Origin of the sequence: Cyclobacterium salsum (genome assembly GCF_010119245.1) — a bacterium.
Lineage (GTDB): Bacteria > Bacteroidota > Bacteroidia > Cytophagales > Cyclobacteriaceae > Cyclobacterium > Cyclobacterium salsum.
The window spans coordinates 115344-173014 of the sequence record NZ_WNKG01000007.1; the positions used below are offsets into that span (position 1 = coordinate 115344).

General features: G+C 45.2%; 47 protein-coding genes (2 of these 47 cut by a window edge). 26 read left to right on the forward strand and 21 right to left on the reverse strand.

The window, feature by feature from the left end:
• Window positions 1-361, forward strand: partial view of a DEAD/DEAH box helicase gene (locus GJS45_RS13620; RefSeq protein ID WP_162342410.1) — the 3' portion only. 872 nt of this gene lie to the left of the window's left edge; 361 of the gene's 1233 nt are visible here — the last part of the coding sequence; the start codon falls outside the window, past its left edge; it ends in the stop codon at window positions 359-361.
• A gap of 11 nt (window positions 362-372) precedes the next feature.
• Here GJS45_RS13620 and GJS45_RS13625 read toward each other — a convergent pair whose 3' ends face one another.
• The 5 genes from GJS45_RS13625 to GJS45_RS13645 form a co-directional block, all read right to left on the reverse strand.
• On the reverse strand, window positions 373-705 hold the full coding sequence (locus tag GJS45_RS13625) for a DUF5995 family protein (RefSeq protein ID WP_262887942.1): 333 nt from the start codon (window positions 703-705) through the stop codon (window positions 373-375).
• Window positions 706-723: 18 nt separating this feature from the next.
• Window positions 724-1398 (reverse strand): sulfate/molybdate ABC transporter ATP-binding protein, encoded by a 675-nt coding sequence (locus GJS45_RS13630; RefSeq protein ID WP_162342412.1) that lies wholly within the window; start codon window positions 1396-1398, stop codon window positions 724-726.
• The gene (modB, locus tag GJS45_RS13635; RefSeq protein WP_162342413.1) at window positions 1391-2065 is read right to left on the reverse strand and encodes a molybdate ABC transporter permease subunit; all 675 of its coding nucleotides are present in this window, start codon (window positions 2063-2065) and stop codon (window positions 1391-1393) included. Before modB ends, GJS45_RS13630 begins: the two co-directional genes overlap by 8 nt.
• Entirely contained in the window at window positions 2065-2838 is a 774-nt protein-coding gene (modA, locus tag GJS45_RS13640) for a molybdate ABC transporter substrate-binding protein (protein ID WP_235954755.1), read from the reverse strand. The genes modB and modA overlap by 1 nt, the downstream gene beginning before the upstream one ends.
• Window positions 2839-2953: 115 nt before the next feature.
• On the reverse strand, window positions 2954-3292 hold the full coding sequence (locus GJS45_RS13645; RefSeq protein WP_162342414.1) for a winged helix-turn-helix domain-containing protein: 339 nt from the start codon (window positions 3290-3292) through the stop codon (window positions 2954-2956).
• A gap of 454 nt (window positions 3293-3746) precedes the next feature.
• Here GJS45_RS13645 and GJS45_RS13650 point away from each other — a divergent pair, with 454 nt between their 5' ends.
• On the forward strand, window positions 3747-4271 hold the full coding sequence (locus GJS45_RS13650) for a hypothetical protein (RefSeq protein WP_235954757.1): 525 nt from the start codon (window positions 3747-3749) through the stop codon (window positions 4269-4271).
• Window positions 4272-4438: 167 nt separating this feature from the next.
• Here the strand turns inward: GJS45_RS13650 and GJS45_RS13655 are convergent, their stop codons facing one another.
• Together GJS45_RS13655 and ytxJ are read right to left on the reverse strand one after the other, a co-directional pair.
• The gene (locus tag GJS45_RS13655) at window positions 4439-7297 is read right to left on the reverse strand and encodes an outer membrane beta-barrel protein (protein ID WP_162342416.1); all 2859 of its coding nucleotides are present in this window, start codon (window positions 7295-7297) and stop codon (window positions 4439-4441) included.
• A gap of 134 nt (window positions 7298-7431) precedes the next feature.
• On the reverse strand, window positions 7432-7770 hold the full coding sequence (ytxJ, locus tag GJS45_RS13660; protein WP_162342417.1) for a bacillithiol system redox-active protein YtxJ: 339 nt from the start codon (window positions 7768-7770) through the stop codon (window positions 7432-7434).
• A gap of 155 nt (window positions 7771-7925) precedes the next feature.
• Between ytxJ and GJS45_RS13665 the strand changes: the two genes are divergently transcribed.
• Window positions 7926-9314, forward strand: coding sequence for a DUF4403 family protein (locus tag GJS45_RS13665; protein ID WP_162342418.1), 1389 nt, complete (start codon window positions 7926-7928; stop codon window positions 9312-9314).
• A 3-nt stretch (window positions 9315-9317) separates the two neighbouring features.
• On the opposite strand, the gene GJS45_RS13670 is transcribed toward GJS45_RS13665, so the two are convergent.
• The 8 genes from GJS45_RS13670 to GJS45_RS13705 form a co-directional block, all read right to left on the reverse strand.
• On the reverse strand, window positions 9318-9890 hold the full coding sequence (locus GJS45_RS13670; RefSeq protein ID WP_235954758.1) for a 3'-5' exonuclease: 573 nt from the start codon (window positions 9888-9890) through the stop codon (window positions 9318-9320).
• 103 nt (window positions 9891-9993) lie between these two features.
• Window positions 9994-11940 carry a DUF294 nucleotidyltransferase-like domain-containing protein gene (locus GJS45_RS13675; protein WP_162342420.1) on the reverse strand — a complete coding sequence of 649 codons (1947 nt, stop codon included), beginning with the start codon at window positions 11938-11940 and terminating at the stop codon, window positions 9994-9996.
• Window positions 11941-12026: 86 nt separating this feature from the next.
• Window positions 12027-13925, reverse strand: a complete 1899-nt coding sequence (acs, locus tag GJS45_RS13680) for an acetate--CoA ligase (RefSeq protein WP_162342421.1) — start codon at window positions 13923-13925, stop codon at window positions 12027-12029.
• 87 nt (window positions 13926-14012) lie between these two features.
• Window positions 14013-15698, reverse strand: a complete 1686-nt coding sequence (locus GJS45_RS13685) for a sodium:solute symporter family protein (protein ID WP_162342422.1) — start codon at window positions 15696-15698, stop codon at window positions 14013-14015.
• Between the two features lie 22 nt (window positions 15699-15720).
• Window positions 15721-15984: a DUF4212 domain-containing protein gene (locus GJS45_RS13690; protein WP_162342423.1), complete on the reverse strand. Its 264-nt coding sequence runs from the start codon at window positions 15982-15984 to the stop codon at window positions 15721-15723.
• A gap of 161 nt (window positions 15985-16145) precedes the next feature.
• Window positions 16146-16658: an AAA family ATPase gene (locus GJS45_RS13695; RefSeq protein WP_162342424.1), complete on the reverse strand. Its 513-nt coding sequence runs from the start codon at window positions 16656-16658 to the stop codon at window positions 16146-16148.
• A complete protein-coding gene (gene pnuC, locus GJS45_RS13700; protein ID WP_394366592.1) occupies window positions 16651-17259 on the reverse strand; it encodes a nicotinamide riboside transporter PnuC in 609 nt (202 codons plus the stop codon). Before pnuC ends, GJS45_RS13695 begins: the two co-directional genes overlap by 8 nt.
• Window positions 17260-17366: 107 nt before the next feature.
• Window positions 17367-19109: a GMC oxidoreductase gene (locus GJS45_RS13705; RefSeq protein ID WP_162342426.1), complete on the reverse strand. Its 1743-nt coding sequence runs from the start codon at window positions 19107-19109 to the stop codon at window positions 17367-17369.
• A 344-nt stretch (window positions 19110-19453) separates the two neighbouring features.
• Here GJS45_RS13705 and GJS45_RS13710 point away from each other — a divergent pair, with 344 nt between their 5' ends.
• From GJS45_RS13710 to GJS45_RS13750, 9 genes are all read left to right on the forward strand, one after another.
• Complete coding sequence (locus GJS45_RS13710; RefSeq protein WP_162342427.1) at window positions 19454-21169, forward strand: IlvD/Edd family dehydratase; 1716 nt, start codon at window positions 19454-19456, stop codon at window positions 21167-21169.
• A gap of 64 nt (window positions 21170-21233) precedes the next feature.
• Entirely contained in the window at window positions 21234-22010 is a 777-nt protein-coding gene (locus GJS45_RS13715; protein WP_162342428.1) for an SDR family NAD(P)-dependent oxidoreductase, read from the forward strand.
• 216 nt (window positions 22011-22226) lie between these two features.
• Window positions 22227-24335, forward strand: a complete 2109-nt coding sequence (locus tag GJS45_RS13720) for a bifunctional aldolase/short-chain dehydrogenase (RefSeq protein WP_162342429.1) — start codon at window positions 22227-22229, stop codon at window positions 24333-24335.
• Window positions 24336-24344: 9 nt separating this feature from the next.
• The gene (locus GJS45_RS13725; protein ID WP_162342430.1) at window positions 24345-25628 is read left to right on the forward strand and encodes a TIM barrel protein; all 1284 of its coding nucleotides are present in this window, start codon (window positions 24345-24347) and stop codon (window positions 25626-25628) included.
• 41 nt (window positions 25629-25669) lie between these two features.
• Complete coding sequence (locus GJS45_RS13730) at window positions 25670-27001, forward strand: FGGY-family carbohydrate kinase (protein ID WP_162342431.1); 1332 nt, start codon at window positions 25670-25672, stop codon at window positions 26999-27001.
• 18 nt (window positions 27002-27019) lie between these two features.
• Window positions 27020-27943, forward strand: coding sequence for an alpha/beta hydrolase (locus tag GJS45_RS13735; protein ID WP_162342432.1), 924 nt, complete (start codon window positions 27020-27022; stop codon window positions 27941-27943).
• On the forward strand, window positions 27922-29244 hold the full coding sequence (locus tag GJS45_RS13740) for an apiosidase-like domain-containing protein (protein WP_162342433.1): 1323 nt from the start codon (window positions 27922-27924) through the stop codon (window positions 29242-29244). The genes GJS45_RS13735 and GJS45_RS13740 overlap by 22 nt, the downstream gene beginning before the upstream one ends.
• Window positions 29245-29442: 198 nt before the next feature.
• Window positions 29443-32817: an isoleucine--tRNA ligase gene (ileS, locus tag GJS45_RS13745; RefSeq protein ID WP_162342434.1), complete on the forward strand. Its 3375-nt coding sequence runs from the start codon at window positions 29443-29445 to the stop codon at window positions 32815-32817.
• A 2-nt stretch (window positions 32818-32819) separates the two neighbouring features.
• The gene (locus GJS45_RS13750) at window positions 32820-33458 is read left to right on the forward strand and encodes a lipoprotein signal peptidase (RefSeq protein ID WP_162342435.1); all 639 of its coding nucleotides are present in this window, start codon (window positions 32820-32822) and stop codon (window positions 33456-33458) included.
• A gap of 229 nt (window positions 33459-33687) precedes the next feature.
• Here the strand turns inward: GJS45_RS13750 and GJS45_RS13755 are convergent, their stop codons facing one another.
• The 5 genes from GJS45_RS13755 to GJS45_RS13775 all read right to left on the reverse strand — a co-directional run bounded on the left by GJS45_RS13755 (window position 33688) and on the right by GJS45_RS13775 (window position 39970).
• Complete coding sequence (locus tag GJS45_RS13755; RefSeq protein ID WP_449506091.1) at window positions 33688-34290, reverse strand: KilA-N domain-containing protein; 603 nt, start codon at window positions 34288-34290, stop codon at window positions 33688-33690.
• Window positions 34291-34429: 139 nt separating this feature from the next.
• Window positions 34430-34690: a KilA-N domain-containing protein gene (locus tag GJS45_RS13760; protein WP_162342437.1), complete on the reverse strand. Its 261-nt coding sequence runs from the start codon at window positions 34688-34690 to the stop codon at window positions 34430-34432.
• A 137-nt stretch (window positions 34691-34827) separates the two neighbouring features.
• Window positions 34828-38316: a PKD domain-containing protein gene (locus GJS45_RS13765; RefSeq protein WP_162342438.1), complete on the reverse strand. Its 3489-nt coding sequence runs from the start codon at window positions 38314-38316 to the stop codon at window positions 34828-34830.
• An 84-nt stretch (window positions 38317-38400) separates the two neighbouring features.
• A complete protein-coding gene (locus GJS45_RS13770) occupies window positions 38401-39495 on the reverse strand; it encodes a DmpA family aminopeptidase (RefSeq protein WP_162342439.1) in 1095 nt (364 codons plus the stop codon).
• A 4-nt stretch (window positions 39496-39499) separates the two neighbouring features.
• Entirely contained in the window at window positions 39500-39970 is a 471-nt protein-coding gene (locus GJS45_RS13775; protein WP_162342440.1) for a pyrophosphohydrolase domain-containing protein, read from the reverse strand.
• Window positions 39971-40314: 344 nt separating this feature from the next.
• Between GJS45_RS13775 and dapF the strand changes: the two genes are divergently transcribed.
• Genes dapF through GJS45_RS13800 form a run of 5 tightly spaced genes read left to right on the forward strand, consistent with a single transcriptional unit; the run spans window position 40315 to window position 47052 of the window.
• A complete protein-coding gene (gene dapF / locus GJS45_RS13780) occupies window positions 40315-41124 on the forward strand; it encodes a diaminopimelate epimerase (RefSeq protein ID WP_162342441.1) in 810 nt (269 codons plus the stop codon).
• A gap of 16 nt (window positions 41125-41140) precedes the next feature.
• A complete protein-coding gene (gene secA, locus GJS45_RS13785) occupies window positions 41141-44521 on the forward strand; it encodes a preprotein translocase subunit SecA (RefSeq protein ID WP_162342442.1) in 3381 nt (1126 codons plus the stop codon).
• 11 nt (window positions 44522-44532) lie between these two features.
• On the forward strand, window positions 44533-45084 hold the full coding sequence (locus GJS45_RS13790; RefSeq protein WP_162342443.1) for a hypothetical protein: 552 nt from the start codon (window positions 44533-44535) through the stop codon (window positions 45082-45084).
• Complete coding sequence (locus GJS45_RS13795; RefSeq protein WP_162342444.1) at window positions 45071-46261, forward strand: M20 metallopeptidase family protein; 1191 nt, start codon at window positions 45071-45073, stop codon at window positions 46259-46261. Before GJS45_RS13790 ends, GJS45_RS13795 begins: the two co-directional genes overlap by 14 nt.
• A gap of 20 nt (window positions 46262-46281) precedes the next feature.
• Window positions 46282-47052, forward strand: coding sequence for a S1/P1 nuclease (locus GJS45_RS13800; RefSeq protein ID WP_162342445.1), 771 nt, complete (start codon window positions 46282-46284; stop codon window positions 47050-47052).
• Between the two features lie 4 nt (window positions 47053-47056).
• Here the strand turns inward: GJS45_RS13800 and GJS45_RS13805 are convergent, their stop codons facing one another.
• Window positions 47057-47749: a ComF family protein gene (locus GJS45_RS13805; RefSeq protein WP_162342446.1), complete on the reverse strand. Its 693-nt coding sequence runs from the start codon at window positions 47747-47749 to the stop codon at window positions 47057-47059.
• Between the two features lie 142 nt (window positions 47750-47891).
• Here GJS45_RS13805 and GJS45_RS13810 point away from each other — a divergent pair, with 142 nt between their 5' ends.
• The 9 genes from GJS45_RS13810 to GJS45_RS13850 all read left to right on the forward strand — a co-directional run.
• Window positions 47892-48260, forward strand: a complete 369-nt coding sequence (locus tag GJS45_RS13810) for a hypothetical protein (protein ID WP_162342447.1) — start codon at window positions 47892-47894, stop codon at window positions 48258-48260.
• Window positions 48257-49024: an exodeoxyribonuclease III gene (locus GJS45_RS13815; RefSeq protein ID WP_162342448.1), complete on the forward strand. Its 768-nt coding sequence runs from the start codon at window positions 48257-48259 to the stop codon at window positions 49022-49024. Before GJS45_RS13810 ends, GJS45_RS13815 begins: the two co-directional genes overlap by 4 nt.
• Before the next feature lie 30 nt (window positions 49025-49054).
• Window positions 49055-49456, forward strand: coding sequence for an ATP-binding protein (locus tag GJS45_RS13820; RefSeq protein ID WP_162342449.1), 402 nt, complete (start codon window positions 49055-49057; stop codon window positions 49454-49456).
• Between the two features lies 1 nt (window position 49457).
• Complete coding sequence (ybeY, locus tag GJS45_RS13825; RefSeq protein ID WP_162342450.1) at window positions 49458-49910, forward strand: rRNA maturation RNase YbeY; 453 nt, start codon at window positions 49458-49460, stop codon at window positions 49908-49910.
• A gap of 45 nt (window positions 49911-49955) precedes the next feature.
• Complete coding sequence (mnmG, locus tag GJS45_RS13830) at window positions 49956-51824, forward strand: tRNA uridine-5-carboxymethylaminomethyl(34) synthesis enzyme MnmG (RefSeq protein WP_162342451.1); 1869 nt, start codon at window positions 49956-49958, stop codon at window positions 51822-51824.
• Between the two features lies 1 nt (window position 51825).
• Entirely contained in the window at window positions 51826-52713 is an 888-nt protein-coding gene (locus tag GJS45_RS13835; protein ID WP_162342452.1) for a class I SAM-dependent methyltransferase, read from the forward strand.
• Window positions 52710-54461: an Ig-like domain-containing domain gene (locus GJS45_RS13840; protein ID WP_162342453.1), complete on the forward strand. Its 1752-nt coding sequence runs from the start codon at window positions 52710-52712 to the stop codon at window positions 54459-54461. Before GJS45_RS13835 ends, GJS45_RS13840 begins: the two co-directional genes overlap by 4 nt.
• A 557-nt stretch (window positions 54462-55018) precedes the next feature.
• A complete protein-coding gene (locus tag GJS45_RS13845; protein ID WP_162342454.1) occupies window positions 55019-55450 on the forward strand; it encodes a MarR family winged helix-turn-helix transcriptional regulator in 432 nt (143 codons plus the stop codon).
• Between the two features lie 43 nt (window positions 55451-55493).
• Window positions 55494-57671, forward strand: partial view of a 3-hydroxyacyl-CoA dehydrogenase NAD-binding domain-containing protein gene (locus GJS45_RS13850; protein ID WP_162342455.1) — the 5' portion only. It continues 228 nt past the right edge of the window; the window shows 2178 of its 2406 coding nt (coding positions 1-2178); its start codon is at window positions 55494-55496; the stop codon falls past the right edge of the window.

Sequence of the window (57671 nt, forward strand, 5' to 3'; positions counted from 1 at the left end):
TAAGGACGGCAGCATCCGTGTCCTTGTGGCGACGGATATAGCCGCCCGGGGGATCGATATCGACAAGTTGCAATACGTATTGAATTACGATATCCCCGAAGACCCGGAAACCTACGTACACCGCATAGGCCGGTCTGGTAGAGCAGGAGAGACCGGTATCGCCATTTCCCTGTGCGAGCCGGAAGAAAATCCGGACCTGAGGGCTATCGAAAACCTGATCCGCCAAAAAATAGAGGTAGCGGATAACAACCCGTTTCCACAAACCGATAAACCCATGACGGCGCAGGAAAAGAAAGAGCACAACAAAGAAAAACAACAGAAAAAACAGGCCTTTTTTGCCAATCGGAAAAAATCACGGTAGGAACATTTACCTTAAAGGTAGCTGATAAACTGCTTGCCTCTATGGGTAACAAGCAGTTCCTGCTCTTCCCGAATGCGATCTCGGTACTCCTGATCCGGACTGGACAAAAGTTGAAGGTTGACTTGCCAAACTTCATTTCTCCAGGAACTGATAAGCTTTGAAAGCAACCATTCATCCGCCCTGCACATAATGATGTCCAGGGCGGCCATGCTCCAGGAGGAGGGATTTACAATACTATCCTCCACCGAGTCAATGGTTTGGGCAATTATTTCGTTTACCAATTCGTGGTCCTTCTTTAGCGTTTGTCTATGCTTTTCTGGCAACTGAGCCCAATTTTCCGCCAAACAATCATAGGTAACCCTTTATGATTGAAAAAAATGCCGGGGCTCTCCGTCAAAACTGAATTTTCCATTCTCCACTACCAGAACCCGCTGTGCCATGCGGCTAATTTCCGAGGCATCGTGGCTCACCAGCAGCGTAGTAAGCCCATACTCATTATGAAACTGAACCAGGTATTCCTGTAGCTTGGCCCGCATTTTCATATCCAGGGCTGAAAAAGGCTCATCCAATAATAGAATTTTGGGTTTCCGTATCATGGCCCGAGCCAAAGCCACCCGTTGCTTCTGCCCGCCAGACAATACGGATGGCTTTTTGGAAGCCAGCTTTTTCAATCCAACCCTTTCCAGCAACTCCTGAACGATTTGCGGAGGTTGCCCCTTGCTCAGTGCAAATTCCAGGTTCTCGGCAATGCTCATGTTGGGAAATAGCGAATGCTCCTGAAATACCATCCCAATATTCCGTTTGGTTGGTTTGAGGTTGACCGCTTCGACATTTGAATACCAAACTTCCCCGTCTACTTTCAGCAAGCCCCCTTCGGGCCTCATCAGACCGGAAATCAGGCGCAGGATACTGGATTTTCCCGCCCCAGACGGTCCATAGATCCCAACTAATTCCCCTTTCTCTATTTGACAGGAAACCGCTAATTTCATTTTGCCTTCCGGCCCGAATAATGATTTTTCCAGCGCCAACTCAATCATAGCTCAAAACCCTGCTTTTATCGCGATTCAGCCAATAGGTAATCAGCAAGACCAGAAAGGAAAATCCAATGAGGATCAGACTGTAGGTATTGGCCTGCCCATAATTCATGGCTTCCACCTCGTTATAAATGGCGACTGCAATCACACGCGTTTCATCGGGAATATTTCCACCTACCATCAATACCACTCCAAACTCTCCCACGGTATGGGCAAAAGACAAGACACCCGCTGTAAGCAGTGCACTTTTCATATTCGGAAGCATGACTCGGCTTAAGGTGACCCACCTTCCTTTTCCCAGGGTTTGGGTGGTGTCTATCCAGGCTTTTGGAATTCCGGTAAACCCGGAACGCAAGGGCTGAACCATAAATGGCAAACTGTAAATAACCGAAGCCAGCACCAGCCCCGGAAAGGTAAAAACCAACCGAAGATCAAAATAACGATCCAGGAAGCCACCCATCGGATTCTCCGGACTAAAAAACAGCAACAGGTAAAACCCCAATACCGTAGGAGGCAATACCAAGGGTAAACTGACAATTGCTTCTACCATATACTTAATCCGGAGCTTGCTAAAAGCCAGCCAATAAGCCAATGGAATACCTATCAGAAAAAGAATTAGCGTGGTAAACAGCGCCAGTCTCAGGGTCAGAAAGAAGGGGCTAAAATCCATCAGTTTGAAGGTTGGGAAAATCCAAAATAGCGAAAAATACCAATCGCCTTTTCACCTTTTAAAAACGCCATAAAGGCATACGATTCCGGACTATTTTCCCCATGACTGGTAACGACCGCGCCCTGGACCAGGGGGGAATGACTTGATTCCGGGATAAGATAGTAAGACCTCTGATACTTTTTCATGGTGGGTGAAAGGGCCAAAGATAACGCAATCATTCCCAAATCTGCCGCTCCCGTAGCGACAAATTGAGCGGCCTGAGAAATGTTTTCTCCTTTTACCAATAAGGGGGCCAGCTTTTCCTGCCAGCCATAAAAGGCCAGCGATTCCACCGCCCGTTTTCCATAGGGAGCATGATCGGGATTGGCGATCGCTACCTTCTTTACCCAGGACTGCTGAAAAGCCTCCATCCCAAGATTCTTTACATCATACTTTCTACTCCATACCACCAGCCTGCCTATTCCGTATACATAAATTTCAGATGCAGTCAGGCCCTTTTCGACCAATAATTCCGGATAGCGCACATCTGCCGACATGAAAATATGGAAAGGAGCCCGGTTGGAAAGCTGTTCGTATAATTTTCCGGAGGAACCATAAATGGGCTTAACGGTGATTTTCTTTTCATGGTTAAAAACCAGGATAATAGAGTCCAGGGCAAATTTTAGGTCTGAAGCTGCAGCTACCAAAAGCGTTTTTTCCTTCTGAGCCCACGTCAATTGATAAAAGAACATTAACCCCAAAAACAATAAAAATGCCTTACCATTGCATTTCATACAATCCGCCTATAGAATGAAAATCGATATATTTATAAATATATATCGAATTTGTCTAAATCCAAAAATTGAAGATGTGCAGCATTCAGATCTGATTTGCAAAAAAGGAAACCGTTTAGATCCAGTCTAAGATTTCGGCTTCTTCTTCGGTGATTTCTTCCAATTTTTCGGACAATTTCTCAAACCTGAAAATCAGGTTTTGGGCGTGTTCCGTGAGTTCAGCTCCACCACCTTTTTCCCCGCCCTTTTTTAGCAACACAAAAGGTTGGCTGCCGCGGCTGTTTAAGTCATTGACCATGTCCCAGGCCTTTTTGTAGGACATGCCCATTTGCTGTGCCGCTTTTGAAAGAGAGCCTTTGGACTGGATCAAGTTAAGGAGTTGCAGTCTGCCCGGACCGAAAAATTTCTCCCGATCCAGGGTAATCCAACACCTGATTCTTAGTTTTTTTTCCATATGACAAATTTTGAAGCAGGATTTAATAATAAAAGAAGACCTATTCCGGACCAAAGTAAACCCGCATAAATCCGGAACCAATACAATATCGGAAACTAAAAGTACGATCCATTTTACTATTTTTGAATGAATCGTTTAACTCTACCCAGAATTAAGTCTGACATTTTTGTGGAATTATTAATGGGTGATCCGTTTCTAACCATTTATAAGGAAAATGGTGAATACTTAAATCCAACTATCGGGCAATTATAACATAAGCCCTCCACGGCTTTTTTTGTTTTAAGAGACTTTTTTACAGAAAGTATTGTTTAGTTCGTGATTATTATTAACTTACAATGTATTTAATTCTTTGTGCAGTTAGACAACTTTTACAATGAATCCATTCCCACTCTCTTCGATTCTCCACATTTTTTTGAAGGTCAATCGCTTTTTCCGACTCAAGTTAATTTTTGTTTTGGTTATTTCCTTCGCTATTTCCTTTAGGGTAACAGCTCAAACAGAAGTTGAAAAATTTACCGCAAAGCAGGCAGTCTCTCTTGAGGTTGGTGGAAATGCAGGCCGGTATGCAATCAATTATGGGCGTATATTCCATCAAAAAGGGAAACTAAAGCTAAATGCGAGTGCAGGTTTTTCAATGTTTCATGACAGATTAAATGCTAAAACAACATGGCTCCCGGTAGTACCCGTAGAGATATCAGCATTATATGGTAAGTCAAACCATCATTTGGAATTGGGTATGGGAGTTACTTCTTACCTAACCAGACGTTTAGGTTTTGATTCGGAAACATTTCAAACAACCGATAAAGTGGTTTTTGATGCGGGCATACCTTTAAGAATTGGCTATAGGTATCAAAAGCCTGAAGGGGGATTCTTTTTTAGAGTGGGGTACACCCCATTTTTTGCCATGCCCATTAAGCCCCGCAAATATTGGGCTTTTCAGCCGGTTTTTGCAGGCGTGAGTTTGGGACTGAGTTATTAATCGCCATCCATCAATCTCGTTCGCATGCTTACGATTGAATGAGATGGAGGAGGAGGATGGACTATCCGTTCTCTCCAGTCTCCCCTTCTCAAACATTTGTACAAAAACTTTCTTTAGTAAAAACCATATTCTCCTAATTCAATGAACCGCCCTCCTAAAAGAATTCTTTACCAGCTCCTCGCTCCACCCCTGCCAGGGCCTCCACGGAATCCTCCTGGTCTTTCACCTTCATCAGGCATATCCGACTTCTTAAAATTACCAATGATATAGGTAAACGAAACCATCGCGTATCGGGTTAGCACATTGGAATACACATCGGTAACCGCTACATCCGAAACGGTCCTGGAAATGCTGTTGTTTTGCTTGAGCAGGTCAAAAACATACACTTTGAGCTCTCCCTTATTGTCCTTCAGGAACCGGTACCCTGCCTCAATATTCCACAACCAAACCGATTGGTCCAACCCTTCGGAAAGTCCTCGGTAAAGCATATTATTCACATTATTGGCAATAAATGTTTTGCCATCATTGGGTGAATAATAGAACCTCAGATTGCTATTTTGAATATAGTAATTCTGGTCAAGGTTGCTTTGAAGGCTGCTGTTGACGATGGTATAGGTACCCGTGGTGGACAGCGTAAAATCCACATCTTTACTGATATTACTGGCAAAGGTAACACCCTGTCGAATGTCAATATTCTCATTGGTGTTGGTCTGACCGTTAATTATCCCTGGCGTACGGCCATAGCTGACACCAGGGTTCAAATTTACCTTGGTTTTCCATTTTGGAATGCTGGTTCCATAACTAAGAAAAAGCCGGGCATTCATTTGTCCGCTTAGGTTTACCGGGCTGGTGATCTGTCCACCTCTCCTGAGCAATACCTCATTATTTATCAGGGTATCCTGAGGAGCCACAAAGGTGCTGGTCCCTATGTAATTATTATTTAAATTGGTAAACAAAAACACGAAAAAGGATTTGTTTGTCTCCATGTTGAATTTAGACATATTGACAAACATGGAGTGATTGTAACTTTGGCCCAGCGAAGGATTACCTACCGAAAGGTTCAGTGGGTTGCTGTTATTGATCACATTCTGGAGCTGATTGACACTGGGTTCATCCGTACGTGTCCGGTACCGGAACCGGTAACTGGTACCCGTTTCGGTTCGGTAATTCATGGTCACAGTAGGCATGAAATTCCTAAAATCCCGATAGAAGGTGCCCTCTGTTGGAAATACACTTTCATTATCCAACACCGCATACTGGTAATCCAGGTTCATATTTAAATTCAGCCCTTTGTGATTGTACCGATACCCCAAACCGGCTCGTTGGGTAAGAAACTTGTTATCAAATTCGTTACTCAATGCCGTATCGAGTACCATGATCCCTTGTTCATTGGCCAGTTGGAAGGTTTTCTGATCCGCGGCACTTTTATTATTCCCAACCTGGTAAGAAAACGTAGCCACTGATTTCTCACTAATAGGCTCGGTATAGGTTAAGTTAGTCCGGTAATTAAAGCCATCCGACAAGGCAGTCGTTTCCTGTACCAGGGTATCAAAGGCATTTCTAACATAATCCTTGTTGGAAGAGATCAGATCTGTTAGTTCATCTCGTTGATTCCAGGAGGTAAATAAATCAAGCGATACCGTCCGGCCGACCTTGTCAAACTTATACCGGTAAGTCAGATTGTTTGAAAAAGAGTAACCCTGGGTCTCATTCTCAGTGAGGTTTCGGGTATCACTTAGGGAATCCAGGCGTTGATCCAGGTTTAGCCCCTCCAGGTTACTGTATCGATAATTATCCTGAAAATTTATGCTGGGGCTGATAATCAGGGCATTCTTCTCATTGATATCGTATTCCATCCGGGCATTCATGCGGTGATTCCTATTATTAATGGTGCTGATTTGGTCTTCCTGATATACCTGACGCTGCTCTTCTGTGATGACCGTTTCCCGGTTTGTGTTTTCAAAAACAGTATTATCAGTGGCATTAAAAAAATAACTTCCGGTAAAATTGATTTTTTCACCCCACTTATCGCTATAATTTAATCCCAGTGAATTGGTTGTAACAATTCCGTTGTTGGAACCAACACCAAAACTATTTCCGCCGGGTCCTCCCCGTCGCCCCCTTCGGCCACCGCCGCCTAGCCCTCCACTTACCCCCAACAGATCGTCAGAAGCGAAGTTTTGCTGGTTCACATTATTAGACATGCCGATTATGGATATTCTTCTGTCCCCGTTGAAAAAATTAATGTTCCCCCCTACGGAATAGGTATTATCCGTACCGTAGCCGCCGTATACCCTACCAAAATAGCTGTTCCGCATATTTCCCTTGGTAATGATATTGATGGTTTTGGCATAATTACCGTCATCCAGGCCGGTAAGGCGGGATTGATCGGAACGTTGATCCAATACTTCCACGCTGGAAATGGCATCCGCAGGAAGATTCCTTAATGCGATGGAGGGGTCGTTTCCAAAAAATTCACGTCCGTCGACCAATACTTTTTGTACTTGTTCTCCTTGCGCCTGAACCTGACCATTTTCGATGGTGATGCCGGGAAGCTTGCCAATAAGATCTTCGGCCATGGCATTTTCCTTTGTTTTAAACGCACTGGCATTGAACACAGCCGTGTCACCCTTCATTTCACCTACGGCATTTTCTCCTTCGATCACCACTTCACCCAATAACTGGCTGTCCTCCTGAATGGCAATAACTCCTATATCCAAAGGCATCCCTCTGGTAAATTCACGGGTGATTTTTTCAAATCCTACATAGGAAACTTCCAATTTGAATACGGGGATACGGGGATAGGCGATTTTAAAAGTCCCGTCCGGCCCAGTGGTAGTACTACTAATCAGCGTGTCGCCTTCGGTTTTTAGCACCACATTGGCACCAATCATGGGGTCTTCACTGCCCTGCTCCACTATTTTTCCCTGGATCATGGGTGGAGTTGGTCGATCCTGCCGGGCTTCTAATTGGGTGCCCGCCATTAACATGCCCAGGAAAAAGGCAAAAAGAGTACTAATCCTCATCGTATATCTTGGTTAACTTTTACGAGGATTAGACCGAAGTTCTTCGGGTGGGTTTAAGGGCAGAAGAAAAAAAGTATTAAGGGAGAAAAAGAGAATTAAACGGTAAAATTGGGGGATAACCCAATTGACCGGGCTTAGACCGCTACCGAAGCGATGTCCCGATAATTAATTCCCATGTGGCTATTGTCGTAAATGGCTTTTCCATCTCTGATCACAATTACCTGAGGAGAGGCATGGGCCACCTCAAACTCCTTTTCAATGGCATTGGAAATATCCCTGTGGGCGATCAGATCTAAAAAATAAGGTGATAGTCGCTGGTTGTCTGTCTCTTGCCAACTCCTTTCCATCCGGTTCCAGGCCATGCTGCTAATGGAGCATCTGGAAGAATGCTTGAAAATCACCACGGGCTTTTCCTTACTTTCTTCCTTTATTTGTTGAATTTGGGATAAATTTTCTAGTTTTTTCCAGCTCATATTCATTACTGTTTTCAGAATAAATAACCAAAATCTCCTTCTTTTAAGTTCAACAGCTATCCAAAAATTTGGAATAATTCTATATTTGTGCTTTCAAAACCAACCAAATTCTGGAAGTTGCATCCGGAATAGATCATTTCTGCGTTCTTATTACCATGTATCGATACCTTTCCAATACCTGCATTTTTATCTTTCTATTCACCGGCCTCGCCTGTAAGAGTCTGCAGCCCGGTAATCCCGGATCTCCCCCGGCACTGCCTAAGGCTACCGCCCGCATAAATTTGAACCTGGATGTTCCGCTACCGTTTATTGAAGCCCAGATAAACCGGGGGTTGAAGCAACAATTGGTGCAGGAGGAGGGATTAGAACTGGGGGATGGATTGGTAGCCAATCTTCTTCTGGAAAAAAGAGGCGACCTTTCAATCGCTGCTACGGATCAGGGCAAACTTCAATTGGGATTACCGGTATTAGCCGACGGATCCATCCGACTGGAAAAACGGATTTTTGGCCAAAAAGTATCCACCGCATTGCCGTTTCGGGAGGAACTAAGTCCCGAAATCCTTTTTTTGCCCGTTCTACAAGATGACTGGAGCTTTGATCTGGAAGAACTGGACATTCTTTCCCTTGGAAAATCCCTTTCTTTAGATATCCTGGGCTTTCAAATGGATTTGGAACCCTTCGTGAAAAAGCAGGTGGCGGGCATTATGGAAAACCAATTACGCAATGGTGCCCTTGCTGCCCTTGATTTTAAAAATTTAGCGGACAGTTTTTGGAGCAGCTTTGGAAAACCCAGGTACATTTCCAATGGCCTTTCCGGAAACTATGTGTATCCCGACCCGGAGGAGTTAATCATTCACCAACAGTTTACACCTTCCCAGCAATTGCAAATCGGAATCGGGCTGACGGGTGAAATGCTCAGCCAAAAAGACAGGCCTTTGGCCACCGAATTACCCATGCTACCTCCTGTGACCCTGGCGGAAGTGGAAGAAAACGAATTGGACCTTACCTTCCCTATTGTCCTTAGCTATGAAGAAATAGCAGCTTTTTTGAATCAAACGCTGAAGGACTCTGTCCTTATTCTGGATAACAAAACCCGAATGCTTGCCGAAAATTTCACCTTGGGGCACCATGAAGACCGGGTACTGGTAAGCATGCAATTTCTAGGCCTGCGGGAAGGCAAAAAAGACCTGCACGGAACCTTTCACCTGGCCGCTAAACCGCAGTTTAATAAACAAGATCAAACCATCGAATTTTCGGATATAGCATTCAAGCTGGAAACGCCGGATTTTTTCACCAATACAGCCAATTGGTTGAGAAGAAGGAAAATCCGAAAAACCATCCAAAAACGGGTGGTCATTCCGGTGGATGAATACCTGGAACCTGCAAAAGCTTCCCTGATGGAAATGGGGGCATGGCAAAGCCCAATTGCCAGCTTTTCATTACAAAATCCGGAAGTATCCGTAAAAGGCATCTATCCCACCCGAACGGACTTGGTCATCCACGTACAGGCCACCGCAGGTATCGAAACGCGGTTCGCGGAATAAGGACTAGCCAAGCAAATCTCCATAGGTCTTTATTCCCTTTGCTTCGGCGACCTTTAAAAGCTTCACCAAAAGCTGGGCCGTCAGAAAAGCATCACCAGCAGCCGTGTGACGGTCATCCAGTGAAATGGCATACCGCTCACAAAGATGATCCAGGGAGTACTCCTTTGAAGGCACGGTGTGGGGATCGTAATACCGGCCTCTATCCAGCCGGACTGCCAGATCGTAGGTGTCCAGAGCCGGGTTTTTTATTTTTCGCAAGCCGAGCGATTTCCCTATCCGCTCCAACATGGCCAGATCAAATCCAATATGGTGTCCTACCAATACCTTATGCCTGGTATCTTCAAGAAACGTTCGGATGACCCGTTCCCGGCTGACATAGGGCCTTACCTGTACGAGTCCATGTACCTTTATAGCTTCCCGATTTCTTTTTTTGGGTTTAAGATAAAACTCCTTTGAGCTGGAAATCCGAATCCGGTTATGGAGAACCTGTATGGAACCGTAAGAGAGTACATGATCTTTTTTGACATCTAATCCGGTCGTTTCCGTGTCCAGCACCAGGAATGCTACTTCGGACAAGGGCTTTCTTTTTGGAATTTTTCGTTCCAAAGACTTTTCGTAAGCGCTTATGAAATCCGGCTTGGGTAGCGAAGCAAAGCCGAAAAGTGCCCTCAAGTCCATATCAGTTGCCAAAATAGTCCAACTGAAAGCGCACTTTCAGTATCTTCTGAATTTCGTCAATAGGGAAAAAGGCATTCTTTAGAAGCTGGCGTTGCAATTTCCCCAGGGAATCGGGCTGGATAAAGCGACCCGAGGACTCGTTGGCCAGTCCTTCGAGTGCTCGAATGCGCATAAATATTTCGTAGGCTTTTCCGGCATCCTTGAAAAGGGAGGCCTGGTTAGGTTCTAATTCGGCCAACTTCTCGTAACGCTTGAAGGTGTTATTGATTCCCACCACCTGATGACTGAGGATCAAAACCCTGGCCGCATCTGCCAAAGGCATCATGGCCCGGAGCTTAATATCGAATTTCTCCGCGTGTTCGCCCGATTTTTCTACCATAAAATTCCGGAAAAACCCCAGCGGCGGCGGGTTCAGCAGGGCATTTTTGGCAAAAAAATTCAGAAAAACCTTTTCCTGCCGGATCTCCTCGTACACATGTTGTGTCAAAGCATCCGCCAGAGAATGCTTCCCAGCTACCGCCCGGAAGTCAAAAAAAATGGTGCCCATCATCAGCGATCGGGGATTGGGCTCCCGAATCCACTGGCTGAAATAACGTTTCCATTGAGAAAGCGGCTGACACCATTGGGGATTGTTGGCCATCATTTCCGCCGGGCAAGAGTGAAAACCACAAGCAAAAAGCACGTCCAGGACATCCCTGCTCAGCAAGTGCATAAAGCTTTGGGCTTTTTCCTGGAGGTGCTCAGGCACATCCTGATATACCAGCGCATTGTCCAGGTCGGTTCGCAACAGTTGTTCTCCCCGACCTTCCGAACCCAGGCCCAAAAAGCAAAAATCCAGCTCCTGCACCTCTGGAAAACTGGGCTGAAGTTTGGTTAAAGCAAGCCGGATGGCGCTACGAATGATGGTATCATTGATTTCCGTAAGGATGCCCGCGATAAAATCGATGGACAGTTCATTTTCCAGGTAATACTTCAGCATACCCTCTGCCTGATTCCTCAGTTTGGCCATCTCGTGGATGTCCTCACTTTCCTGCAAGGCTTTGATCAGTACTGCGGGGCTGTTTCCCTGAGAAAGGAGAATATCATGATCCGAAATGATTCCCAGCAGGGGCGAATCCGGGCTGCCGTCTTCAGTAAAAACCAAATGATGCAAGCGGTGCTTGACCATGTTCAGGTAAACATCCGAAAATTCCAGTTCTTTGCTGGCCGTTACGACCGGCTGACTCATGATTGCTTCTACCGGTGTATCGTAAGACAGCCCTTTGGCAATAAGCCGGTTTCTCAGGTCCTTATCTGTAATGATACCTTTGGGATGTTGGTTTTCATCCACTACCATTATGGACCCCACGCTGGCCTTACTCATTTGGGTAACGGCCTTGAAAACCGAGGTACCAACCGGACATTGAACTACCGGATGGGAATACTGCAACGTTCGCTGTCCGGATAACAACATCAGCCCATTTTCGTCCGGTTTTCTTCCAAGCAAATCCCTAACTTGCTGCGTTTGGGACAGTCCGGAGCGGACGACTACCTGCCCTGAAGCAAAACCCGAAGCAAAATAAAGGCTAACCTGGCTGTTCTCATTCAAAATCTTTTCAAAGATTCCTACCGGTACAGCGATTATCAGACTAGGCTCGTTGGCTCTGGCATTGAGAATGTACGGTCGCTTTACCAACAGGGCCAGGACACCGAATACATCCCCTTCGTCACAGAATTCAACCGTTTCCTCTACTCCCGCAGCCTTATCGGTCAGTTTAATTGCCCCTTCCTTAACTACAAAAAAATAACTCTTAGCCGGTTCTCCTTTCTGAAACAAAAACTCTTCTTTTTCGAAGTAGAGTAAATCCACCTCAGCAGCCACCTGCCCGAGTAATTCACTGGACAAAAAACTGAATGGTGGGTACTTTTTCAGGAAATCAATGATCCGGTTAACAATGACATTGGCCATAGGGAGTTTATTCTAAGCAGGGAAAGAGAAAGCAGGGCAACCGCCTTGCCTCCTCCCCAGCGATCGAACAAATTAACGAAATTAACTTATTCGATCCTGCCTTTAATTATTTGGTCGACCACATCCGGATCCAGTAAAGTAGAGGTGTCGCCCAAATTGTCCATATTACCTTCCGCCACTTTTCTGAGGATCCGGCGCATTATTTTACCAGACCGGGTTTTTGGTAGGCCCGGAACAATTTGAATTTTGTCGGGCTTGGCTATGGGGCCAATAATTTTGGTAACCGAATCCTTAATTTCGCCCACCAGGTTCTGCTCGGTACGATTCTTCATGTCGCAGATTACATAGGCATAGATTCCCTGCCCTTTGACCTGATGAGGATAGCCAACTACGGCCGATTCCACGACCAATGGGTGTTCGTTGATAGCATTTTCTACTTCTGCCGTTCCCATTCGGTGACCCGAAACATTGATCACATCGTCCACCCTTCCGAGAATACGGTAGTAGCCATCGTGGTCTCTTTTTACCCCATCTCCTGTGAAATACATGCCTTTATAGGCCGAAAAATAAGTTTGTTTACACCGATCGTGATCACCGTAAGTGGTGCGTATCATGCCGGGCCATGGAAATTTGATGCAAAGGTTACCCTCCACTGAGTTTCCAATCATCTCCTTTCCCTCCGTATCCATGATCGCCAGTTGAACGCCGGGTAGGGGCAAGGTGGCATAAGCAGGTTTGGTAGGCGTTATTCCGGCAAGAGGGGAAACCATAATACCTCCGGTTTCGGTTTGCCACCAGGTATCCACTATCGGGCATTTCGTTTTTCCTATATGGGTATGGTACCAATGCCAGGCTTCCTCATTGATGGGCTCACCCACAGAGCCGAGTACCGTCAGGGAATCCAATTTATAGGGGGCAATGGGATCGGTTCCATGTGCCTGCAGTGCCCGGATGGCGGTGGGAGCAGTGTAAAACTGATTTACCTTGTATTTATCCACAATCTGCCAAAACCGTCCGGCATCCGGATACGTGGGAACGCCCTCGAACATAACGGTTGTCGCGCCGGACAACAAGGGTCCGTAGACGATATAGGAATGGCCGGTAATCCAACCAATATCCGCCGTACACCAGTACACATCGCCCGGGTTGTACTGAAAGACGTTTTCAAAGGTATATTTGGAGTAGACCATGTAGCCTCCACAGGTGTGAACGACTCCTTTTGGCTTTCCGGTAGATCCGGAGGTGTATAGTATAAATAAGATATCCTCACTGTCCATTTCTACCGCCTCATGTTCGGTGGAGGCACCGGATATGGCCTCATGCCACCAAAAATCCCGGCCTTCTTTCATGGTGACTTCCTGGCGGGTCCGCTGATAAACAATAACCGTTTCTATGGTAGAAGTGGTTTCCAATGCCTCATCTACGACCGCCTTTACCGGAATTTTTTTCTTTCCCCGAAAGTTCCCATCTGCAGTTAGGACCACCTTTGCCTCGCAATCATTAATTCGATCTGAAAGGGCATTGCTGGAAAATCCGGCAAAAACCACGGAATGTATCGCACCAACCCTGGCACAGGCAAGCATGGCCACGGCAGCCTCGGGAACCATGGGCATGTAGATGATTACCTTGTCTCCCTTTTGTACTCCTTTTTCCTGCAGTACATTCGAGAAGCGGCAAACTTCCTCAAACAGCTGTTTGTAGGTAAGCGTCCTGCTTTCCTCATCGGGCTCATTGGGTTCCCATACGATGGCCGGTCGGTCGCCGATGGTGTATTGGTATCTTTCCAGAATGTTTTCGGTGATGTTTAATTTTCCGTTCAGAAACCATTTTACATCCGGACCTTCAAAATTCCAGTCCAATACCTTATCCCAGCGTTTTTTCCAATGGAACGAATCCGCTACACGGGCCCAGAAGTTTTCCGGATCTGCTACGCTTTTTTGGTATTCATGGAAATAACCGCTTAATGTATGAATTCTATCACTCATGGTCTGATATTTTAGGTTTTTATAGTTCTATAAAATTACAGTAAATTTATTCTCTATGCACTTTTTGCCGGGCATAATCCCTGATGACTAGTGATCCTGGGCTTTGCCCGCACCTCGGGGAACCCGAATGTCCTGAATCATTTCCTGAACATCTTCAGGGGGCGCAGGGGTAAATTTAGATACGATGAAACAGGATACAAAATTGATCAGCATTCCAAGGCTACCGATGCCCTCGGGGGATATTCCAAACCACCAGTTTTCGCTGACATTGGCTTCCGGATTAATAAATTTGAAGTAGATGATATACGCCAGCGTGAATACAAGGCCGCTGACCATTCCCACAATCGCTCCTTCCTTGTTCATTTTGGTGGAAAAAATTCCCATAATGATCACGGGAAAAAAAGAAGCCGCCGCCAGGCCAAATGCAAAGGCAACCACCTCTGCCACGAATCCGGGAGGATTGATACCAAAATAACCGGCAATAATAACCGCCACTGCAGCTGAAACCCGAGCGATGATCAATTCGGTTTTTTCGGTCATCTGAGGCACAAAGGTCCGGAAAAGGTCTCGCGATACAGAGGTAGAGATTACCAAAAGCAAGCCCGCAGCTGTGGATAAGGCTGCAGCCATTCCACCAGCAGCCACTAATCCCACCACCCAGTTGGGCAGTTCGGCGATTTCAGGTGCTGCCAATACCATGATGTCCTTGTCTACCGTAAGTTCGTTTTTATCCGGATCGGCCAGGTATTGGACCACTCCATCCTGATTTAAATCATCCACGACAATTAGGTTTGTCTTCTGCCAATTTTCTACCCATACCGGTAATTCATCCACCGGCTTCCCGGCTACCGTATCAATGGCATTGTAAATTCCAAAGGCAGCAACTGCCGGTGCAGTGGTGTAGAGAATCGCTATGAAAACCAGCGCGTAACCAGCCGATAACCGGGCATCTTTCACCCTGGGAACGGTAAAAAAACGAACGATCACATGTGGCAGTCCGGCCGTACCCACCATCAATGCCAGCGTGATGGCAAAAATATCCGTTACCGACTTTCTGCCCGAGGTATACTCATGGAACCCCAGGTCCAACAAGATGCCGTCCAACTTGTCCAGCAGGTAGCTTCCATCCTGTACCGTTCCTCCCAGTCCTAGCTGTGGTACCGGATTCCCGGTGAGTTGAATGGAAATAAAGATAGCCGGAACCATAAAGGCAAAAATCAACACACAATACTGAGCCACCTGGGTGTAAGTAATTCCTTTCATTCCTCCTAACACGGCATAAAAAAAGACGATCGTCATGCCGATAATCACTCCTAGTTCAATTTCCACCTCCAGGTATCTGGAGAAAACGATTCCAACGCCACGCATCTGGCCCGCCACATAGGTAAACGAAATAAATAAAGCGCAAAACACGGCTACTACCCGGGCTTTGTTGCTGTAATAACGGTCTCCTACAAAATCAGGAACGGTAAATTTTCCAAACTTTCGAAGGTAAGGGGCCAGCAACATGGCCAATAAAACGTATCCGCCGGTCCAGCCCATCAGATAGACCGAACCATCGTACCCGGAGAAGGCAATGATGCCCGCCATTGAAATAAACGAAGCCGCCGACATCCAATCGGCAGCAGTTGCCATTCCATTGGCCAAGGGGGAAACGCCTCCTCCTGCGGTGTAAAATTCTTTGGTGGATCCCGCCCGGGTGTAGATGGCAATCCCAATGTACAAGGCAAATGACAGGCCTACCAAAATGTAGGTCCAGGTTAAAATATCCATATTAGGTCAATGGGTTTAGAAATTATTTTTCGTTGACATCAAATTCTTCATCTAATTTGTTCATACGATATACGTAAACAAAAATTAATACTACGAAGGTAAATATGGATCCCTGCTGAGCAAACCAAAAACCCAGTTTATATCCGCCTATTCGTATCGCATTCAGCGGTTCTGCCAGAATAATTCCGAAACCAAAGGAGACCAGAAACCAAACGGAAAGCAGTATCAATACCGTCCGGATATTTCGCTTCCAGTATTTTTTCATTTGTTCTTTCTGAGTAGGCATGTGCGGGTAGTTTGTCTTTATTGTTTAAGAATAATCCTGAAAATATTCAAAAATTCCGTAACCATCAGCATGAATCCGTTAATCTCCTCAAATTATAATAGATTTGGTGAAACAACAAGATAATTGGTTCCGCGATTTACGGGCTTGGGCTCCATTTTCCTTTACCTCTTATTTATTACTTGAATAGCGGATTCCAGCCGATTAGTCTCAGATCCTGAAATTTTTACCCAGGGAACCCCCGAGATATCCAATTCCTTTTCGTACTGCGCCATGAAATGGATTCTTAATTCCGGGTCCGGATGTTCCCTGAGCGGATCTTCCTGCCAGGGTATGTCAATATCCGTAAGCAGGTAAAGATCATAGGACCTCTCCTTTATTTGCTGTTTTATCCAGGGGTCGGTATTGCCGTACTTGTGTTCACTCCATATTTTTATTACCCGCAAATCCGTGTCACAGATAAGGAATTCTTTTGCCTGAGCAGCCAATTCGTCCTCGGCCCGGATTTGGCCCCGGGCAATCTGCAACAAGTCCTCATACCGGTAAGGTCGATCCAATCCCTCCAGGTATTCCCGTGCGTATTCCGGAACCCAGGGTTCGTCGAAATGCCGGGATAAGGCTTCACTCAAAGAGCTTTTGCCAGTAGATTCTGGTCCGATGATCACTATTTTATACATTTATTTCCTTGTATTTTCGGGCAGCGCGGATCCAGGCCATCAGACCCATTATGGCCAATACCGTAAAGACAAAAAACTGAAAGGAAGTAAGCACCAGTCCCTTGTAAAAATATAAGGGCACCGAAACAAAATCGGTAATAATCCAGGCGATCCAATTCTCCACCTTCTTTTTTGCCATCAACCACATAGCTACAAAGGCAGATGCTGTGGTAAAAGAATCCCAACCGGGTACGTCGCTGTCGGTATAAAAGCGTAAAACATAATACAACAAGCCATAGGCCAGAAGGAACAGGCCTAAAGCCTGTAATATTTCCCTACCCTTCATCCAGGTAACCGGTACGACTACCTTGCCCGGCCTTGGATGGGACCAGACATACCAGCCAAAAATGGACATGGAAAAATAATAGGCATTGATTCCCATATCTGCATACAAGCCGATCTGTAAACAGATCCAAACATAAATAAGCGTGCTGATTATTCCGGTAGGAAATACCAGTATGTTCTCCTTTATGGAATAATAAACGGAAGCCAAACCAAAGAAAACCGCTACAGCTTCCAGCCAGCTCATTCCTTGCAAGCCTGAAACCAGACCATCTACCATGTATTGCCAGTTCACGGATTGAAGTTGGGATAAATACCTAACATTAAAAAATCAGAAAGTCATTCATCCTAATGAAGTCTTTCTGATTTATTGTAAAAACAGAAGAATTAACCGATGTTTTTCTTCTTTAACTGGTCCACAATGTATTCGGAGGTTCTGATGGAAAGGGCCATAATGGTCCAGGTAGGGTTTTTGTCCGCCTGGGACACAAAAGAGCCGGCATCTACCACAAACAGGTTGTTGCATTCATGGGCCTGAGAATACTTATTCAAAACCGATGTTTTGGGATCATTTCCCATACGTACCGTACCGACTTCGTGAATGATACGTCCGGGAGCAGCCAGGCCGTATTGGTTGTCCGCACCAGGTTTGTTGCCCATTACCTGAGCACCCATGGCATCAAAGATTTCTTCGAAGGTCTCCTGCATGTGCCGGGCCTGCTTCACCTCATAGTCGGTCCAGTTGTAATGAAAGCGAAGTACCGGAATTCCAAATTTATCTACCGTATGAGGGTCTATTTCACAATAGTTGTCGTATTGGGGCACGCTTTCTCCCCGGCCCGCAATACCTACCGTGGCACCATAGACACTGCGAATGTCCTCTTTCAATCCTTCACCATAGCCACCGTTTGGCCGGGGTTTTCCAAATTCATCCTTGAGGTAGTTTCTCATGGAGTCCATGCCAAAACCGAATCCATAGTTAGGCATTCGCATGCCTCCTCCAAATTCCAAATGATATCCTCTGGGAAAATCAAGCTTTTTATTATCCAACCACCAGGGAGTATAGACGTGCATGGAACCTACCCCGTCTTCATTGTACTTATCTCTTCCCAAAAACGAAGGCATGAGTGCCGAGCGGCTGGCACCGGTAGAATCGTGCAGGTACCGACCCAGGGTACCGCTGCTATTGGAAATTCCGTTGGGATGCTGTGGTGAACTGGAGTTCATCATGATCCGCGCGCTTTCACAGGCAGACGCTCCCAAAACCACTACCCGGGCCTTGAGCTTGTATTCCTGCATGTCCACCTTGCTCACATAGGAAATTCCAGTAGCCGCTCCTTTTTCGTCGGTGGTTACTTTGCGAACCATTGCATAGGTATACAAGTCTACCTTGCCTTTCTTGATGGCCGGTTTTACCAAGACCGTTCCAGAAGAAAAATCCCCGTAAACCTGACAAGCCCGATTACATTGCGCACAGAAAAAACAAGCTCCGCGCTCGTTATTTACCGGTCGGGTCAAGACTGAAATCCGCGAGGGAATGACTGGCAGATTTATCTTCTTTCCTCCTTCCATAAACGCCAGCTCGTGCAGGCGTGGCTTAGGGGGAGGAAGGAAAAAACCGTCCGGTTCATTGCGAATTCCCTCTTTGGTACCAAAAACACCTACGATTTGGTCTACCCGGTCGTAATAGGGTTTTACATCCTCATATCCTATGGGCCAGTTATCTCCCAGCCCGTCAATATCTTTCCTTTTGAAATCATCCGGCCCGAATCGCAGAGAGATTCTACCCCAATGATTGGTTCTTCCGCCCACCATTCGGGAACGGAACCAATCGAATTGGGTACCGTCCTTTCGGGTGTAGGGCTCTCCCTCAATTTCCCATCCACCGTAGGCAGCATCAAAATCGCCAAAGGCTCTCACGGTGTTTGCGCCCCTTCTGGGGGATTCCCAGGGCCAGCGAAGTTGGGTGCGGTATTCCTCCAAAGCCGGGTCAAAGTCACTTCCTGCTTCTACCACCGCCACACTTAAACCGGACTCTGAAAGGATCTTACTGGCCATTCCGCCCCCGGCACCGGAGCCTACTATGATGACATCGTAGCTGTCCATGGATGATTGGATTTCAAAACTCATTGGTATTGATTTGATGTTTATTTTAATTGACGGCCTAAAATAGGGGATTCTCCCTAAATTTTCATCATCTGCCCTCAGAATCCTATCCCAAAAACCTGGCAAACCAAAAAGGGTTGCTGAATCCTTGGAATAATACGTTGAAAATACCGGAATAAGGTTTCCGGGAAATTCTGAAAATGCTTAGGATCAGGTGTTGAATTGAAATCCCCTGTCCGGAAGACGATTTTTAAATTGTAAAATTTTATTTTGCCCAAACATTTACTAATCTTATACTTTCAATCGAACAAAAGGACTACCCTTCAAATGGAAGTCACTTTTCTATATTGACAATAGAATCCAAAAAGATGAAGAAAAAGGAACGGAGAAGCCAGGGCTGGTTTGGTAAAACCGGCAAAGACGGCCTGATCTACAGGTCTTGGTTTAAAAAACAGGGAATACCCACCCACGAACTGGGAGGAAAACCCATGATCGGTATCTGCAATACCTGGTCGGAACTTACCCCATGCAATTCCCATTTCCGGGAGCTTGCCGAATTTGTGAAGAAAGGAATCCTGGAGGCAGGAGGATACCCGGTGGAATTTCCCGTCATGTCTCTGGGCGAAACGGTGATGAAACCCACCGCCATGCTCTATAGAAACCTTGCCAGCATGGATACGGAAGAGTCCATTCGGGCCAATCCACTGGATGGCGTGGTACTATTGTGTGGTTGTGACAAAACTACTCCCTCCCTGGTGATGGGGGCTGCCAGTGTAAACCTCCCTACCATCGTGGTCTCCGGCGGACCCATGCTAACCGGAAGATACAGAGGCGCCGAAATTAGCACCTCTGATATCTGGCGCTTTAGTGAGGATTCGCGCTCAGGAAAAATGAGCCAGGAAGACCTATACGTGGCCGAATCCGGACTTTGCAGAAGCGATGGACACTGTGGCGTGATGGGCACTGCTTCCACCATGGCTTGTATGGTAGAATCGCTGGGGCTTTCCCTTCCGGGAAATGCCGCCATTCCGGCACCCGACACGGGAAGAAAGGTAATGGCGCACCTTTCAGGTATGGAGATTGTAAAAATGGTGGAAAATGATCTGAAGCTTTCGGATATTCTGACAAGAAAAGCCTTCGAAAATGCTATTATGGTAAATGCAGCCATTGGCGGATCCACCAATTTTGTTATTCACTTGCTTGCCATTGCGGGTAGAATGGGGATTCCACTTACACTTGAGGATTTTGACAAATTTTCTTCCAAAATTCCCCTATTGGCCAATTTGCAGCCTTCGGGAACCTACTTCATGGAAGATTTCTATTATGCAGGTGGCCTACCACCCGTCATCCGACAATTAAAGGATCATTTGCATAATGAGGCCATTACGGTAACCGGGCAGGCAATTGGTAAAATCAACGAACGTTTTGAAAATTACAATGAAAACGTAATTGCTACCATTGATAAGCCCTTTAATCCCCTGTCTGGAATCGTGGTGCTCAATGGCAATCTATGTGAAACAGGAGCCATCATCAAACCCTCTGCTGCCAGTCCCGAATTAATGAAGCATACGGGAAAAGCGGTGGTTTTCGAGGACATCGACGATTATAAAAACAAAATCGACGATCCGAATCTGGATATCGATGAAAATTCCATCATGGTATTGAAGAATGTAGGACCTAAGGGCTACCCTGGCATGCCGGAAGTGGGAAATATGGGACTCCCTCCCAAGGTTTTGGCCAAAGGAATCAAGGACATGATACGTATTTCTGATGGGCGAATGAGCGGAACAGGTTTCGGAACCGTCGTTCTGCATGCCACACCAGAGGCAGCGGAGGGCGGAAACTTCGCCGTCGTTCAGAATGGAGACCAGATTGAATTAGATGTGGAAAACCGAAAGCTAAATCTCCTGGTATCAGACGAAGAACTCCAGCAGCGAAAAGCCGCCTGGAAGAAACCTGCTCCAATGACTGAAAGAGGTTATGTAAGCTTATACGTCAAACATGTAGAGCAGGCTAACCTGGGAGCAGATCTGGATTTTCTGAAAGGAAATTCTGGCAGCGAGGTTACCAAAGATTCACACTAATGGTCCTCTATTTTGGAAGGGCATTTATGCCCATTCTAACAAACCTACAAATCCTATAAGCTAAATGAATGCGCACGAAAAATCCTCCCAACCGGTGGCGCTGGTCACTGGAGCCGGAACAGGGATTGGCTATGAAATTTGTCGCCTGCTGGCCTCCAGAGGAATTTACGTAATGCTAAATGATCTCGATCCGCCAATTACTGACAAAGCTGTAGCAAAAATCAATCGGGAATTTCCTGATTATTGCAAGGGCTTTGCCGGAGATGCGTCCGATACGGGTTTTATCACCCGGCTGGTGAACGAGACCGTTTCCGAATTTGGTTCCCTGGACATAGCGATCGCCAATGCAGGCATTACCGTTTTCGGGGAGTTTTTGACTTACAGGGAGGCAGATTTTAATAAGGTACTGCAGCTCAATTTGGTGGGTGGTTTCTTTCTGGCTCAGGCAGCTTCGAAACAAATGATTGCTCAAAAGAGCGGCGGAAGTCTGCTGTTTATGTCGTCGGTAACCGGGCACCAGGCACACAAAAACCTGGCGGCTTACGGAATGAGTAAGGCTGCCTTGGAAATGCTGGCAAAAACGCTGGTATTGGAACTTTCTCCACACCGGATAAACATAAATGCGATTGCCCCGGGAGCGACCATCACGGAGCGGACTGCTCAGGAAGAGGGGTACGAAGAAACCTGGTCTAGGATTACTCCCATGGGTAAACCCGCCCACCCGGTGGATATTGCCGAAGCCGTTGCCTTCTTGGTGTCGCCCCAGGCAAGACATATTACGGGACAAAGCCTGGTCATCGATGGGGGATGGACCGCTACCAGCCCCTCACCTTATGAATAAGGGATCTATCGGATAGAAGGTAGTCAAAAACGGCTTTTTTATTAAAATTTTACGGTATTCAGGTTATTTTAATGGAATTTGAATGGTTTTTGTGAACATTCACCTATAGGTAACAGGAATTTAACCAATCAGTCAGCATAGAACAGGACAGTTAAGTATTAATAATAATTTAAATTCGCTTAATTTAACTTAAAATCAAATCTATTTTCTTAAAATATGGCAGTTACAAAAAACACTTTTAAACACGTAGATTACCTGTGGGACGATGCGAAAGCAAAAGCGTTGGGAGACGACCAAATCGCCCTTTTGCTCTACAGGTCCAATATTTTGGGTGCAGACCTGAGAATCACCAACTATGGCGGTGGCAATACCAGTTGCAAAACCGTTGAAAAAGACCCCCTAACGAAGAAAGACACGGAAGTAATGTGGATCAAAGGATCCGGTGGTGATATTGGCACCCTGAAAAGAAGCGGTTTGGCCGGATTGTATATGGACAAACTGTTGGCCCTGAAAAATGTGTATCGGGGACTGGAATTCGAAGACGAAATGGTGGCGTTATTTAACCATTGTATTTACGATCTTGACTCCAAAGCACCTTCCATTGACACTCCTTTGCATGCGGTATTACCGTTTAAGCACATCGATCACTTGCATCCGGATGCCGCCATAGCCATAGCTGCTTCTAAAGAAGGTGAAAAGATTACGCAGGAATTATTTGAAGGCCAAATTGCCTGGGTGCCCTGGCAGCGACCGGGCTTTGATCTGGCGTTGAAACTGGATCAGGCGCTGAAAGAAAACCCTGGCATCCGGGGAATCATGCTCGGTGGACACGGGCTTTTTACCTGGGGCGAGACTTCCTATGACTGCTACATTAATAGCCTGGAAGTAATTGATAAAGCTTCTCAGTTCCTCGAAGAAAACTACGGAAAGAAACGTCCCGTATTCGGCGGACAAAAAGTGACCTCCCTTCCGGAAGCAGAAAGGAAATCCCAGGCATCAAAGATTGCACCTCATCTGAGGGGCCTTGCTTCCAGTTTTAACCGGATGGTAGGGCATTTTTCCGACGACGAGCGGGTGCTGGAATTTATCAACAGCAATGATCTCGAAAAGTTAGCCCCGTTGGGAACCAGCTGCCCCGACCATTTTTTACGGACAAAGATCAGACCGCTGGTATTAGATATTCCTGCCGACAAGGATCTGACAGACATGTCGGAGGTAAAAACCTATCTGGAAAAGGAATTTGAAGAATACCGGCAATATTATACCAAGTATTACGAGGATCACAAGCGGCCCAACAGCCCTGCCATGAGAGATTCCAATCCGGTGGTCATCCTTTGGCCGGGAGTAGGGATGTTTTCCTATGCCAAAAATAAGCAGACCTCCCGGGTGGCAAGCGAGTTTTATACCAATGCTATTAACGTGATGAAGGGAGCCGAAGCCGTTTCAGAATACGTTTCCCTGCCCCTACAGGAAGCTTTTGATATAGAATACTGGCTATTGGAAGAGGCCAAGTTACAGCGCATGCCCAAAGAGCAGCCCATGTCCCGTAAAGTGGCCTTTGTCACTGGCGGAGCCGGGGGAATCGGAAAAGCCATTGCGGACAAACTAGCCAAAGAAGGCGCCTGTGTATTTATCACGGACATCAATAAAGACAACCTGGATCAGGCACTGGATACCTACAACAAAGACACCGGATCAGGAGCCCTTATGGATGTTACCAAAATGGAGGACATCGAAGAAGCGCTTCGTGCAGCCTGCCTTACGTTTGGGGGTGTCGATATCATTGTAAACTGTGCCGGTTTGGCCATTTCTAAACCTATTGAACAGACCTCCGAAAAAGATTGGGATATTCTTCAAAATGTGTTGGTTAAGGGCCAGTTTGCGGTATCAAAAGCAGGAGTAGAAATCTTACGCGCTCAGAATAAAGGAGGAGATATCATCAATATCGCCAGTAAAAATGCCTTGGTTTCCGGACCTAATAACGTCGGGTACGGAACAGCAAAAGCAGCACAGGTACATATGAGCCGACTATTGGCCGCTGAACTTGGCAAAGATAAGATCCGAGTCAACGTGGTTAACCCTGACGCGGTAATAGAAGGCAGCAAAATTTGGGAAGGCGAGTGGGCCAAAGGCCGTGCAAAAGCCTATGGCATCACAGTGGAAGAGCTTCCAGCCTTTTATGCCAAGCGAACCATCATGAATGAAATTATCGGTGTAGAGGACATTGCCAATGGCGTTTTTGCTTTTGTAGGTGGCCATCTAAGTAAAAGCACCGGCAACATCCTGAATGTAGATGGAGGAGTTGCGGCCGCTTTCGTGAGATAAATCTGTCGTATGCAACTAGATAAAAATCAAATCCGATTACTCAATGATCAAGCTCTCCCGGAACACCGGGAGAGTTTTGAGTATCTAAGCCAACGGTTGAAAGCTCAAAACCTTGAGGCAGATAAACTAATCCCTAAAATTCAGGAATTCCAGGTGGCAATTCCCAGTTGGGCACTAGGTACTGGTGGCACCCGATTCGGCAGATTTCCCGGTGGCGGTGAGCCCCGCTCGCTGGAAGAGAAAATAACCGATGTGGGAACGCTGCATGCTTTAAATGCAGGCTCCGGAGCCATCTCTTTACACATTCCCTGGGATATACCTGGAGATGTGGAAAAAATCAAAGCGCTGGCCGCCGCAAACGGGCTGCTCTTTGATGCGGTCAATTCCAATACCTTTCAGGATCAGCCGGAACAGGAACGATCCTATAAGTTTGGTTCGCTCTGTCATACTGATGCCCGAGTTCGGCGACAAGCCGTTGACCATAACCTGGAAGTCATTCGTTACGGGGAAATGCTCGGATCCAAGTCCTTGACCGTATGGCTGGCAGATGGTTCTTCTTTTCCCGGTCAAATGAATTTCCGAAAAGCCTTGCAGCGAACCTTGGAATCCCTGAAGGAAATATACGCTGGCATGCCAACGGACTGGAAGCTATTTGTCGAATACAAGCCTTTTGAACCCAACTTTTACCATACGGTTATTCAGGACTGGGGCACTTCCCATTTACTTGCTTCTCAATTGGGTGATCGGGCATTTACCCTGGTAGACCTGGGTCACCACCTTCCCAATACCAATATAGAGCAAATTGTCGCCACACTGATGATGCAGGGAAAATTGGGCGGGTTTCATTTTAATGATTCCAAATTCGGGGACGATGACCTGACGGTCGGAGCCATGAAACCCTATCAGTTATTTTTGATCTTCAATGAGCTGGTAGCGGGAATGGAGGACAATCAGTCTGCGAATCCTTCGCCTGCCTGGATGATTGATGCCAGCCATAACCTGAAAGATCCCATGGAAGACTTGCTACAATCAATAGAAGCCATTCAACTAGCTTACGCTCAGGCATTATTGGTAGATCGGGAAGCGCTGGAAAGTGCCAGGGAGGATAACGACCCGGTTTTAGCGCAGGAAATTCTTCAGGCCGCATTTCGAACAGATGCCAGACCTTTAATTGCCGAGGCTCGGCTTCGGGCAGGTGCTGCCCTACAACCCGTCGCGGCATATCGAAAACTGGACCTGCGGAAAAAGCTTGTGCTCGAACGCGGCAGCAAAAGCCAGGCCACCGGTCTCTAAATGAAAGCCGCTCATTTCTTCCATTCTAAATTGACTATACAATGCCCCAACCGGTAATCGCTATTTTTGACATCGGAAAAACCAATAAAAAATTCTTTCTCTTTGATGAACAGCTCAACGAGATCAATGAAACCTATGTCAAATTTCCTACGATCAAAGATGAAGATGGAGAAGAATGCGATGATTTGGATAAAATCACCCAATGGGCAAAGGATACCGTAGAAGAGCTGTGCAGGAATCCGAAATACGATGTAAAAGCACTGAATTTTTCTACCTATGGGGCTTCTTTTGTTTCTATTGGTGAAGATGGAAAACCCGTGACACCGATTTACAATTACCTCAAGGATTTTCCGGAAGACCTGCACAACGAATTTTACGGGCGCTACCCGGAAGCCAGCATCAATCAAACTACCGCATCCCCGACCCTGGGGATGTTGAATTCGGGTTTGCAATTATATTGGTTGAAGAAGAAAAAGCCGGAAACCTACCGGAAGATAAAATACGCCCTTCATTTACCGCAGTACATTTCGTATTTATTTACCGGAGAGCCCGTTACCGAACCCACTTCCATTGGCTGCCATACCAAATTATGGGATTTTCCGAAAGGCGATTACCACGACTGGGTATATGAGGAAGAAATTGATAAGATCCTACCCAGGCAGGTTCCTACTACGCAAAGCTTCGAAAAAGTAATTTGTGGTAAAAAAGTTCAGGTGGGCGTGGGAATTCATGACAGCTCCTCCGCGTTGGCTTCCTACCTGATCAAAATCAAGGAGCCCTTTGTCCTGATTTCTACAGGGACCTGGAGCATCACACTCAACCCTTTTCCAAAGAGAGAGCTAACCACTGCGGAATTACAAAACGATTGTTTGAACTTCCTTTCCATCCACGGCAAAACGGTAAAGGCCAGCCGTTTTTTTCTGGGCTACGAACTGGATAAGCAATTGGAAAAAATAAATGGCCATTTTCAAAAAGAAGCCAAATATTACAAAGATATTCTTCCAAATGAAGGCCTGGTGCGGTCCTTACTAAGCGGTGAAACGGAGGGCACATTTTATCCGGAAACCATTGCAAGAACGCCTTTGGTGAAAGAAGTATTCCCCGAGAACCATTGGGAAATTGCAGGCTTTCCCGATTTTGAGACGGCGTATCACCACCTGGTATTTGGTTTAGCCCGAATGCAGGTAGCCTCGTTGATGATGGCCAAAGGTGCTTCGGATACAAAAAAAGTGTATATTGACGGAGGCTTTGTGCATAATAAGGTGTTCATCCGGTTTTTAAACGAACTGTTGGAAGACTATGAGTTGGTTTTTTCGGATTTTCCCCTGGGTTCTGCCTATGGAGCAGCCTTGATGCTAAAAGCGTTTTCCTAAAACCCATTGCAAAGGACCATGAATAAACTGACCTTAGTTGCCTTTTTGCTTATGCTTACCGGTAGTTCCCTGGCACAAACGACTCCCCTTACCCTGGATATTTATCCGGGAGAAGTGCCTTTTCAAAAAGAAACGGATATCACGGAAATCACCCAGGAAAACGATATTCTGGTAATCAGTAAGGTTCAAAACCCCCAAATCCAGGTGTTTTTGCCGGCAAAACGATCGGCTACCGGCAAAGCCGTTATTATTTGCCCGGGAGGCGGATACGGTGTACTGGCTTACGATTGGGAAGGGCTGGACATCGCCAAATGGCTAAACAGCCACGGAATTGCAGGTATCGTCCTCAAATACCGACTTCCTTCCACTGAAACGCAGACACAATCTCATGTGGTACCCATGGCCGACGGGCAACGGGCCATTCGCATGGTTCGGCACCATGCAGAAGCCTGGGGAATTGACCCGGACCAGATTGGAATCATGGGCTTCTCAGCAGGGGGCCATCTGGCCTCCACCCTGGGCACCCACTTCGATTCAGGCAATCCAGGCGACGAGGATGCCATCGAGCACCAATCCAGCCGACCGGACTTTATGATTCTGGGCTATCCCGTGGTTTCATTTACGGAACACATCACCCACATCGGCTCCAGAAATAACCTGCTTGGTGAAGATCCGGACCAACAATGGGTGACCTATTTCAGTAACGAAAAGCAAGTCAGGGCCGACAGCCCGCCAACGTTTATTTTTCATTCTCAGGATGATACCGCCGTACCGGTGCAACACAGCCTGCTGATGTATGAGGGATTGTTGGAAAAGAAAGTTCCGGTGGAAATGCATTTGTACCCTACCGGAGGGCACGGGTTCTCGCTTTCCATTAATAAAGAAGGTACCCAAAAAGGATGGATGGAAAGTTGTATCCAATGGATACAACACTTGCCGTGAAGCCGCTAAAAATAAGTGAAAATGCGCGCTATCTGGAAAAATCCGATGGGGCTCCGTTTCTATGGTTAGGAGATACTGCCTGGGAACTACTACATCGGCTAAACCTTGAGGAAACCGAGTTCTATTTTCAAAACCGGAAAGCGATTGGTTTCACAATTATCCAAACCGTCATCCTTGCCGAATTGGATGGATTGCATTCCCCCAATGCTTCCGGGGAGACCCCCCTTCACAACGATGACCCGGAAAAACCCAACGAAGCTTATTTCAACCATGTGGATCAGGTGGTCCGATTGGCCCATGAGATGGGCTTGTACCTGGGCTTACTACCCACATGGGGCGATAAATTTAACAAAAAATGGGGGATTGGACCGGAAATTTTTACGCCGGAAAATGCCCGAAAATATGGCGAATTTTTGGGACAGCGCTATGCGGATTTCCCGCATATTGTCTGGATTATGGGCGGAGACCGGGTTCCGGAAAACGCGGATCATGAAGCCATTGTCGAGCAAATGGCAGTAGGCATTCGCAGCTTTCAGCCAGATAAGCTCATGACCTACCATCCCAATGGAGGTTACCTGGCCAGTGACTTTTTCGGGAAATCTACCTGGCTGGACTTAGACCTTTTCCAAACCCGACATCAAAAAGGGTTCCGGGAGTACCGATTCACCCGCAAAGCGAGAAAAAGAAACCCAGTCAGACCGGTGATCGATGGAGAACCCGGATACGAAAACATACCCAATCTGCTAAACAAATGGCATTTTCAGCGTTTATCAGCAGCAGACGTTCGCAGAGCAGCCTATTGGAACCTGCTGTCTGGTGCTGCGGGTCATACCTATGGGTGCAATGAAATCTGGCAAATGTACGACGGAAAGACCGATGCCAAATTTGGTGCGCAATTTTCCTGGAAAGAAGCTTTAGCCTTGCCCGGTGCCCGGCATATGGGAATCCTGCGCCAGATATTCGAAAGGTTACCCTGGCAACAAATGAAACCGGATCCTTCCGTGATCGCAGGGATAAGCTGGAAATGGAACCCGGTAAAAATTGCCCTTTCTACAGCAAAAAGGGACTGGATCCTGATCTACAGTCCACAGGGGAAAAATGTCAAAATCAAGTCCGGCATCCTCCGCGGTAGAAAAAAACGGGCCTATTGGCTGGATCCTGAAAACGGTGAGCAACGTGAAATACAAGAGAAGCTGACCGCTGTGTTTACCGTTCCCAACGAACAGAAAGACTGGCTGCTGTTGATCCTGGAGGAATCCAACCTTTCAAAATGGTCTTATCTCCCACCATCCACAGATTAAACGGGTTTTTTAAGTTGTGGGAACACTCGTTTGTATCTTTACTATCCAGTGGAAGATTAGCTCTTGAGTAGTTTTTACACAATTGCCATACATAAACCCTAGTTTTCTATTAACTTTACGCCTCCTTTTGAGGCAGTTGTCAAGTGTTGGAAAAGCAAAAAGAGGGAATACCAAAACCGAAAATAGTTTCTATTTGCAGTGAAAAAATATAAGGAGTATAAACAGGTAGCGTATCCCAAGATAGGGGAGGATATATTGGCTTTTTGGAAAAGCCACCAAATTTTTGAAAAATCAGTTGCGAACAGGGAGGGAGCACCCACCTACACCTTCTACGAAGGACCCCCATCTGCCAATGGCACTCCGGGCATTCACCATGTGATGGCCAGAGCCATCAAAGATGTCTTTTGCAGATATAAAACGCTGAAAGGTTTTCAGGTCAAACGTAAAGGTGGCTGGGATACCCATGGCCTCCCCGTAGAACTCCAGGTAGAGAAGGAGCTAGGAATTACAAAAGAGGATATCGGGAGCAAAATTTCCGTAGAGGCCTACAACCAAAAATGCCGGGAAACCGTCATGCGCTTTAAGCATGAATGGGATGATCTGACCGAAAAAATTGGCTATTGGGTAGATCTCGATGATCCGTACATTACATTCGATGCAAAATACGTCGAAACCTTGTGGCACCTGCTGAAGAAATTGTACGACAAGGATCTTCTATATAAAGGCTACACCATCCAACCTTATTCTCCGGCAGCAGGAACCGGTCTTAGTTCACACGAACTCAACCAACCCGGTTGCTACCGGGATGTAAAGGACACTTCCATTACTGCTCAATTCAAGGTTCGCGGGGAAGAAAATCTCTACATCCTTGCCTGGACCACCACTCCCTGGACCCTTCCGTCTAATTCAGCCCTGGCCATAGGGGAGAAACTGGATTATGTGAAAGTTCGAACCTTCAATCCTTATACCTTTGAACCGCAAACCGTTATTCTTGCAAAGGAAAGGATGTCGACCTACTTTCACCCAGATGGTTCCAAGTTGGACTTGGAAACCTACAAGCCTGGCGACAAAATTATCCCTTACCGGATCGTAGAACAGCTCAAGGGCAAGGACTTACTAGGACTGAAATACGAACAACTATTTCCCATACCGGAATTGGCCCTTCCAGATCCGGCATTTTCGGTCATCGCAGGGGATTACGTGACCACCGAAGATGGTACCGGAGTTGTCCACCTGGCCAAAGCCTTTGGTGCCGACGATTTCAGAACCCTGACCCAGCAAAACATTCCCGGTATATTTCTCCGGGACGACCGGGACCAGGAAATCCCTGTAGTGGACAAGAAAGGGAAATTTCTCCCCGTAGTGGGCCGGTACCTGAAAGCAAAAATGGCGGAGCACGACATTCAGGCTCATAAGCCACTCGGGGAAGATGACTTTTTTGTCAAAAATTATGCTCTGGATGACGAAAATGATAAATCCTATAAAAGTACGGATGTCATCATTTCCATTATATTAAAAAATGAAAACAAGGCGTTTAAGGTAGAAAAATACGAACACAGTTATCCCCACTGCTGGCGTACCGACATGCCTATCTTGTACTATCCACTGGAAAGCTGGTTTATCAAAACGACGGCTTATAAGGATCAGTTGGTAGCTCATAACCGAACCATCAACTGGAAGCCGGATTCCACCGGAACCGGCAGGTTTGGCAACTGGCTCGAAAATCTCGTTGACTGGAATCTCAGCCGCTCCCGGTATTGGGGTACTCCTTTGCCTATCTGGAGAAACGAGGAAGGTACCCAAACCAAATGCATCGGTTCGATTGCCGAATTGGAAGTAGAAATCGAGCAGTCCATAGCTAAAGGCTACATGAAGGAATCCCCCTTTAAAGGGAAAGAGCCGGATTTGCACCGCCCTTATGTGGACGATATTGTATTGGTGGCGGAAAATGGAGACAAACTATTTCGTGAAGCTGACTTGATTGACGTTTGGTTTGATTCTGGAGCCATGCCTTATGCCCAGTGGCATTATCCTTTTGAAAACGAAGCTCAATTTAAGGCCAATTACCCGGCCGATTTTATTGCAGAAGGAGTTGACCAAACCCGGGGTTGGTTTTTTACCCTCCATACCTTGGCCGTGATGCTTTTTGACAGCGTGGCTTTCAAAAATGTCATCGCCAATGGGCTGGTACTGGATAAAAATGGAAACAAAATGTCCAAGCGCCTGGGTAACGCCGTGGATCCCTTTTTGACGTTAAAGGAGTTCGGTCCCGATGCCTTGCGCTGGTACATGCTCAGCAATGCCAACCCCTGGGATAACCTGAAGTTTAATCAGGAAGGAGTGGCCGAAGTACAGAGACGGTTTTTTGGAACGCTTCAAAACACCTATAATTTCTTTGCCCTTTACGCCAACCTGGATGACTTTGTCTACCGGAAGGATACGAAGATTCCAGTAAAAAACAGACCGGAACTGGATCGATGGATCCTTTCCAAACTGCAATCGCTGATCCGGGAAACCGGGGATGCGTATGAAGCCTACGACGTTACACCGGCCACCCGTGCCATTATGAGCTTTACCGTGGACCAGCTGTCTAACTGGTATGTGCGGCTGGCCAGAAAACGCTTTTGGAGAGGAGACATGAATGCCGATAAGCAGGCTGCTTACGAAACCCTGTACGAATGCCTCGAGATGCTGTCCAAGTTAATGGCTCCTGTGGCACCTTTTTATGCCGATTGGCTTTACCAAAACCTTACCGAAAGCCTTGATAAAAGCCCCCTTTCGGTACACTTGACAGACTGGCCAACCATGGAGGATGAACTAATTAATGGGCAATTGGAAAACAGCATGCAACTGGCTCAGGAGATCTCTTCTCTGGTACATTCGCTGAGAAAAAAAGAGAAACTGAAAGTAAGGCAACCCCTTCAGAAAATCCTCATTCCGGTGTTACAAGCGGAAACGCAAGCCTACATCCAACACGTGGAAGAGTTGATCAAATCCGAAGTTAATGTCAAATCCATAGACTACATCGACGATACCTCTGGTATTCTGGTAAAAAGTATCAAACCCAATTTTGCCCTTTTGGGAAAAAGATTCGGTCCGAAAATGAAACTGGTCAACCAAGCGATTCAAAAATGGGGTAAGCAAGAAATTGCCCGTATCGAGAAAGACGGTCTGATGACAATGGCCCTCGATGGATCTGAGGAAATCATTACCCTGGAAGAGGTATTGATACAATCCCAGGATATTCCGGGGTGGTCGGTAGCCAGTGATAACGGACTGACGGTAGCACTAGATGTGACCCTCACTACTGAATTGAAGGAAGAGGGAATTGCCCGGGATTTTGTAAACAGGATCCAAAACCTGAGAAAGGATCTCGGTCTGGAAGTTCAGGATAAAATTCGTATCAAAGCGGCCGCATCCGATCAACTGGTAAGCGGCGCATTGAACCATTTTTCGGACTATATCCAAACCGAAACCCAGGCGTTAGCATTGCAAATGGAAAACGAATTAAATAATCCAACCGTACTGGAAATGGATGAGTACACACTCTCCGTTACCATAGAGAAAGTTTAGCTATGAACTATTTGAAGTATTTTGGCATCACCCTTATTGTGATCCTCCTGGACCAGGCAGTAAAAATGCTGGTGCATAATGGTATGGATTTCGGCACCGTAGGGCAAATCAAGGTTTTTGGAGATTGGTTTAAACTGCACTATACCACCAATCCGGGCATGGCATTTGGCATGCAACTGGGTTCGGAATATGGAAAGTTAATCCTTACTAGTTTTCGGTTGATTGCCATGTTTGGGATTGGCTATTACCTGTATGCCCTAATCCAAAAAAAGGCGCACCCGGGATACATCGTCTGCATATCCATGATTTTAGGCGGAGCAGTTGGAAATTTAATTGACAGTGTGTTTTACGGGGTTTGGTTGGGAAATGCGCCCTTCGATGCCCCCAGCCCCTGGTTTCACGGTCAGGTAATCGACATGTTTTACATTGATATCTGGGAAGGCTTTATTCCGGAATGGGTCCCATTGATGGGGGGAAGCTATACAGCGCTCTGGCCCATTTTTAACATCGCGGATGCCTCCATTTTCGTCGGCGTGGCGATCATTCTACTCTACCAGAAAAGGTTTTTTGAAGAAAATGATGCCAATGAAGAGGAAGAAGACGAGGTGCAGCGGCAATTTATCGATGAAAAAAAGGCATAGGAACTTCTGAAGTAATTTAGGTGAATCCCAGCCAAGGTAATTCCCTATTACAATAGCTATAGCAGCAATATAATCAATTTTGATTTCAAAGTCCATCACTCAAAACCGATTATTCATCATCACCTCAGTTTTTTCGACTGGTCTTTATGCTTCAGCAGGGATTTGATCTGTGTGATAGCCATTTGATTGAGTTGTGTCAACCGTTCCGGTTGTTCCATCCCCTGATGGATCAGCATGGCATTGACACCTGTCTGCCGAATACAGGCAGGCTTTCCATGTTGGAGAGCACCACCAATTGCTCTAGCGAGGCATAATCTCTAATATTCCCTTTTAGATCAGGGTTTTGATCGCGCCATTGTTTAGCCGTTTTACCAAACAGGGCAACATTCAATACATCTGCTTCATTGGCATAGATGAAGGAAACCTGCTGTTTTGAGAGTTTTTCAGGAATCAGGTTTTCTTTGATAGCATCTGTGTGGATATGGTAATTTACTTTGGCCAGTGTGCGTTGAAAGTTCCATTCGAGTTTAAGTCGATCGCTTTCCTCTTCTTTGAGCCGCTGGAATTCATTGATTAGATAAAACTTGAATTCGGCACTGATCCAGGTGGCAAATTCGAAAGCGATATCCCGGTGAGCAAAAGTGCCACCATACCGGCCTGACTTGGAAATGATTCCGATGGCATGGGTAGCCTCTATCCATTTTTGAGGAGTAAGGGCAAAGCTGTTGGCACCTGATTGATTTTTAAAAGCATCGAATTCGATGCTTTTAAAGTCGGGATTGTTCAATTGTTCCCAAAGTCCACAAAACTCAATGGCGCTTCGGGTTCTCATCCAGTTTTGGATAATATAGTTGGTGCGTTCAGCATCCCGGTACCGGGCCATATCAGTAAGCGAAATGTAGTCATCCGCTTTTGTACAAAAAAAAGGGTGATTTCCTTCCCCTTTACTTTTATAAGTTTATTTTTTGCCATCATTTAAAAATTAAATCACCAGAATTTATCCTGATTGCATTTTTAATTGTACCGAATTCGGTATAATTAAAATCCGGGTTGTAGAGTGACTCCCATTCCCCAAGATATTCAATCGTGCTCTTCAGGCTTAACCACTTTATGATGACTACATCCTGCAACTGAGTTCTAGCCATATCCGTCAGGGAAATGTAGTCGTCTGCATCCTGAGATAAGACTGTGATTTCTGCTCCTTCAATCGTTATTTTCTTATTCTTTGCCATTAATCGCTCACTTTGAAAAACTTTCAGAAATGATAATTTCAGGGTTCAATGATCTCTTCATGATCAGTACGCTTTCCTTTCCATTTGTATAAACTCTCGATGAAGGTCTAACTAGAACCGAATGGTTACAAAATTCCTTACCGCACCAGCAAAAACGATCCCGATTTCGTCTCCTGGCTGCCATCCGGTGCCGTATAGGAAAGCCGGTATACGTAGCTACCTGCCGGAGCCGCCTTGCCCTGGTAATATCCGTTCCATCCCTCGGACTGTTCGTCTGAAGTATAAAAAATCACTTCTCCCCATTTATTAAAAATCCAGAATTCAAGTCCTTCTATTTTAGCGAAAACGGGGAAGTAATGGGTGTTACTACCATCGGAAGCATCGGGAGTGAATCCATCGGGCATGCGAATCTCAAAAGCCAAAATAGAAATCTCCTGTATAAACCGTGCGGTACAGCCATTCCCATCAACCAGCTCCAGACTCACCGTAAAAGTGCCTTTTTGCCGGTATTGATGCGTGGGGCTGGCAGCTGTGCTCTGGTTACCGTCCCCAAAGTCCCATAAAAATGCCGTTACGTTCCCGGTAAACCCAGCCTCAAACTCAATTGGATCTCCTATAAAAAATTCCGCGGCGGATGGGTTTCCGGGACCCGAAAAGTCAAAACTGGCATCCAGCACATAGGGAAGCACTTCCACTTCCTGACTGGAGGAACAGCCTATTTCATCCTGAACGGTAACCGAATAGGTTCCCGGTATGACGCTGACCATGGTGAATCCATCATCCGCTACTTCCCCTCCTGTCCATTGAATTTCCACGGCATCCGCTTCCTCCTCCAAAATCACCAAAAAGGTGGTTTCTAACCCCGGCTCACCGCAAATCACCTCCGTAGAGGAAGCGATCGTGAATTCCGGAGGCTCCGGAGACGCAATGGTAAACGTTTCTTCCCGACTGCACCCGGAACCATTGGAAATGACTACGGAATAGGATCCGGGCCCAATATTCTCAAGGGTCGGTGTGGTGGCTCCGTTAGACCAGGCATAGGTAAGCAAGGCCGGATCTCCATCCGGTAGGATAGCGATGGATGCCGTTTCCGGATTTTGGCAGCTTTGCACAGGCGTAACCTCCGAGGCATAGGAAAGCGTTTCCACCCCTGCTACCTCAAAAGAACGTTCTTGTAAGCAAGCATTGGTATCCATAGCCCGAATCAGGTAACTCCCTGATTCCAAATCCCCGAAGCGAATATCCCTGTCCATCTCAAAATCCCGGTTACTGATCCTTACTTCCGAACCATCCCCACCAACAAGATAAAGGTCTGCGCTAACGGGAGCGGTTCCACCCTGAATTTCAACCACTATCCATGCCTCGTTTGCCGGATCACATCCCAAATCCAGATTGGAAGCCTCCGTATCCAGAAGGATTTCTACCTGTTCCGGTTGCTCCAGTGTCACGGAACCACTTGTGGTACAATTCTGACTGTCGGTAATCATGACGGTATAAGTTCCCGGAGAAAGGTTTTCCAGACTGGGTGTAGTGCTATCGGCGGTATTATCCCATTGGTAGGTATAGGGTGCCGTCCCGCCTTCCACTTGCACTGAAACCGCGCCATCGGATGCTCCAAAACAGGAAATAGGAAATCCTCCATAATCAGAAGTCACCGAAACTATGGCTTCCATGGTTTGATGTACCAATGTAAAGGGTCGAAAACAAGCTGACTCATCGCCCAATACCGCGACGAATGAGCGAAGCTCCTCTGATTTAGGAAACGGGTTGGCAGCAGTGTATTCGACAGCGGCATCTTCTACTGGAAACGTATCGTAAAATCGGGCACCATCCGGGAAATATCCCACTAGCTCAGATACATCAATTGCATCTTCCTCCACGTTGCAGAGTTGAATGGCAAGCGGTTCTCCGACATCCGGACAAGAACCTTCGTCCACTATGACGTCAAAATAAATCGGGTCTGACAGGGGGTTGAGGCTACATGTCCCGTCGCTGGCAAAGCCCTGAATCACGGGGCTGGAAAAAGCGATATCGGTACTGGCATTTTTCCCGGTTACTTCTCCGGAGAGGTCAAAATTGCTTGTACATTGAAATCCGTCGGGACCAGCGCAGTTATCAGGGGCTATTAACGTATACTCCACGAAACCGATCAAATCATCCGGGTCTGCCGAAACGGGCACATCCCCGATCTCCCAAACCAGGGTTCCCCCCGGACCTAGGGAAGCTTCATAATTTATTCCACCCGGCATGGGGTTGCCATCCCACCAAATTTCGTTTACTTGTTCAAAATCAACGGATGGCGGCAGGGGAATTTCCACTCTGGCATCTTTGATCGCCTCCTGCCCCTTATTGCGGATCTCAACCCTAAATGGTAAAAGCTCCCTACCTGTCACCTCATAAACCTCATCCACCTGCGGGTTTTCTCCGGTAAACTGCTGAATGGCCTCCAATTTTGTCTGCCGGGCATTTATCGAAAAAGTAATATTAAAGATGGCGTAAGTATCAATGACAGATGCATAATTAAAACGGGTTTGGGTTTGTCCATTGGCAATGATGCGATTGTCCTCATTTGGAATTTGAAAAACGGACAGGTCCATGCCTGTATTATTGATCAATTCCGGTTTCCGGGGATTTCCCCCCGTAAAAATACTGCTATTGAAAAAATTAAAGGTGTCGTTACTATCGTGTTGAAGGCGTACAAATTCCCCGGAATTTACTCCTTCTTCGATTTCAAAATAATCTCCTGTACCGCCTCTTTCGCCCTCAGCGGCCATTACCCCCAATTTCACATTCACTGGTCCGGATTCCACTGCGGAAAATCCCTGTAGATCAAGAATATTGTTTTGGTTTAGATAAGATTCTACATAAGCAAAACCATCAAACACGACCACATCCCTGGCTTCCATCAAGGCATTTTCGTAGACTACTACCATTCCCCAGCCGCCGTAAAAGCCGATTGATCCACCCGTTCCTTCCTGTAATGCCAAATCTGCTATCCAATACTCTCCCGAGCCTGCAGATTTTACCATATCGGTTACATCCGCGTAACCGACAAACAAACCGTCCTGTTCCAGATACGATTCCGGAAACCAGATTTCGTCATTTTGGGCTTGCACCGTCGTATACTCCGTTTGTCCTGGCCCTTTTATGCTGATCTGTTTTTTATCTAAGTTTTTGGTAATTCCTGATTTGGTTACGTTAAATTCCATGTCTTCCGAAGAACGCCCTGTCCAGTAAAGACCCGCAAACAGTACCTCAGTACAGGCAGGATCCGCCCCGTTCTCATTAGAGAAAACAAGGGTTGCAGCGGAGGAATTAAAGGTTTCCGGGTCGTTATCCTCATCCACATACACCATTGGGTAATTATTCTGAAAATTCAGACTGTAATTCTCCAGGGTCAGGTTTGTGTTTCCAAGAATGGTAAAATCTCCGTTAATATTATAAATATTGGTGCTGGGACCATTGGGAGAGGACCGGGGAAAAAAAGGTTGTAGCACCTGAGCAGGGGCAGACGAGGCCTGAAATACCATCCACAGCAAGCCGATGGCGTACAATTTTCGCCAAACTTTCTTTTGAAATTTTTGTGTATCAGCCACCTGAAATCCAATTCTCGTTCTCGCTTTCAAGTATACAAAGAAAAATTGAACGGAAACTGATTTACCTAATAAAATAAAACTTTCGCTAATTCCTGGTATACAGAAGGAAAGTACCTATTCAGAAAATAATTCCTTCACCTTTTCTTTAGGCAGTGCCTTCACCTGCCTCCCATTTTTGCCCTTCATGTCCTCGGCTGCAAACAGGGAATTGATAATGGCTTCCTCCGTCGCTTCGATGGCCGCTAAAAACAAGGGGGTAATCGCATTGTTATCCAAGGCTGCTACGTTCAAGGGGGATGCTATCAATTCTTTTGAAGTACTGAAAGCGACTACATAATCCCCGCTGCCATTGGAGGCAATCCCTCCGGTTCGGGCCAGGCCCATCATGGCTCTCTTTGCCATACGTTCCAGGTTTCGAGCATCGACGGGTGCATCGGTAGCCACTACAATCATGCAGGATCCATCGGCAGATTCCAGTTGGTTTTTAAAGCTATATTGTCCCAGGATTTTACCTACAGGCTGCCCTCCGATTTGTAAAACACCTCCAAAATTACTTTGCACCAGTACCCCGATCGTATAGCCACCCAGATTTTCCGGGAGCTTTCGGGAAGCGGTACCAATACCGCCTTTAAATCCAAAACAGATTGTACCGGTACCAGCACCCACATTTCCCTCTTTTACCGGGCCGGTTTTTGCTTTCTTTATTGCCTCTGTCACGTGTTCCCGCTTCACATGCCTGCCTCTGATATCATTAAGATAGCCATCGTTTGTTTCTCCTACCACGGCATTGAGCGAGCCCACTTCTTCATTGCCTTCCAAAAACAGCATGTAATCCAATATTCCCTCCATACCAGCGGCCACACTCAAGGTGTTAGTCAATATAATCGGAGATTCCAGGTTTCCCAATTCCTGGACCTGGGTACTACCGGCCAATTTGCCAAATCCATTGCCCACGTAAACGGCTGCCGGAACTTTCTGTTGGAATAAATTGCCCGGATGGGGCAATATGGCGGTAACTCCGGTTCGGATATCTGCCCCTTCTACCAGGGTAACCTGTCCCACGGACACACCGGGTACGTCGGTGATGGCATTCCATTTTCCCGGATTCAAAACACCCAGGGAAATCCCATTATTCCGGGCACTATTCTGAGCCTGAGCTGAAGAATGAAAAATCAGGGCCAAAGCAATCAATACAAGTGAATATCGCATGGTATCAGGAGTTTTGAAGGATGGAGGCCAAATCGGCGGGGGAATAATGAATGGATTTCAAGGTCTTATTATCACTTGACCTGTAGACCAAAAAGACATCGTCAACGGGCACATAGTAGCAATCCGTTCCGTTGTTTTTATAATAGCTAACTGTTTCTTTTGCCTCCTTTTCGTTTTTACAAGCCTTGCTCATATTGGATCGCTGCACCTCCTCAAACAAGGCATGAAATTTTTCTGCCAGCCCAAATTCCAATATCGCTCCGGAAAGCACGTACTGAATATCACATAGTGCATCGGCTACTTCCACCAAATCCTGCTTTTCGATCGCTTCTTCCAGTTCTTGCAGTTCCTCAGTAATCAAGGAAAGGCGTAATTGACAGCGGGATGGGGATGGGATGGCAGGACTCTGTAGGACCGGATGCTTAAATGTCTGGTGAAAGCGGGCAACGGAAGATAAGCTTTGGGGATCTTTCATAAGGTAAAATAGGGTAATTCCTATCAAATAAAAAGAGCGCCAGGTTAGGAAGCAAGCTCTTTTAAAACTATTTAGGATTTGTTTAGACAGTACAACCGGACCCGATGCCTCCCGTATTTACTACTATAGGTTACCGATATTAAAAGATGGGAACCAGCTATTGTCGGAGTTTGCCCGGTAATTGCCATAGTAAATTGAATATAAGCCCGTAATTTCGAACAAGATGATTATTTTTGTAATTGCTTCAGGTATTGGTGAGGTTTTTGATACGCTAAAAGCGCAAATCCCATTATGGAAAGTGGTCTATTCGCATTCCCCTGCAGGTCTAACTGGTTAAAATTCAAATGAATATAACATTTTATAAATATCAGGGAACCGGTAATGATTTCATCATGGTCGATGGACGCGAACATTCTCTGGGAAAGGATCCGATTCCAACGATTAAAAACCTCTGCCATAGAAAATTTGGAATTGGAGCTGATGGGCTAATCCTCTTGAAAGAGAAAGAAGGCTATGACTTTGAAATGATCTATTACAATGCGGATGGTTCTCAAAGTATGTGTGGCAATGGTGCAAGATGCGCCGTAGCATTCGCCAGGTTTTTGGGAATGATTCGAGAAAATGCCCACTTCCTGGCCATTGATGGTGCTCATCGGGCCGAGATCAGCGGTGATTGGGTAGCATTGGAAATGGGAAAGGTGAATAGGATTCAGGGTGCAGGAAACGATTATTTTGTGAACACCGGCTCCCCGCATCACGTCCGGTTTGTGGAGGAGCTGGAAAACTACGACGTGGTGGGAACGGGACGAAAAATCCGCCACGACAAAGACACCTATCCAGAAGGTACCAATGTAAATTTCGTAAAAGCCCTGGACAAAAATCACATTGAGGTAAGGACCTTTGAAAGGGGTGTGGAAGACGAAACCCTTTCTTGTGGCACGGGAGTCACCGCCTGTGCATTGGTTTACGGTTCTCAGGAGGGTCCGAACGAAGTAAAAATAGGAACTCTAGGAGGAAACCTGGAAGTTACTTTTGTTAAAAGCCAAAGTGGCAGCTTTGAAAACATCATTTTGGCAGGCCCTGCCAAGCAGGTATTTTCCGGGAAAATTTCTATTGCCGAAATGGTCGGAGATAAGGTAAATTTAAGACAGTGATAAAGCAGTAACATATATGATAGAAGCAATAGCAAAAGGGTTAGCGAAGGTTTTTGGTACGAAATCAGACCGGGATATCAAGAGCTTAAGCCCGGCAGTTGGCCTGATAAATGCCGCCTACGATAAACTGGCAACGATTTCGGACGATGAACTGAGAAATGAAACCAAAGCCATCCGGAGCGTCATTAACGAAGACTTAAAAGAATTTGATGAACGCATCGCCCAACTAAGAAAAGAAATTGACTCGCTGAGTCCTGATCAGGTTCAGGCCAAAGATGCCTTATTTAACGATATTGACCGGGTAGAGAAAGAACGAGATGAGGCTCTGGAGGTGAGTCTGGAAAAAGTACTTCCCAGAGCCTTTGCAGTAATCAAAGAAACGGCCCGACGCTTAAAAGAAAACGAACAGCTAAAAGTAACGGCAACAGAAGAAGACCGGGAGATGGCTGCTGCTAAATCCTACGTGGATATAGAAGGGGATCAGGCCATTTGGCACAACCGCTGGTCAGCCGCCGGTGTCGAAGTGACCTGGGACATGTTGCATTACGATGTACAACTTTTGGGTGGGGTAGCCCTTCATCGGGGAAACATTGCAGAAATGGCCACGGGTGAGGGTAAAACACTGGTTTCCACCTTGCCCGCCTATCTCAATGCGCTCGCAGGAAGGGGTGTCCATATCGTTACGGTAAACGACTACCTCGCAAAACGGGATTCCGAATGGAACGCCCCCTTATTTGAGTTTCACGGATTGACGGTCAACTGCATCGATAAATATTCGCCTAATTCTGAAGGCAGAAAGAAAGCTTATCAGTGTGATATCGTCTATGGAACCAACAACGAATTCGGATTTGATTACCTCAGAGACAATATGGCCCGTGATGCCAAAGACCTGGTTCAGGGTAAGCACCATTTTGCGATGATTGATGAGGTAGATTCCGTATTGATTGATGATGCACGGACACCATTGATCATTTCCGGTCCGATTCCCAGAGGAGATGAACATGAGTTTTATGACATGAAGCCACGGGTTTCTACCATGGTGGATGAACAGCGAAAATTAGTTCAAACGTACCTCTCCGAAGCCAAAAAGCTGATCAAGGACGGCAAGGAAAAGGAAGGAGGCCTCGCATTATTCCGTGCGTTCCGGGGCCTTCCCAAATACAAGCCATTGATCAAGTACCTTTCAGAACCGGGAATTAGAGTAATCTTGCAGAAAACAGAAAATTTCTACCTGCAGGATAACAAGCGAAACATGCCTGAAGCGGATGAGCCCTTATTGTTTACTATTGATGAGAAATCAAATACCGTAGACCTAACCGACAATGGCATTGAAGTCATTACCAAAAAGAATGAAAACGCCAGCTTTTTTATTTTACCGGATATTGGTAGCGAAATAGCGGATTTGGAAAAAGACGAAGCGATTGATGACCGGGAAAAGCTGGTTCGAAAAGAGGAGCTTATTAAAGACTACGGGATTAAAGCACAACGCATTCATACCGTTAACCAGCTCCTGAAAGCCTATTGCATGTTTGAAAAAGACACGGAATACATTCTGGTAGACGGAAAAGTAAAGATCGTTGACGAGCAAACGGGCCGTGTCATGGAAGGACGTCGATACTCGGATGGACTTCACCAAGCCATTGAAGCCAAGGAAAATGTAAAGGTGGAAGATGCCACCCAAACCTACGCCACCATTACCCTTCAGAATTATTTCCGGATGTACCACAAACTTTCAGGAATGACCGGTACTGCCGAAACCGAAGCCGGAGAGTTTTGGGAAATCTACAAGCTGGATGTAATCGTCATACCCACCAATAAACCCATTCAACGAAAAGACCGTGAAGACAAGGTTTATAAAACCGTAAGGGAAAAATTCAATGCGGTAGTGGATGAAATCAATGAGTTGACCGATGCTAACAGGCCTGTATTGGTAGGTACGACTTCCGTAGAAATTTCCGAGTTACTTAGCCGGATGTTGACCATCCGGAAAATCAAACACCAGGTATTGAATGCTAAGCAACACGCCCGGGAAGCAGATGTGGTAGCGGAGGCTGGAAAGCCAAAAACCGTGACCATTGCGACCAATATGGCGGGTAGGGGTACCGACATTAAATTAACTCCGGAATCCAAAAGTGCTGGGGGATTGGCCATTGTAGGTACCGAAAGACACGAATCCAGACGGGTGGATCGGCAGCTACGGGGTAGATCAGGTCGACAGGGAGATCCGGGCTCTACCCAGTTTTTTGTTTCACTGGAAGACAACCTGATGCGGCTGTTTGGTTCCGAACGGATCGCTAAACTAATGGATCGTATGGGTCTGGAAGAAGGAGAGGTTATTCAGCATTCCATGATTACCAAGTCCATCGAAAGGGCACAACGGAAAGTAGAGGAAAATAACTTTGGCGTAAGAAAGCGACTACTGGAGTACGATGATGTCATGAACAGTCAGCGGGAAGTCGTATACCGCAGAAGGAAAAATGCCTTGATCGGAGATCGTCTGGAACTGGATATCCTGAACATCATGTACGATGTATCCGAAGACCTGATAGAAATGGCCAAATCCACCGAAGACCTGGAAAACCTTCGTATGAATATTTTCAGTTCCCTGGGAATTGATTATCAATTTTCTGAATCGGATTTAAAGGATAAAGACCTTACTACATTAACTCGAACCCTTTTCAATGCGGCGTACGAAAACTACACGAAGAAAAACCAAAGCATTTTGGAAAGGGCCATGCCCATACTTCGGGATGTTCACAAAAACCGTGGGGCAACCGTAAAGGAAATTATGGTACCCATATCAGATGGCATCAAGCAAATTGGGGTGGTCATCAATCTGGAATCCACCCTGCAGAATGAGGGAAGGGAGCTAATCCGGGCCATAGAAAAAACGGTTACCCTGGCCATCATAGATCAAAACTGGAAGGAACACCTGCGCGACATGGATGACCTGAAACAGTCGGTCCAAAATGCAGTGTACGAGCAAAAAGATCCTTTGCTTATCTACAAATTTGAAGCTTTTGAAATGTTTAAACGGTTTCTTGGCAAGCTGAACGATGATATTGTATCGTTTATTTCCAAATCCGATTTGCCCAAGCAGGACCCCGATCAGGTGAAGGCCGCACAATCACAGCGAAAAGCTGAACCGGCCGTAACGGCTTCTAAAGAGGAGGCAGGCAACAGTCTGGGAAATGCTTCCGGCCAACGCGCCGCACTGGCAAACAGCAGGGCACGTCCATCCCGGGAACCGGTTAAGCCTAGAAAATCCGAAAAAACCTACGGTAGAAATGACAAAGTAAGCGTAAAATATGTAGACGGAAAGGTCCGAAAAGATGTGAAATACAAAAGTGTGGAACAGGATCTTTCGGATGCAAAATGCGTGATTATAGAAAATTAAAACCCATCTTCATGGCCGGAAAAAAGAGTATTCTCATCGTAGTAAGCCTAGTGCTATTCAGCAGTTGCGGGATAATCAATATTCGAAAAAGCGGAGGAAGCGCAGAAATGTATTCCAACTATTCGGAAGACCTTCAAAGCACCCGAATTCAATTTGAGCCCTTGCCGGATCCTGAAGATTCGGAGTTTGAATCCGAAATCGATGCCGTGCCTATTGATCAGGAATTAAGCCAAAGAATCGATCAAATCATCAGGGAAAATGACAAAGAAAGGTTCCTGAATGGGTTCACCATTCTCATTTACAGTGGAGTAGGTAGGGATATTGCCTTCGAATTACGAAATGAAGTCTACTCTGAGTTTCCGGATATCCAAACCTATATGGAATACGAACAACCCCGATACCTGGTAAAAGTAGGCCGGTACATCAACAAAATTGAAGCCCTTGCTACTTACGAAAAATTGAAATCCCTTTTTCCGGATGCCCGCATTATTTCTGATCGTTTTCTGAAAGATCAGGACCAGCAGCGAAAAGAAGAAGAAAAAATAGAAAATGCTGAAAGATAAGATTCAAAAACTAGCGACCGCTTATAAGGAGGACACAATCAACCTGAGAAGGCACTTACATGCCCATCCGGAACTGTCGTTTCAAGAGAAAAATACCGTGGCTTTTGTAGAAGAAAAGTTACGCTCCATGGGTATCGATAAAATTGAACCCAAAGCAAACACCGGCTTGGTAGCGCTGATTGAAGGTAAAAACCCTTCCAAAAAGATCATTTCCCTGAGAGCAGATATGGATGCCTTGCCAATTACCGAGGCAAATGACGTCCCTTATAAGTCTACCAATCCCGGGGTGATGCACGCTTGTGGACATGATGTACACACTTCCTCACTGCTCGGAACGGCACGTATCTTAAACGGAGTTAAAGATGATTTTGAAGGAACCATCAAATTATTGTTCCAACCGGGAGAAGAAAAAGTTCCCGGAGGAGCCTCGATGATGATTGATGATAATGCCCTTGACAACCCCCGTCCTTCGGCCATCATGGGACAGCACGTCATGCCTTTAATTCCAGTGGGAAAAGTCGGTTTTCGCAAAGGTATGTATATGGCAAGTGCTGACGAGCTGTACTTAACTGTAAAAGGAAAAGGGGGCCACGGCGCCATGCCCGAATCCTTGGTGGACCCGGTGCTGATCAGTGCGCATATACTGGTGGCCCTGCAACAGGTGGTAAGCAGAAAGGCAGATCCCAAAACGCCTTCGGTACTTTCTTTTGGGAAAGTTCAGGCCGATGGGGCTACCAATGTCATCCCGGATGAGGTAAGGATCGAAGGTACCTTTCGTACCTTGGATGAAGATTGGAGGAAAAAAGCACATGAACAAATGATCCGGATAGCGAAAGGAATCGCGGAAGGGATGGGTGGATCGGTTGATTTTGAAGTTCGCAAAGGGTATCCTTTTCTTAAAAACGAACCCCTACTTACAGAGAGATGTATTCAGGCAGCAAAAGCCTATCTGGGTGATGAAAACGTGGTGGACTTGGATATCTGGATGGCGGCAGAGGATTTTTCCTACTACACCCAGGAAATGGATGGATGTTTTTACCGACTTGGTACCCGGAATGATGCCAGGGGCATCGTTTCTGGTGTGCATACCCCAACCTTTGATATAGATGAGGATGCCCTGGGGCTAAGCACTGGCTTAATGGCCTGGCTGGCACTTGAGGAATTACAGTTCCGTTAATTTTTATCTCTCACTGAAAAATGAAAAAAACAGGTTTTTCCCTCCTATTGGCAATAGGAATTGTATTGAACAGCTTTGGTTGGGGTCAAAACGGTCACAGAGTAGTCGGGCAGATTGCTAGCTGGCACCTCAATAAAAAGGCGGCAAAGGCTATAAAACGAATTCTTGGTTCCGAGTCCCTTGCCATGTCCGCCAACTGGATGGATGAAATAAAATCCGATCCTGAATACCGGTACCTAAACCCCTGGCATTATCTCACGATCAAAACCGGAGAGGGCTACGACCCGGATATTCAGGAAGAAGGGGGAGATGCTTTCAGCAAAACCAACATGATCATCGCAGCCCTTCGCAACGGAAACCTGGATGCTGAGACAAAAGCGATTTATCTTAAAATGCTCGTTCATTTGGTGGGTGATTTACATCAACCCCTGCATGTGGGCACGGGAGAAGATCGGGGAGGAAACGACGTTAAGGTGTTTTATTTCAATCAAAGTACGAATCTACATGCCGTTTGGGATACCCAAATCATTGAAGGAAAAAACCTAAGCTATACAGAACTGGCCGAACACCTGAACAGACGCGCCGATAAGTCTCTAATTCGAAAATATCAACGTGAGCCCCTGGAAAAATGGCTACAGGAAGCAGTAGGATTGCGCCCGATCATCTACAATTTGCCCGAGAACAACCGGCTATCTTACGAATACGGATACCAGACCTTTCCGATCATAGAAGAGCGTTTACTGGCAGGAGGCATTCGCCTGGCGGGAATCTTAAATGAAATTTTTGGTTAAAGCGCTATTTACCTGCGGCTAAAACCAACAGGTCTATTCGTTTGGGCTGGCAAGCCTGTAGAGTCTGGGCACAAGCGGCCAAGGTGGCACCAGTGGTCATTACATCGTCAATGATTACAATTTTCTTGTTTTTCACCTGCTCAGGATCGATAACATCAAAAACATCGCTGACGTTATTCCAGCGTTCCATCCTGCTTTTATTTGTTTGACTTTGGGTAGGAACCAGTCTTACCATCAGGTTGGCCAGGGTAACCTCTAACTCTGATGCGAGGCCCTTTGCCAGTTCCTCGCTCTGATTGTATCCTCTCAGCCTGTATTTTTTACCGTGCAGGGGAACCGGTACAATCAGGTCCCAGGCTTCCTCATAACCGTGCTCCTTCAATAAACGACCATACATTTGCCCTAAAAGCCTCGCAAGAGCAGGCTTATTCTTATACTTTATCTGATGAAGTAATTGTTGACTCATTCCACTTTTCGAAAACCGCAAATAGGCCAATACCTTATCGGCTGGAGCTAATCCAAGAACCTTGGTTTTAAGATCATTGTGTTCCGGGATCAAATGATAATCCGTTACTGGTAATCGGGAAATACAGATTTTACATAGCTGATCTTCAAAGGGAAATAGGCTTCGTTTACACAGGCAACAGGTTTCAGGAAAAACCAAGGAGAGAAAATCCTGCCAATAATTGAAACGCATACCTAAAATGGGTTGTTAATAATTGTTGAGCCGTTTTACCTGTTATATTTGTAAGTGCTTACTGGAAATGAATTTACCTAAAATTCACAGTGAATAAAAGGTTTTGCAGCAACAAGTGCAAAACCAAGAAAATTAACGAATCATGGCATTAGTCAAAAAGGACCTCGATCTGGAAAAAAGATGGGGCAAATTATTAGAAGGATTACAACAGCTCCTCGGAAAAAAACCTACAGACATGAATGCCGTATTGTTTATCATCGGTGTTCATGAATTGGGCAAAGGACCCATGCATTTTTCCAAAGAGGAGAAGCAGGATTTGATGCATATAGCCACATGCAAAGTGCTAAGTTTATCCGGCTTTTATTCTCTGGATTTTATTGACCAGGATGGATGGCCCCATTGGAAACTAGAAAAATCCTTGCCCCACTTGGACAGTACAGAACAGGAAAAGATGTTAAAACTACATGTTTTGGAGTATTTTGAAGCGGAATTTGAAATAGATATACAATGAAAATAGTTTCCTACAATGTGAACGGCATTCGGGCAGCTTTAAAAAAAGGGTTTCTGGAATGGCTCAAGGCTAACAATCCGGATATTATCGGTCTTCAGGAAATTAAATCCCTGGAAAACCAGATCGACACCTCTCTTTTCAAAGACCTTGGCTATGAAGTCTACTGGTATCCGGCCGTAAAGAAAGGATACAGCGGTGTTGCCATCTTGACCAAACAAACTCCGGATCAGGTAACCTATGGCATGGGCGTGGATGCGTACGATGATGAGGGACGAATCATCCGGGCGGATTACGGTGACTTCTCATTTATCAGTGCCTATTTTCCCTCAGGTACTACAGGAGACATCCGTCAGGATTTCAAGTACCGTTTTCTGGATGATATTTATGGGTACAGTCAAGATTTACTCCGGGAGCTACCAAACTTAATCGTAAGTGGTGATTACAATATTTGTCACAAAGCAATCGATATTCACAATCCGGTAGCCAACAAGAACACCTCCGGTTTCTTGCCAGATGAGCGGGCATGGATGGATAAATTTACCGACACCGGGTTTGAGGACAGCTTCCGTCTGATGAATCAATCGGAAGATCAATATACCTGGTGGAGTTACCGGGCCAATGCAAGGGCTAATAATAAAGGCTGGCGTATTGATTACCACATGACGAGCCCGGAAATCAGTAGGCGTGTAACACATGCCGAAATTCTCTCGGACGTACATCATTCCGATCATTGCCCCATACTGTTGGAGTTAGCTTCAAATTAAATAAAATCATGATTAAAGGATAAAGAATCAATGAAATCAATAAAAATAGCAATTCCTTCTTTGATTGAAAATATTACGATCATTGAAAGTTTCATTGATAATGCCCGCGAAAAGTTTCACATCAACGATGACATATACGGCAATATCATGATTTCGGTAACGGAATGCGTCAGCAATGCCATTATGCATGGCAACAGGGAGGATAAGAAAAAAACGGTCCGGTTGGAACTACGTTTTTTAGACGATCAGATAAAGTTCATTATCGAGGACGAAGGGGAAGGATACGATTACCAACATTTAAATGATCCCACTTCTCCTGAAAACCTAGAAAAATCGGGTGGGAGAGGAGTATTTATAATGAAGCACCTTTGTGATGAAATTCAATTTGAGAACCAGGGAAGTAGAATCACCCTTACTTTTTACATGAATTGACATGGCCATCTATTTCTTTGAAGAAGAAACGCAAGCAAAACTCAAGCGAAAAAGAATCGTAAAGAGATGGATACAAGAAACTGCGATAAAGAAGGGATTTCGTGTCCAGTCTCTGAATTATATCTTTTGCACAGACCCCTACTTGCTTACCATTAACATCACGTACCTGAACCACGATACCTACACCGATATCATCACCTTTGATCAATCAGAAACAATAGGAGAAATTGAAGCTGATATTTTCATTAGTACTGACAGGGTAAAGGAAAATGCCTCTCAACAGGATTCCGATTACCAGACCGAATTATTAAGGGTGATGATTCATGGTGTTTTGCATTTGTGCGGACGTAAGGATGGTTCGCCTGAAGAAAAAACCCAAATGCGTAAGGAAGAAACCGAAGCATTACAATTATTTCAGGGTTTAAGTGTTCCACGTGGAACACCAAAACCATAAGAATTACCATTTACCTGTTCCACGTGGAACACCAAAAGAAAAATTATGTTTCCAACATACGATGTAATAGTAGTAGGAGCTGGTCATGCAGGATGTGAAGCGGCTCATGCTGCCGCCAAGATGGGTTCATCAGTACTATTATGTACCATGAATATGAATACCATTGCCCAAATGTCTTGTAACCCAGCCATGGGAGGCGTTGCAAAAGGGCAAATTATTAGAGAAATCGACGCACTAGGGGGGATGTCTGGAATCATTTCGGATAAATCGATGATTCAATTCCGAATGCTAAACCGATCAAAAGGACCGGCCATGTGGTCACCCAGATCTCAAAATGATCGAATGCGTTTCGCTGAAGAATGGCGATTGGCACTAGAGGGAACACCTGGAGTAGATTTTTGGCAGGAAATGATTACGGGTTTGATCGTAAAAGATAATCGCATCCAGGGTGTCAAAACGAGTTTGGGCTTAGAGATCAAATCCCGCTCCGTAGTCCTTACCAATGGAACATTCTTAAATGGGATCATCCATATCGGGGAAAAACAGATGGGAGGGGGGAGAACCGGAGAACGGGCGGCTAAAGGTATAACCGAAGAATTGACGGCCCTTGGTTTCGAGTCCGGCAGAATGAAAACCGGAACACCCCCACGAGTCGACGGACGAAGTTTAAATTATGAGCTAATGGAAGTTCAGGAGGGTGACGAATTTCCTGAAAAATTCTCCTATTCTCCTGATACCGCGCCTCCTTCCTCACAACGAAACTGTTGGATCACCTATACCAATAAGGAAGTTCACCAAGCACTGGAAACCGGTTTTGATCGATCCCCTATGTTTAATGGGAGAATTCAAGGCCTGGGTCCCAGGTATTGCCCAAGCATAGAAGATAAAATTAACCGCTTTGCTGAAAGGGACAGGCATCAGATTTTTGTTGAACCAGAAGGGTGGAATACCGTAGAAATATATGTAAATGGTTTTTCCACCTCCTTACCAGAGGACATCCAATACAAGGCCCTAAGAAAGATACAAGGATTTGAACAAGCAAAAATGTTCCGACCTGGATATGCGATCGAATACGACTTCTTCCCACCTACCCAATTAAAGCAAACCCTCGAAACCAAATTAGTTGCCAACCTGTTTTTTGCTGGTCAAATAAATGGTACAACTGGATATGAGGAAGCAGCCTCTCAGGGATTGATTGCCGGTATGAATGCACATAACACCGTTCACGAAAAAGAGGGTTTGGTGCTTAAACGATCCGAAGCCTATATAGGTGTTTTGATCGATGACTTAATAAATAAAGGAACAGAAGAGCCTTATCGCATGTTTACCTCCCGGGCAGAATACCGCTTATTACTCAGACAGGATAATGCTGATTTGCGTCTGACAACCCTGGGTTACGAACAAGGCCTGGCAACAGAGAAATCATTTAATTTGATGAAGGAAAAAGAAACGAAAACAAGGGAGTTAATCAACGAACTAGAGAAATTACGCTTTCCTCCGGACTCCATAAACCCCCAATTAGAAGCACTTCAAACGGCAACCATCAAAGAAAACACCACCGCAGCCAAACTCATTAAACGCCCTCATTTAGGAATAAAAGAATTGATAGGAATTAGCCCGTCACCCATAAAAGAAACGTTAAACAGCTACCCTAAAACCACCTTGGAACAAGCTGAAATTCAAATCAAATACCATTCCTATATTGAAAAAGAACGATTGATGGTCGAAAAGATGAACCATTTAGAAAACCTCTCGATTCCTAATCATATGGATTATGCGGGTATTAAGGCACTATCGGCAGAGGGACGGCAAAAACTCAACCGTATCAAGCCAGCTACCTTAGGGCAAGCATCCCGCATAAGCGGCGTTTCCCCTGCTGATATGTCCATTTTAACCATCTATCTAGGAAGATAATATGTACGAACGATTAACCAAATGTCCCCTATGTAAAAGCGGGCTTTTTATTAATCAACTGGTCGTAGAAGACAAGGCTATCAGTAAGGAATCCTTTATTATATGTGCCTGTAAAAATTGTGATTTATGGTTTACGAATCCACGTCCAAACGAAGAAAATATCGGATCCTATTATGAATCGCCCAACTACCGCTCTCATCAAGACAAAACCAGCAGCATAACCGATTTCCTATACCAGATCGTCCGAAAATATACCCTTCGACAGAAACTAAAATGGATCAATTCCCGCTATCCAAAAAAAGGTAAAATACTCGATTATGGTTGTGGTATGGGGCTTTTTGTTAAAACATGCCAGGCCAACGGCTGGGAGGCTTATGGACTAGAACCTAATGCCAATGCCGCTCATATCGCCAAATCTAAACATCAATTAACATTAATACCCAGCCTAGAGGCACTTCATAAACAAAAAAAATTCGATATCATTACCTTATTCCATGTATTGGAACACGTGCATTTGTTAAACAAAACGGTAAAAATCCTTTTAGGCCGCTTAAAAAAACGCGGCTTACTATTCGTCGCTATCCCCAACCGAGAGGCACCTGATGCAAAAAAATTCAAAGAGAATTGGGCGGCCTGGGATATACCCCGTCATCTCTATCACTTCAATGTCAAATCCATGCAGTATTTGGCAGAAAAACACGAATGCCGTATTGTAGAGATCATCCCAATGAAATTTGACAGTTATTATGTATCTCTATTAAGTCATCAATACATAGGATCAAAAAACAAATTTGTTAAGGCCATTAAATCCGGCTTCCAGTCAAATAAGGAAGCTAGTAAAACCGCTAAGAATCATTCCAGCCTACTTTTTATCTTAAAGAAAAAATGAAACCATTATCCCTAGGTCTAACATTAGTAGTAGCCGTTTTATTTCTTAATTCATGTGCCAAGCAAAGTTCTCCCATGGGAGGACCACAAGACGAAGACCCACCCATTTTATTAAGTTCATCACCAAAAAACGAAAGCATTAACGTAAAACCAGAAGTCATATCCCTGGAATTTAATGAATACGTACAGCTAGAAAACCCTAATCAAACGGTCATCATTACTCCAAAGTTAGAAACAAGCGAAATCGAATACTTGGCCATTAAAAATGGCATCACTATCACTCTGAACCAAGATCTGGAAGACAGCACCACCTACCTTTTCAATTTCCAAAATAGTATTCAAGATATCACCGAAAATAATCCAGCAGAACGCCTTAAACTCGTCTTTTCGACGGGACCTACCATCGATAGCTTAACCGTATCAGGAACAGTGGATTTTATTCACCCTTACGATAAACCCGATTTTGAAGATGTCATTATCGGTTTATACCAGAATTCAGATACAACCGACCTTTTTACCTCAGCTCCCTATTATATAACTCAAGCTGATTCCGCCGGAAACTTTAAAATCACAAACATTAAGGAAGGAACGTTTCGTGCCTATGCCTGGTACGACGAAAACAATTCCCTAAAGGCGGAATTCAGAAATGAAGCATACGGGTATTTAAAAGAACCTTTGGAAGTAACACAAAACATATCAAATCTGCACATTAACCTGGCAAGAGCAGATTTATCGCCATTAAAAATAAATCGCTCTGCCAGTACGGGTTCGAATTTTGACATTGTTTTAAGCAAGCCTCCAGCCGAGTTCGAAATCAACCACGCTTACAAAAACGAAGAACTTTTTTATCGATTGGAAGATAATACCATTCGCATATACCATCGCAACCTAACAAACGACAGCACCGAAATCCAGTTACAAATATGGGATTCTGTAGGGGTACAGCTAGATACACTATTGATGGCTGTCTTTCAAGAAAGCGAACGATCCAAAGAAGACCTCGAAATTACGACCAATTCCAATTTAAATTTCATAGACGAAATTAACGCCGAGTTAACCTTTAATAAACCCCTATATAGCATTGCTTACGACTCTCTTTACTTTTCCTATGATTCGGCCTCGATCATACCTATTACTCCAGACATGGTATCTTTTCCAGATAGCAGCCACTTACGAACCAAACTCAAAATTATAGCTCAAATTCCTGATTCCATACCACAAAGTAAATTTACCCTATACGCTTCAGATTCTACATTCCAGGATACAGAGGAAATCTGGAACACCCAGGAAATCAAAACGACCTTTACACGCCTAAAATCTGATAACCTGGCAGACGGTATTTACGGAAATATCAATACATCGAAAAAACCCATACTGGTGCAATTACTGTCAAACCAAAATAAAGTCATAAAGGAACAATACCTCACTGATACTACCTATTTTGAATTTACCGAATTAGAAGCTTCTACCTATAAAATACAAGCTATTGTCGATACAAATAGTAATCGACGATGGGACCCAGGTAACTATATCCAAAATATTCAACCAGAACTAATTTTCTACTACATAGACGAAGAAACTGGAAATGACGAGCTAATTTTAAGGGGAGGATGGACCTTAGAGGACCAAAACATTCAACCCAGAAGAAGTTCGGGATTTGAAACCAATAATAACGCAGGTAAAGACTATGACTTTATTAAGATACCTTTAGAAATGATCAAAATAACTAATGAGGACTTAACTAATTGATATACAATTGATTAAAAAATCAACACAAGTCGAATACGAATGTGTATAACCTAAATTAATACGAGTATAAATGAACCAATAAGCAATTCCATCAACAACCTAAAGCTTATTTCCAACATAAATGCTAAAACCAATTCAACGCCTGGGGATAAATCGATATTTATTCACAGGTTTCCACCAGCTTGCCAACAGGAAACTTATACAGCAATCAGTTTAAGCAGTTATCCACCCTATACTTAATGTTCTAAACATCTGATTCATTTCCAAACGATTACAAGAATATTTCATGTGAATTGTATGTGGACTAGTCCATTACTATTCGGTTAGCCGGTTACTAACTTTTAATCGGCACACTTACCCACATATCCACTCCATAATAATAAAGACTATTTTTTTATAAATTAATTTTTCTTAAAATTATAACGTTGTGGATAGCCGCGTTCAAACGCCAACGATTTGTTCTGATCCGTTTTTGATAAACGTGAAGAATTCCAAAAAACCGGAATTTATTATGCATGCATAATTATTTTTTGTAAATTAATGGGAGCAAGAAGCAAATGAGGAAAGAAGAGACGATAGATTACCATATAAAGACCTGTTGGCATTCGATTTCGAGAATTTATAATCAGAAAGCCCAAATCGAAGGGATAACCGGGTCTATGGGTTTTGTATTGATTAACATACACTCTTCCGAAGGTACTGCTGCTACCAAAATTGCCCCCATGATGGGCTTGGAATCGCGTAGTTTGACCAGGATTCTAAAAGCAATGGAGCAAAAGCATTTGATCGAAAAGCATCCCGACACCAAGGATGGACGCTCGGTAAGAATCTTCCTGACACCAGCCGGAAGGGAAAAGAAATTGGTAGCCGTAAAAACCATTAAGGAGTTCAACGAAAAGATTCGAGATGCGTTAACAGATGAGGAGGTCAACAGTTTCTTTAAACTATTTGAAAAAATTCATACTGTCATTGAAAAAATCGAAAAGTAATTTAACCGGAAAAAAAGGTAGCCAGCTGAAATCAAAACTTTCCATGAAACGAACGATAAAGAAAATAGCCGTTTTAGGATCCGGAATAATGGGATCTAGAATAGCCTGTCATTTCGCCAATATAGGTGTAGAAGTGTTACTTCTAGATATTATACCAAAAAGTCTAACAGAAAAGGAAGCGCAAAAAGGCCTCACATTAGAGGACGAGGTGGTTAGAAATCGTATCGTCAATGAAGCATTGGAAAGCGCACTTAAATCCAAGCCATCCCCCATTTATTCAAGCGATTTTGCAAAGCACATTACTACTGGAAATTTGGAGGATGATCTTCCGAAGATTGCATCATGTGACTGGATCATTGAAGTAATCATAGAGAACTTGGAAATTAAACAGGGGCTTTTCGAAAAGGTAGAACAGTTCAGAAAGAAAGGCACGCTGATTACTTCCAATACATCAGGTATTCCAATACACCTGATGGCGGATTCCCGATCGGAAGACTTTCAGGAATGCTTTGCCGGAACTCATTTTTTCAATCCTCCCCGGTATTTACGTTTATTGGAAATAATTCCTGGCCCAAACACCTTGCCTGAACATGTAGATTTTTTGATGGAATACGGAGACCGGTTTTTAGGAAAAGAAACGGTCCTCTGTAAAGACACTCCTGCTTTCATTGCCAATCGAATAGGAGTCTATGCGATCATGGCGGCCATTCATACGATAGAAAAAATGGGGCTGGGTGTATCCGAAGTGGATAAAATGACCGGAACGGTTATAGGTCGCGCTAAATCGGCAACCTTCAGGACGCTCGACGTGGTAGGACTAGATACCACGGTTCACGTTGCTAATAACCTGTACAAGGTATTGGAGCATGATGAATCCAGGGATACTTTTAAACTTCCAAAAAGTGTACAGGTATTAAGTGAAAATGAATGGTACGGTGATAAAAGTGGAAAGGGGTTTTTCCACATGATCCGGCATGAAAATGGCAAAAAGGAATTAAAGGAAATCGATTTTGAAACATACGAATATAAACCGGCTGAAAAGCCAAAGATCAAAGCCCTTGAAAAGGCAAAAGGCATCGATAATTTAAAGGAAAGGATTCGTTTTCTGGTTAATTTTGAAGATGTCGCCGGAGAATTTTACCGGGCTACGTTTTACGATCTTTTCCGTTATTGTTCTTTCCGAATTCCTGAAATTGCGGACGAGCTGTACCGGATTGACCAGGCAGTAAGCGCTGGCTTTGGTTGGGAATACGGACCATTTGAAAATTGGGATATCCTGGGAGTGAAGGAAACGGTTGCCAATATGGAAAAGGCAGGCGAGAAACCGGCATCTTGGGTTTATGAAATGCTGGAAACCGGCATCGCTTCTTTTTACACTGTAAAAAATGGAAAGCGGCATTATTACGATATTTCGGATAAAGCATATAAAGAAGTACCTGGCCTGGAATCGTTCATTTTACTTGACACCTTAAAAGCTGCTGACCGTAAGGTTTGGTCAAATGAAGGAGCCAGTATTTACGATATTGGAAATGATGTTTTAGGACTGGAGTTTCATACAAAAATGAATTCGCTTGGCCAAGAGGTGGTAGAAGGAATCAATACCGCTATTTCGATGGCTGAAAAATCCTATAAAGGGTTGGTCATAGGAAATGAAGGAGCGAATTTTTCGGCGGGAGCCAACCTGGCCATGTTATACATGTTTGCCGGGGACCGTGATTTTGATGAGATCGATGTGATGATTGCTCAATTTCAAAATACCATGATGCGGGCGAGGTACTCTTCCGTTCCGGTGGTAGTGGCTCCTCATAATATGGCTTTGGGAGGAGGTTGTGAACTTTCCTTGCATGCGGATAAGGTGCAAGCTCATGCTGAGTTGTATATGGGTCTGGTAGAAGTAGGGGTTGGACTGATTCCAGCTGGCGGCGGGACCAAGGAAATGGTTTTGAGATTTTCTAAAAACCTGGTTTCAGGAGATGTGGAATTAAACCGGCTTCAGGAATCATTTATGAATATAGCGATGGCCAAGGTTTCTACCTCAGCGGAGGAGGCCAAAGGATTGGGATACCTGGAGCAGAAGGATTCTGTTTCCCTTAACCGAAAACGGCAATTGGCCGAAGCAAAGCAACAAGTTTTGATGTTATTTGAAAGTGGGTATTCGCAGCCCATAGAAAAAAAGAATATACGCGTTCTTGGGAAATCCTCTCTGGCACTTTTCGAAGCA

Bases quoted from the DNA above. Each gene is read 5' to 3' on its own strand.
- GJS45_RS13630 (WP_162342412.1), bottom strand. From the start codon at position 1,398: ATGATTGAGTTGGCGCTGGAAAAATCATTATTCGGGCCGGAAGGCAAA.
- modB (WP_162342413.1), bottom strand. From the start codon at position 2,065: ATGGATTTTAGCCCCTTCTTTCTGACCCTGAGACTGGCGCTGTTTACC.
- modA (WP_235954755.1), bottom strand. From the start codon at position 2,838: ATGAAATGCAATGGTAAGGCATTTTTATTGTTTTTGGGGTTAATGTTC.
- GJS45_RS13645 (WP_162342414.1), bottom strand. From the start codon at position 3,292: ATGGAAAAAAAACTAAGAATCAGGTGTTGGATTACCCTGGATCGGGAG.
- GJS45_RS13655 (WP_162342416.1), bottom strand. From the start codon at position 7,297: ATGAGGATTAGTACTCTTTTTGCCTTTTTCCTGGGCATGTTAATGGCG.
- ytxJ (WP_162342417.1), bottom strand. From the start codon at position 7,770: ATGAGCTGGAAAAAACTAGAAAATTTATCCCAAATTCAACAAATAAAG.
- GJS45_RS13665 (WP_162342418.1), top strand. From the start codon at position 7,926: ATGTATCGATACCTTTCCAATACCTGCATTTTTATCTTTCTATTCACC.
- GJS45_RS13675 (WP_162342420.1), bottom strand. From the start codon at position 11,940: ATGGCCAATGTCATTGTTAACCGGATCATTGATTTCCTGAAAAAGTAC.
- acs (WP_162342421.1), bottom strand. From the start codon at position 13,925: ATGAGTGATAGAATTCATACATTAAGCGGTTATTTCCATGAATACCAA.
- GJS45_RS13685 (WP_162342422.1), bottom strand. From the start codon at position 15,698: ATGGATATTTTAACCTGGACCTACATTTTGGTAGGCCTGTCATTTGCC.
- GJS45_RS13690 (WP_162342423.1), bottom strand. From the start codon at position 15,984: ATGCCTACTCAGAAAGAACAAATGAAAAAATACTGGAAGCGAAATATC.
- GJS45_RS13695 (WP_162342424.1), bottom strand. From the start codon at position 16,658: ATGTATAAAATAGTGATCATCGGACCAGAATCTACTGGCAAAAGCTCT.
- pnuC (WP_394366592.1), bottom strand. From the start codon at position 17,259: ATGGTAGATGGTCTGGTTTCAGGCTTGCAAGGAATGAGCTGGCTGGAA.
- GJS45_RS13705 (WP_162342426.1), bottom strand. From the start codon at position 19,109: ATGAGTTTTGAAATCCAATCATCCATGGACAGCTACGATGTCATCATA.
- GJS45_RS13710 (WP_162342427.1), top strand. From the start codon at position 19,454: ATGAAGAAAAAGGAACGGAGAAGCCAGGGCTGGTTTGGTAAAACCGGC.
- GJS45_RS13715 (WP_162342428.1), top strand. From the start codon at position 21,234: ATGAATGCGCACGAAAAATCCTCCCAACCGGTGGCGCTGGTCACTGGA.
- GJS45_RS13720 (WP_162342429.1), top strand. From the start codon at position 22,227: ATGGCAGTTACAAAAAACACTTTTAAACACGTAGATTACCTGTGGGAC.
- GJS45_RS13725 (WP_162342430.1), top strand. From the start codon at position 24,345: ATGCAACTAGATAAAAATCAAATCCGATTACTCAATGATCAAGCTCTC.
- GJS45_RS13730 (WP_162342431.1), top strand. From the start codon at position 25,670: ATGCCCCAACCGGTAATCGCTATTTTTGACATCGGAAAAACCAATAAA.
- GJS45_RS13735 (WP_162342432.1), top strand. From the start codon at position 27,020: ATGAATAAACTGACCTTAGTTGCCTTTTTGCTTATGCTTACCGGTAGT.
- GJS45_RS13740 (WP_162342433.1), top strand. From the start codon at position 27,922: ATGGATACAACACTTGCCGTGAAGCCGCTAAAAATAAGTGAAAATGCG.
- GJS45_RS13750 (WP_162342435.1), top strand. From the start codon at position 32,820: ATGAACTATTTGAAGTATTTTGGCATCACCCTTATTGTGATCCTCCTG.
- GJS45_RS13755 (WP_449506091.1), bottom strand. From the start codon at position 34,290: ATGAGAACCCGAAGCGCCATTGAGTTTTGTGGACTTTGGGAACAATTG.
- GJS45_RS13760 (WP_162342437.1), bottom strand. From the start codon at position 34,690: ATGGCAAAGAATAAGAAAATAACGATTGAAGGAGCAGAAATCACAGTC.
- GJS45_RS13770 (WP_162342439.1), bottom strand. From the start codon at position 39,495: ATGCGATATTCACTTGTATTGATTGCTTTGGCCCTGATTTTTCATTCT.
- GJS45_RS13775 (WP_162342440.1), bottom strand. From the start codon at position 39,970: ATGAAAGATCCCCAAAGCTTATCTTCCGTTGCCCGCTTTCACCAGACA.
- dapF (WP_162342441.1), top strand. From the start codon at position 40,315: ATGAATATAACATTTTATAAATATCAGGGAACCGGTAATGATTTCATC.
- secA (WP_162342442.1), top strand. From the start codon at position 41,141: ATGATAGAAGCAATAGCAAAAGGGTTAGCGAAGGTTTTTGGTACGAAA.
- GJS45_RS13790 (WP_162342443.1), top strand. From the start codon at position 44,533: ATGGCCGGAAAAAAGAGTATTCTCATCGTAGTAAGCCTAGTGCTATTC.
- GJS45_RS13795 (WP_162342444.1), top strand. From the start codon at position 45,071: ATGCTGAAAGATAAGATTCAAAAACTAGCGACCGCTTATAAGGAGGAC.
- GJS45_RS13800 (WP_162342445.1), top strand. From the start codon at position 46,282: ATGAAAAAAACAGGTTTTTCCCTCCTATTGGCAATAGGAATTGTATTG.
- GJS45_RS13805 (WP_162342446.1), bottom strand. From the start codon at position 47,749: ATGCGTTTCAATTATTGGCAGGATTTTCTCTCCTTGGTTTTTCCTGAA.
- GJS45_RS13810 (WP_162342447.1), top strand. From the start codon at position 47,892: ATGGCATTAGTCAAAAAGGACCTCGATCTGGAAAAAAGATGGGGCAAA.
- GJS45_RS13815 (WP_162342448.1), top strand. From the start codon at position 48,257: ATGAAAATAGTTTCCTACAATGTGAACGGCATTCGGGCAGCTTTAAAA.
- GJS45_RS13820 (WP_162342449.1), top strand. From the start codon at position 49,055: ATGAAATCAATAAAAATAGCAATTCCTTCTTTGATTGAAAATATTACG.
- ybeY (WP_162342450.1), top strand. From the start codon at position 49,458: ATGGCCATCTATTTCTTTGAAGAAGAAACGCAAGCAAAACTCAAGCGA.
- mnmG (WP_162342451.1), top strand. From the start codon at position 49,956: ATGTTTCCAACATACGATGTAATAGTAGTAGGAGCTGGTCATGCAGGA.
- GJS45_RS13835 (WP_162342452.1), top strand. From the start codon at position 51,826: ATGTACGAACGATTAACCAAATGTCCCCTATGTAAAAGCGGGCTTTTT.
- GJS45_RS13840 (WP_162342453.1), top strand. From the start codon at position 52,710: ATGAAACCATTATCCCTAGGTCTAACATTAGTAGTAGCCGTTTTATTT.
- GJS45_RS13845 (WP_162342454.1), top strand. From the start codon at position 55,019: ATGAGGAAAGAAGAGACGATAGATTACCATATAAAGACCTGTTGGCAT.